Origin of the sequence: Brevundimonas sp. UBA4553 (assembly GCF_002387245.1) — a bacterium.
Lineage (GTDB): Bacteria > Pseudomonadota > Alphaproteobacteria > Caulobacterales > Caulobacteraceae > Brevundimonas.
Genome location: NZ_DGLD01000018.1, coordinates 1,543 through 58,119, shown reverse-complemented (window position 1 = coordinate 58,119; position 56,577 = coordinate 1,543). Strand labels below are relative to the sequence as shown.

Below are 56,577 nucleotides of genomic sequence, written 5' to 3'. Positions count from 1 at the left end.
CGGAAGCTATCCGGGACCGGTATCAGTATTTCACCGAAGCCAGCATGGACCGCATTCGGGCGGTTGGTTTCAACGGCCAGTCGACCCCGCTGGAAGAAGGCGTGCGTCGCTACGTGCAGGACTTTCTCTCGCAGCCGGATTCGTATCGGTGAAGATGCCCAGCCTGACCTTGCGCCAGTGGGTCGGCTACACGGGTTTTGCCCTGGTCTTCATCCTGGTGGCCGCCGTGGCGGTGTGGCGCGGCGACATCCTGAAGGCCGGCCTGGACCCGCAGGTGCCGTTTCAGACCTACGACCCGCCGCCAGCGCCCGACTACGGCCAGGCTACGGCCTGGGCGCTGCGCGACGCCCGTGCGCCAGGGGCGGGCGAAGCTGCGATCTTCTTTGTCCACTCGACCACGTTCGAGGGCGGTAGCGGCTGGAACGGCCCGATCAGCGACCGCAAGGCCGACGCCTATCTGCAGCGGGTCGTGATCCCGAACTACGCAGGACCCTTCGCCCGAGCAGGGATCATCAGTGCGCCGCATTACCGACAGGCCAGCCTCTATACGCGGCTGACGCTGCGCGAGGATGCGCGGGAAGCCCGCGCCTTCGCCTACAACGACGTGGAGGCGGCGTTCGAGCATTGGCTGGCGACCCACCCCGACGGTCCGATCATCCTGGCGGGCGTGGAGCAGGGGGCTGATCTGATCGCGCGTCTGGTTCATGAGCGTGTGGCTCAGGACGCCAGCCTTCGCGGGCGGTTGGTCGCCGTCTATCTGATGGACGCCATTGTGGGGCTGGATCAGACGGCGCCGCTGGCCGCCTGCCACGACCGGAGCCAGACAGACTGTGTCGTCGGCTGGTCCCAGGTCGGCGAGGGGGACGAGGGCGCCGCGAAGCGACGGCTGCGGCGAGCCCTGGTCTGGGATGACCGTGGCCAACTCGTCGAGCTGGGCGACAGGGCCGCCCTGTGTGTGAACCCTGTATCCGGCAGCGACGATGGCGCGACGGTTCCGGCTCGCCGGCATCTGGGCGCCGCCAACGCCACGGGGCTGGAATGGGGCGTGCGGCCTGCCTTCATTGACCGCCAGATCGCCACTCAATGTCGCGAGGGGCTGCTGCGCCACACGGTGTTGAAGTCAGAGTCCTTCCGCGAGTTCAGCGGTTGGGCCAATCGCCGCAAGGCGCGGCCCTACAACCTGTTCTACGCTGACATTGAGGCCGACGCCCTGTCGCGTCTTGCTGCCTGGAAAGCCGGCCGGGCTCCCTAGTCGGCGCCTGAGCGGTCGGCGCGCCAGTCGAACAGGGCTTCCAGAACGCGAACGGCCTGACCGCGCGGGCTGGTCAGGTCGGGGTCTCGACCCAGGATCAGGCGGGCGTCGTCCGACGCCGCCAGCATCAGTGAGCGGTGCTTGACCGGGTCGGCAAAGCGATAGGCGGGAAAGCCGCTCTGTTTCAGGCCCAAGGGGTCGCCGCCCCCGCGCAGGCGGAAGTCCTCCTCGGCGATCTCAAAGCCGTCTTCGGTGCGGCGCAGGGTCTCCAGACGTTCGCGCGCGGTCTCGCCCAGCGCGCCGTCCTGACCGCCGTACAGCAGGATGCAGGAACTGGACTTGGCCCCGCGCCCGACACGACCGCGTAGCTGGTGCAACTGGGCCAGGCCGAAGCGATCGGCGTGTTCAATGACCATGATGGAGGCGTTGGGCACGTCCACGCCCACTTCGACGACCGTGGTGGCGACCAGAAGCGGGATGCGGCCTTCGGCGAACTCGGCCATTACGGCTTCGCGTTCAGCGCCCGGCATCTGACCGTGAGCCAGGCCGACCTCGACTTGCAGGATGCGGCGCAGGTCGTTGGCGCGCTCCTCGGCGGCGGCCAGGTCGATGGCTTCGGACTCCGCCACCAGAGGACAGATCCAGTAGGCCTGGGCGCCGCTGTCGATCGCCGCCTTCAGCCGTTTGGCCACCTCGCCGATGCGAACCAGCGGCAGAACGGCGGTGGCGACGGGCGTGCGGCCGGGGGGCTTCTCCATAAGGCGGCTGACCTCCAGTTCGCCGTACTGGGTCAGTTCCAGCGTGCGCGGGATGGGCGTGGCCGACATGGTCAGCAGATGGACGCCGCCGATCGCCGGATCACCCTTGGCCTGGAGGCGCTGACGCTCGTTGACGCCGAAGCGGTGCTGTTCGTCGATGACGGCCAGGGCCAGCCGGTGGAACTGCACCGCGTCCTGGAACAGGGCGTGGGTGCCGATAGCGACCTGAGCCTCGCCCGAGGCCAGAGCGGCGAGCCGTTTGCGTCGCTCCGCCTGGGTGTCGCGGCCAGTCAACAGGACGGTCGAAATCCCGGCGTCTTCCAGCATGGGAGCCAGCCGCTGGTAGTGTTGGCGCGCCAGGATTTCGGTCGGGGCCATCAGGGCGGACTGGAAGCCGCTGGACGCCGCGTCGGCCAATGCGAGGGCTGCGACGGCGGTCTTGCCTGAGCCAACATCGCCTTGCAGCAGTCGCCCCATCTGCTCACCTGAAGCCAGATCGGCGCGGATTTCTTCGAGCGCGCAGGCCTGGGCGCCGGTTAGGGTGAAGGGCAGGGCGGCCAGGAGGCGCTGCGAGGGCTCTCCCGTCGTGATGCGCGCCGCCGGTGTGATCTGACGCGCACGCCGGCGGCGAGCCAGGGCCAGTTGGTGGGCGAACAACTCGTCATAGGCCAGGCGCTGGCGGGCCGGAGCCTCGGGCGTCAGGTCTGCCTCCGAGGTCGGCGCGTGCAGGGTTTCGAGCGCGGCACGCCAACCGAGCCAGCGCCGCGCTGACATCCAGGCGGCGTCCTGCCACTCGTCCAGCTCCGGGGCGGCGGCGAGGGCTCCCTGGGCCAACTTGCGCACCACCCGCGAGGTCAAGCCTTGCGTCGCCGGATAGACGGGTTCGGACAGGGGGATGTCGTCCGCCTTGTCCAGCGGCAGGATGTAGTCGGGGTGCGCGATCTGCACCTCGTTGTTGAAGCGCTCGACCTTGCCAGTCACCAACCGCCGCTCCCCGCGCGGCGCCAGGCTTTCGATGTGGCGCGGCGACCCGGCGAACCAGATCAGGTGGACGAAGCCGGTGTCGTCCGAAGCCCGCATCTTCAACGGCGCGCCGATCTTGTGCGGCGGGATCAGCCGGTCGATCAGGACGTCGAAGACGCCGATCTCGCCCTCGACGGCGTCCGCGGCGGTCGTGCGGCGGCGCTGGATGATTCCGGACGGCGACAGGAACAGCACGTCGCGCACCAACGGGCCCGCCAGTTTCTGCACCAGAGGCGCGCTTCTGGGCCCCACGCCCTTCAGGGTGGAGACGTCCGCAAACAGTGGAAAGAGAATCTCGGGCCGCATTAGCCTCAGCATAGCTGGCGAAAACGGAACGGGAACGCTATCTGATCCAACTCTTCACATGAACGGACCGGGCAAGGAACCGCGTGGCCGAAATTGACGCACGTCCAGAGGACCTTCTCAAGCAACGCCTGGGCCGGATTTCCTACCGCGCCTGGAGGCGAGGTTTCCGCGAAGCGGACATGGTGCTGGGACCCTTTGTCGATCAGGTCGGCCCGACGCTGAGCGAGGCAGAGCTGGATGAACTGGAGCATCTCCTGAACGAGGAGGACCAGTATCTTTACGCCTGGATCATCGAGAAGGAGCCGACCCCGCCCGAATTCGACGGGCCGATGCTGGCGCGCATCCGAGCCTTCATGCGCAAACACGTCGCGGCGGAAGTGGCCAAGGGTATCGGTTGATGAGTGAGGCGATGGCGCGGCGTGACGTCGAACTGGGCGGCGCGCCCGAGGGTCTGGATGCACTGGTCGTCGCTGAACGGCTGAAGGCGCACGGCGGAGTCGGACTGCTGGTGGCGCGCGATTACCAGCGCTCCGGCAACTTCGTGCAGGCGCTTGGCTTCTTCGCGAAGGACATTGAAGTTCTTGAATATCCGGCCTGGGATTGTCTGCCCTATGACCGGTTGAGTCCGACGGCCTCGGTCGCGGCCCAGCGCATGGCGACCCTGACCCGGCTGGCCCAGCGCGATCCGTCGGACGTCAGGCCGTTGTTGGTGGTCGCCACCGTGGCCGCAGTCACCCAGCGCACGCCGCCGCGTCAGACCGTCACCGGAGCCGGCTTCGAGGCCAAGGTCGGTCTCGATCTGGATACGGCGGCGCTGGAACGCTACGTGTTGGCCAACGGCTATGTGCGCGCTTCGACCGTGTCCGAGCGCGGCGAGTACGCCATTCGCGGTGGGGTTATCGACGTCTTCCCGCCGGGCTTCGACGAGCCTGTGCGTCTGGACCTGTTCGGGAGCGAGCTGGAGTCCATCCGCGCCTTTGATCCCGAGACTCAGCGTTCGACCCGGCAACTAATGCAGGTGGCCCTGCTGCCGGTCTCGGAGGTGCTGCTGGACGCCGAGACTATTTCGAGGTTCCGAAGCGGCTATCTGAACCTGTTCGGCGCGCCGGGCGACGAGCCGATGTACGCCGCCGTCAGCGAGGGAGCGCGTCGTCAGGGGCTGGAGCACTGGCTGCCGCTCTTCTACGAACGCCTCGACACCCTGTTCGACTTCCTGCCGGACAGCGCCCCGGTCTTCCTCGACAGTCAGGTGGAGCAGGCCCGTGCAGAGCGCTGGAGCCTGACGACCGACGCCTATGAGGCGCGCAAGGAAGCCGCCAGGGGCAAGGGCGGCGCGGCCTATCGCGCGCCGACGCCGCAGAGCCTCTATCTGGACGAAGGCGACTGGAACAGCGCCTTGGCCGGTCGGGCCGTGCGCCGTTTGTCGCCGCTGTCAGCGGGATCGGGTGAAGACGCCGGCGGTCGACTGGGCCGCAGCTTCGCCGCCGAACGGTCGCAGGACAGCGTCAATCTGTTCGCCGCCGTCGCCCAGCACGCCGAGACCCTGAAGGGCGAGGGCAAGCGGGTTCTGTTCGCCTCCTGGACCGAGGGATCGGCCGAGCGTCTGGCGGCCATGCTGGGCGATCATGGCCTGACCCACGTCCTGCCGGTGCGCGACTGGAACGATGTTCTGGCGGCGCCGAAGGATATTTACCTGCGGGCCGTCCTGCCGGTCGAGCACGGCTTCGTCACCGACGAGGTTGCGGTCATTTCCGAGACCGACATCCTGGGCGACCGTCTGGCGCGGCCCAAGCGCAAGCGGCGGGCCTCCAACTTCCTGGCGGAGGCTTCGGCTCTGACGGCGGGCGATCTGGTCGTGCACCTGGATCACGGCATCGGGCGTTATGAGGGCCTGAAGACGCTGGAGATCCAGGAGGCGCCGCACGACTGCCTGGAACTGCTCTACGCCGGTGACAGCAAGCTCTATCTGCCAGTTGAAAACATTGATCTTCTGACCCGCTACGGCACCGATGCGGACGGGGTGCAACTGGACCGTCTGGGCGGCGCCGGCTGGCAGGCGCGCAAGGCCAAGGCCAAGGAACGCCTGCGCGCCATGGCAGAGGGACTGATCGCCCTCGCCGCCAAGCGGGCGCTGCGCGTGTCCGACGCCATCACGCCGCCGTCAGGCCTGTTCGACGAGTTCTGCGCCCGCTTCCCCTACGAGGAGACGGATGACCAGTTGAACGCCATCGGCGACGTGCTGGAGGACCTGGGCAAGGGAACGCCGATGGATCGCTTGATCTGCGGCGACGTCGGTTTCGGGAAGACGGAGGTCGCCCTGCGCGCCGCCTTCGTCGTGGCCATGAGCGGTCAGCAGGTGGCCATCGTCTGCCCGACGACCCTGCTGGCGCGTCAGCACTTCAAGACCTTTTCCGAACGCTTTGCCGGCTGGCCGATCACGGTGCGGCATCTGTCGCGGATGGTCACGGCCAAGGACGCCAACGAGACGCGCGCGGGGCTCAAGGACGGCACGTTCGAGATCGTCGTCGGCACCCATGCGGTGCTGGCCGAACAGGTCGGGTTCAAGGACCTGGGTCTGGTGATCGTCGACGAGGAGCAGCACTTCGGCGTCAAGCACAAGGAGAAGCTGAAGTCCCTGCGGGCCGATGTTCACCTGCTGACCCTGACCGCGACGCCGATCCCGCGCACGCTGCAGATGGCGTTGTCCGGCATCCGCGAGATGTCGATCATCGCCACCCCGCCAGTCGATCGCCTGGCGGTGCGGACCTATGTGACGCCATGGGACCCGGTGCTGGTGCGTGAGGCCCTGCTGCGCGAGAAGTATCGGGGGGGGCAGGCCTATTATGTCGCGCCGCGCCTGAAGGAACTGCCGGACATCGAGAAGTTCCTGCGCGAGCAGGTGCCCGAGGTGAAGTTCGTAGTCGGCCACGGCCAGATGAGCCCGACCCAGCTGGAGGAGGTGATGAGCGCCTTCTACGACGGGCAATACGACGTGCTGGTTTCGACCACCATCGTCGAGAGCGGCATCGACATTCCGACGGCAAACACCCTGGTCGTCCACCGCGCCGACATGTTCGGATTGGCTCAGTTGCACCAGATCCGGGGCCGCATCGGTCGTTCCAAGGCGCGGGCTTTCGCCTATCTGACGACCGATCCCAAGCGTCCGCTGAGCCTGTCGGCTGAGCGGCGTCTTCAGGTGCTGCAGTCGCTCGACAATCTGGGCGCCGGCTTCCAGTTGGCCAGTCACGACCTGGATCAGCGCGGAGGAGGCAATCTGCTGGGCGACGAGCAGTCGGGCCACATCCGCGAGGTCGGGGTCGAACTGTACCAGCAGATGCTGGAAGACGCCGTCGCGGAACTGCGCGAAGCCGGCGAGGAAGTGGCGGATCGAGGCTGGTCGCCGTCGATCAATGTCGGGGCTGCGGTCCTGATTCCGGAAGCTTACGTGCCAGACCTGAACGTTCGTCTGAGCCTCTATCGCCGACTGTCGGACGCCGAGAAGATGGAAGATCGCGAAGCCATGGCGGCCGAGCTGATCGACCGCTTCGGTCCGCTGCCGGATGAAGCGCAGCAGCTTCTGCGGATCGTGGGCATCAAGGCGAACTGCCGCACCGCCTGCATCGAGAAGATCGACATCGGCCCCAAGGGCGCTGTGCTGACCCTGCGCAACAACAGTTTCCCCAATCCGATGGGGCTGGTCGGTCTGATCCAGAAGAACCAGGCGTTCTGGAAGATCCGGCCGGACCAGAAGATCGTCGTGAAGGGCGAATGGCCGACGCCCGACGACCGTTTGAAGGTCGCCGAGCGGATCACGGCCGATCTGGCGCGGGTGGCGGGGGCGGCCTAGCCGCGCCCCCTCATCTGGCGGATCAGGGCCCCAAAGAGATTGACGTAGTCGTCGGTCCAGGGGCGGACCTCCGTCGGGGCCAGCTTGCGCCAGCGCCCGTCCGCCTTGAAGTCAGCGAGGCCTTCGCTGGTTGGCGACAGCGCCAGGGCTTCGGTCGAGGCCTCGGCCATTTCCGGTGCGTCCGGCCGCTCTACGTAGATCTGATGCAGGTCCGCCGCGCCCAACTGACGGGCGGCCGCGACGGCCGGCATGGTGATCTCCAGATTGCGGTTGGACAGGTGAAGCACCACGACGCCGTCGGGTTTCAGGAGCTTGAGATAGCCTTCAATGGCCTCGACCGTCAGCAAGTGGGTCGGCACGGCGTCCGACGAGAAGGCGTCGATCACGAGCAGGTCATAGGTGCCGGGTGCTTCCCGCGCCATGGTCAGGCGAGCGTCGCCCAGGACCGTCCGGATCGGACCGTCGGCGCAATCCGAGATGAAGGTGAACCACGCGGGATCACGCGATACGCGGTCCACCATGGGGTCGATCTCGAAGAAGGTCATTTCGTCCGCAGCGCGCTTGTATGCGGCCATGGCGCCTGAGCCTTGACCCACGATGCCGATCTTGGCGGCAGCGCTGCGCGCCTGAATCCGCTGAGCAGCCTGACCGAGCGGGGTCGACGTCGCGTAATACATGGTGGGACTGCAGGCGAAACCGGGCGCCCGCGCCTGTGCGCCGTGCAGGGTGGTTCCATGCATCAGGACATGGACGTCGCCACCCATGGCGTCGTCACGGGTGATGGCCACGCGCATGACGCCGAAGAAGCTACGATCGGAAAGATTCCAATCGTATCCCCGCCCCACGTGTTGCGCGGACAGGGTCATGACCGCGACGATCGCCGTGAACATCACGACCCGGTCCCGGATCAGGAATGCGCAGACCGCGGCGACGCCCAGTATGAGCTGAGCCGTCTTCGTCAGACCGAAGTCCGTGAAGACGCCCCGCATCGAGGGGCTGTAGCGCATCATCTCGAACATCAGCGGAACGAAAACAGCGATAGACAGCGCCGCCGTCATCAACCAGATGTCCCGCTTGGCCGGGCGTCCGCCCAACCAGGGGCGGGCCAGACAGGCCAGGACCAGCACCAACGGATACTCCAGCACGGTTTCGAACACAGCGGGCGCGATGAGAGCGGTGAACGCCCCGCCCACCACGCCGCCGAACGACATCAGCAGATAGAACTCGGTCAACCGATCCGGCGCCGGGCGACGCGCCGCCATTTGCTGGTGGCACATCAAGGTCGTGAAGAAGAAGCACGCCAGATGAAGGACAAGCAGAAGCAGCCACTGGCCCGTCGCCATTCCCACCAGGGCCGTGATCATGATGATGAGGGTCGCCTGCAGCATCAGGGTGATGTGCAACGGGATCCAGGGCCGGGTCTGGAAGGCGATCACGAAGGTCAGCAGATACAGGGCCAGCGGCGCGACCCAGAGGAAGGGCGCGGAGGCCACGTCGGTCGACAGGTGGGCGGTGACGCCCAGCATCAGACTGGACGGCGCGGCAGCCAATAGGACGAGAATGCCCTTTTCGCGCCAGGAAATGGGGGCGCTGACGGCGAGCGGAGCGGGCTCTGGCGCATTCTGGACGCGTCGCCGCCAGACCACGACCGCCAGCCCGACCACGAGGAGCAGGAACAGGCCGTAACCGCCGGTCCAGACCGTTCTCTGGCCGGACAGCGACATCAACGGCTCGATCAGGGCAGGGTAGGCGAGCAGGGCCAGGAAGCTGCCGAGGTTGGAGGCGGCGTACAGAACGTAGGGGTTCTGGCCATCGGCATGGCCGGCGCGCACTCGCGCATACCAGGCCTGCAACAGCGGCGCCGTGGCCGAGAGAACGGCGAACGGCGCGCCGACGGACAGCGCGAGCGTCGCCAGCAGCCAGGCTGTCGGTGCGGATGGATCAGGGTCGCCCAGAAGGCCGCTGATCTGGAGCGGCAGGAACAGGGCGGCAGCCAACAGCAGGGCCAGGTGAATGGCTGCCTGCCACTTCAGGGAGCGGACCCGCTGCAGCAGGTGGGCGTAGCCGTATCCAATCAGGAGCGCGGTCTGGAAGAACACCATCGAGGTGTTCCAGACGGATGGCGAACCTCCCAGCATGGGGAGAACCAACTTCGTGACCATCGGCTGGACGACAAAAACCAGCGAGGCCGATGTGAATATGGCGACGGCGAACAGCGCGGGTGTTATCGCCTCGCCCTTGCGAAGGGTCGTCGTCATGGTGGTGTCGGTCATTAGCCATCCGCTGGCACTGGCGTTGTCGTGTGACTCGCCCCCTCCCGGCAGGTTAGACCGACTCGCAAAAGGAACGCACAGTCATGATGCCGCAAGATATCAACGTTTCGGCCGCCGCCGTGATTGAAGCGGCGCTGAAGTCGGGCGTGATGGTCGCCACGGCGGAAAGCTGCACCGGGGGGCTGGTGTCGGCTGCGTTGACCGGGATCTCCGGGTCCTCAGCTGTGCTGGACCGTGGCTTCGTCACATACAGCAACGAGGCCAAGATCGAACTCCTGGGCGTCACGCCGGAGTTGCTGACGGAGCACGGCGCGGTCTCAGAGTCCGTGGCGCGGGCCATGGCGCTGGGCGCGGTTGCGCGGTCAAGGGGGGCGGCGTCTGTGTCGATCACGGGTGTCGCCGGACCGGGGGGCGGGACAGTCGCTAAACCTGTCGGCCTGGTGCATTTTGCTGCGGTCGATCCTGACGGTGTTGTGGTCCACGTCGAGCGGCGATTCGGCGATCTTGGGCGTGACGCTGTGCGGTTGGAGAGCGTCCGCGTCGCCCTGGGTCTGTTGCTTCAGGCGGTGACGGCGTGAGCGAGCATCTGGTCGACGCCAGGGGGCACCGCTGCCCGGTGCCGAGCCTGCAGCTGCGCAAGGCGATGGAGGGGCTGGAGCCGGGGGTTCGAATCACCCTTCTGGCGACTGATCCCATGGCGCGGATCGACGTGCCTTATCTGATGGCTGATCTGGGCGGAACGGTCTGCGACGTCAAAGAGCAGGATGGAATTCTGACCATTACTGTCGAGACTGGCGCCGTTCTGACAGATTGACGATCGTCCCGTCCGTCTCGATTTCGGGCTCTTCCGGTTTCCAGGCGATCTCCAGCTCTGTGGCGAAGGCGCCGCCGTAGAAGATGGCGTTGACGTTCCAGGACAGCCAGATCAGCAGCACCACGACAGCGCCCACCGATCCATAGGTCGCGCCCAACTGGGCGATCTGCTCCACATAGATGGCGCAGAGCCAGGAAAAGAAGCTGGACATGACGGTGGCGATCAAGCCGCCCATGATCGCCGCTTTCCACGCGACCCGCGTCGCATGGGACATGGCGTAGCGGTAGAGCATGGCCAGGCCCAGCCACAGGCCCAGAGCCGGCCACAGGCCGTCCAGAGGCAGGACGAGAAGGCCGACCGGGTCCTGCGCGTGTGTGTGCTCCATCAGCCGCGAGGTGACGACCGCGCCCGAGACGATGGTGAACAGCACGAAGGCCGCCAGAGCGACGAGGAAGGCCAGCATGTTGAACTTGAAGAAGCCGTGAGGCTCGGTCTCGTCGTGGATCAGATTGAGGCCGGCGAGCAGGGCCTTGAACCCACGGTGGGCGGCGTAGGCGCCGATCACCAGCGCCAGCGCGCTCTGGGCCGAAACGGTGCGCGCCGAGGCGTTCGCGAGGCGGTCGATCTCATTCAGGAAGATGGAGCGCGCGGCATGCGGAACGACGTCGGCCAAGGCGGCCGCCTGTTCGCTCACCTGACCGATGGACAGAACGACCTTGTAGAAGCCGATGAGGATGGCGATGGCGGGAAAGACCGCCAGCAGGGCGAAGAAGGAGACGCCGCCCGTATAGAGCATGACGTCGCGCCCCCAACTGCGGGTGAAAGCGCGAACCGCCAGCTTTCCCCAGAACAGGGGCAGGGCCGTCAATCGGGATTGTGGGTTCAAGCCTTGGGCCTCGGCAGTCGACGAAGCGACCGATTAACCCCATTCGGTCCAGGGTGGAACCCTCGGGCGGTTGCTTTGAGTTCGCCCTCGCCAATGGCGTGCCTGCCATTGCTAGAACGGGGGCGTGATCACTATCATGAGCGCGGCCTGGAATATCGGTGTCGGGGGCGAACCGTCCTGGCCGGGGGAGAGAAGTTTGGATTCCGATCCGCGCGTATTGATCGTCGCCGTCGACGACGGCTTGGTAGGCCCGCTGTGCGAGGGGCTGGACCAGTTGGGATGGCCCACCATGACGGCGCGGACGCTGGACGCCGCCGTCCATGCCCTGAAAGACCTGACAATCGACGCCGCTGTCGTGGACGCTGGGGGGCTTGAGGATGCGACGGCCATCGCCCGGCTGCGGGATGCGGCTGCGCCTCGTTATCTGCCCATCCTGCTGATCGGCGGCGGCGAGGCCGAAAGCTGCGAAGCTGACCTGGCCATGTCGTCGCCGCCGCACCCCGCCCAGGCGGCGTTGCGGCTGGACCAGCTTACGCGGGCGGGCATCGCCGAAGAGGAGTTCCGGCTGAGGCAGGCGACCTTCGCCGCCCATGGCGTGACCCTGAATGCGCCTGATGTCGGGGAGACTCCCCTGCAGATATTGACGGCAGGTGCGGCGGACCGCCGCTTCCTGGCTCTGTCCAATGCTCTGGCGGCGGCGGGAGCCGAGGTGGTCGCGGCGCCGACGCCCTACACGGCTTTTGACTATCTGCACGAACGCGCGTTCGACGCGGCCATTCTGTGGGGCGGCCAGGAGCATGCGCCGGCGCTGTCGATCGCCTCGGGCATGAAGCGGAACACGCGCCTCTATCACATCCCGCTGATCCTCTACCTGCGTGGCGCCGCAGAGGTGGAACTGGCCGACCTGTTCCGGCGAGGCTTTGCGGACGTCGCCGCGGCCGAAACGCCGGAGGACGAAACCGCCCAGCGGGTGCTGGCCCTGGCGCAGAATCATCGTCGCCGTCAGGCCATTCGCCGGGCGCTGGATTCGGTGCGTGGGTCTGATTTGATGGACGTCGCCACGGGCCTGTTCACGCGCGACCTGTTCGCCTCGCACCTGGCGCGAGTGGCCGAGGGGGCGCGGTCGCGCAATCGCGCCTTGTCGGTCTGCGTGCTGAGGGTAGCCGAGCGCGAGCCGGTGTCCGAGGCGCGGGGCGGCGGTTGGCTAGATAGGGCCATGCCGCAGATCGGAGCCATGGTGTCGCGGCTGGTCCGCGTCGAGGATACGGCGGCGCGTCTGGGGCCTGAGCTGTTCGCGTTGGTTCTGCCGGCGACAGGGGGCGTTGCGGCGCGGCAGGCGGCCGAACGGATATCGGCGGTTATCGCCTGCACAGCCTTCGACGCAGGCAAGGACCGCTCGCCCTTCGTCGTCGAGTTCGATGTCGGCGTGGCCGAGATGCAGGCGGGTGAGACGCCCGCGGCCGTGCTCGAGCGGGCGTCAGCGGACCTGCCGAAGCCCTAGCCGGGAAGTTCGATCGACACCACGGCCTGCGCTGCGAGCCCTTCGCCGCGGCCGGTAAAGCCAAGGCCCTCGGTCGTCGTCGCCTTGACGCTGACCGCATCGAGCGGGAGGTTGAGCAGGTCCGCGAGGCGCTCACGCATGGCCTGACGATGCGGCTTCACCTTGGGCTGCTCGCAGATCAGGGTGATGTCGACGTTGACGATGCGCCCGCCCCGCGCGGCCACGCGATCGGCGGCGAAGATCAGGAAACGGTCCGACGAGGCGCCTTTCCATTGCGGATCGCTGGGCGGAAAATGATCGCCGATATCGCCTTCCGCGATGGCGCCCAGAATGGCGTCGGTCAGGGCGTGCAGTCCTGCGTCGGCATCTGAATGACCCATCAGGGTTTGATCGTGCGGAATCTCAAGCCCGCACAGCCAGACCGACGAGCCGGGGCCCCAGCGATGAACGTCGTAGCCCTGACCGATGCGGAAGGTCTTGGGCGACAGGGCCTCGGCCATGGCGAAATCCTCGGGATAGGTAAGTTTCATCAAGCGGGCGTCGCCGTCGACAAGGCGCACCCGTCCGCCGGCGTGTTCGACCACAGCGGCTTCGTCCGTCGGCGCTTCAGGACTGTCCCAGGCGGCGTAGGCGTCGCGGATGGTCCTGAGACGAAAGGCCTGCGGCGTCTGGGCGCGCCACAGACCGTCGCGTTCGACGCTGCCCGCGACCAGACCGCTCACGCCGCGGCGCAGGCTGTCGGCGACGGGGAGTGCGGGCAGGGCGCCGTCGGCATGATCTAGGGCGTCGATCAGGCGGTCTATCACCGCCGCGCCCAAGAAGGGCCGTGCGGCGTCGTGAATCAGAACAGGGGTGTCGTCAGAATGATCAAGCGCCGCCAGACCCGCCTGCACTGACGCAGCGCGCGTGGCGCCGCCTGTGACGGCGCGCCAGCCGACCAGGCCGTTCAAGGCGTCGTCGGCTCGAGCCTCGGCGCCCGGCGCGATGACCACGACAACCTGACTAGCGCCAGCGGCCAGCAGGGATTCCACCGACCAACGCACCATCGGCCGGCCCGCGACAACGCGCCACTGCTTGTCTCCGCCGGCGCGCGAGCCGGATCCGGCCGCCACCACGATTGCTGCAAATCTCATGTCGGCCTTCTAAGCGCCCCAGTTCCGCTTGACGAGAGGGGCGACAGTCGGCGGTAAGGGCGGGATGAGCACAGGATTGCAAATCGGAGACGTGCGGATCGCCGGACGGGTGCTGATGGCGCCGATGACCGGGATCACGGATCTGCCGTTCCGTCAGGTCGCATCGCGGCTGGGCGCGGCCTATGTGGCGACCGAGATGGTGGCCTCGGCCGAACTGGCGCGTGGGCGGCCGGACGTGGTGCGGCGGGCGGCGGTCGGCGCAGGTCTGCCGTTGACGGTGATCCAACTCGTGGGCGGCGATCCTGAAGCCATGGCGGAGGGCGCGCGCATGGCGGAGAAGGCGGGCGCCGACATCATCGATCTGAACTTCGGCTGCCCGGCCAAGGAGGTGACCGGGGCGGCCTGCGGCTCGGCCCTGATGCGCACGCCCGAGCGCGCGGCGGCGATCATGGGCGCGGTCGTGGAGGCGGTCAGCCGGCCAGTTACGGTCAAGATGCGTCTGGGCTGGGACGAGAGCAGCCTGAACGCGGCTGAGATGGCGCGACGCGCCGAGGATCTGGGTGTGGCGGCGGTGGCCGTTCACGGCCGAACGCGCAAACAGTTCTACACCGGGGTCGCCGATTGGGAGGCCGTGGCCGAGGTCAAGCAAGCGGTATCCATCCCTGTCATCGTCAATGGCGACATCGTCACGGCGGAGCAGGCGCGCGTAGCCCTTGCCCAATCCGGGGCCGACGCCCTGATGCTGGGGCGCGGTGTTTATGGACGCCCCTGGCTGGCGGCGCATCTGGAGCGGGCGCTGGCCGATGGGCGGCAGTTGCAGGAGCCCGATCGGGAGGAGCGGCTGGCGATCGTCGTCGAACATTTGCGGGCGTCTGCAGCCTTCTACGGCTTGCCGCTGGGCCTGAAGATGTTCCGCAAGCATCTGGGTTGGTACATTGAGCAGGCCCCTTGGCCGGAAGACCCGCTGGACCGACGCGCAGCCAAGGCGCGGCTCTGTCGCCTGGAGACGCCGTCAGAGGTCGAGGAGGCCCTTGCCGCCCTCTGGCGACCCGGGGTGGATCAAATTGGCAACTCTAGTGTTGAAAATCAGTCACAGCTGGTTGAAGCTGCGAGGTGATGACGGATCGCCTCGCCGCGCAGATTGAAGGTCACGACCCTGAGCGTTCGCTCTGGGGCCGTTTGGCCAGCGGTCGCGCGCGAGCCCTGTTCGTCGCCGCCTATGTCGTCGCCTTCCTGATCACGGCTGCGGCCATCTGGCTGGTGGCGATCGCGCCGGGCGCGACGGCGGGGGGCGATGCTCGCGCGGCGGCCAGCCAGTTCGTGCTTTTCGTGCTTCTGGCGAACCTGGTGCTGATTGGCGGTCTGGCCGCGGTGATCGGCGTGCGGGTGCTGCGTCTGACGCGAAACCGGAATGACCCCGGCGCACGGCTTCATCTGCGATTCGTGACCTTGTTCTCGCTGGTGGCTGTGGTCCCGGCGGTTCTGATCGCCCTTGTCTTTGGGGTTTTGGTTAACCGGGGGGTGGACCAGTGGTTCAGCACCAACGTCCGTTCGGCGGTGGAGAACGGGGCCGAGATCGGCCGCGCCTATGTCGCCGACGTCGGAGCCGGGCTGGAGGTTGATCTGGAGACCATGTCGACCGAGCTGGGCGGCGTTCGAGCTCTGTTCGACAACCGCATCCAGTTCTCGCGCGCCCTGGCCCAGATCGGCGACTTCTTCGGCTATCCAGCCCTCTACATCCTGAATGGCGACGGCGAGGTGCTGGCCAGCGGCGAGCAACCCGGCGCGCCGCCTTATGTCGCCCCGCCACGTGAGGCGTTTGAAACGGTGGCGGAGGGCGAGGTCGCGCCGACGACCGTGACCGAGAATCCCGACATGGTGCGGGCCCTCTATCCGCTGCCGGACTATGGCCACGCCTACCTCTACGTCGTGCGACCGCTGGCGCCGGGGCTGATTCAGCGGATGCGCAACGGCGAGGAATCGATCGCCGCCTATCGCGCCGCCGAGGAAAGCCGGGCGCGCATTCAGGCGGCCTTCGCTCTGAGCTACCTCGAGACGGCCTTGCTGGTTCTGGTCGGCGCGGTCTGGCTCGCCATGTCGGCGGCCAGCTCGATCTCCGCGCCCATCGGTCGGCTGGTGAAGGCGGCCGATCAGGTGGCGGGGGGCGACCTGAGCGCGAGGGTCGACAATACCGGCGCGCCGTCCGAGTTGGTCGTCCTGTCCGAAGCCTTCAATCGCATGACGGGCGACATCATGACCCAGCAGGCGGCGCTGAAAACCGCCAGCGAGGACGCCCAGGGGCGCAGCCGCTTTATCGAGACCGTCCTGTCGGGCGTTAGCGCCGGGGTCATCGGTCTGGATCGTCTGGGGCGGATTTCGGCTATCAACGACAGCGCCAGCCAGCTGTTGGCCATCGACGAGGCGGATGTGCAGGGGCGACTCCTGGCCGAAGTATCGCCGGAACTGGCCGAACTGTCCGAGCGCGCCGAAGCCCATATCGAAGAGGACATCGACGTCAGTCGCGAAGGCGACACGCGACGTCTGCGGGTCCGTATCGAGGGCGGGCAGGGCGGCGAGATGGTGCTGACGTTTGACGACATCACGCGCCTGGTGACGGCGCAGCGCAACGCCGCATGGCGCGACGTGGCCCGTCGCATCGCACACGAGATCAAGAACCCGCTGACCCCGATCCAGCTGTCGGCGGAGCGGCTACGGCGCAAGTATCGCTCTCAGGTCGGCGACGACGTCGAGGTCTTCGACCGCTGCACCGAAACCATTATCCGTCAGGTCGGCGATATCGGGCGCATGGTGGACGAGTTCTCATCATTCGCGCGCATGCCGGCGCCACGGTTCACGCGTGAAAATCCGGCCGAGATGCTGCGTGAAGCCGTCTTCGCCCAGCGCGTCGCGGCGGCGGACATCGGGGTGGAGTTGATTGAACCCCTGCCGGACGTGGTGCTGCAATGTGACGGGCGTATGGTCGGGCAGGCGCTGGCCAATATTCTCAAGAATGCGGGCGAGGCCGTCTCGGCAAAACGTCACCACGAGGCGGCTCAGCCGGGCGCTGTGGGCATTATCGCGCGACTGACGGTGGAAGGGGGCATCGCCACCTTCGTCGTCGAGGATGACGGGATCGGTCTCCCTGCCAAGGATCGCGACCGTCTGACCGAACCCTATGTGACCACGCGCGAGAAGGGCACAGGCCTTGGCCTGGCCATCGTCAAGCGTATCTGTGAAGACCACGGCGGCGAGCTTAGGCTGGCCGACGCTGAAACCTTGTCGGGCGCGCGCGTGTGCCTGACCTTCCCCCTGACCCAAGACAGCAAGGCTGCTCACCGTGCCCCCGGCGCGGCGCGAGCGGCGGAGTAGAGAGGCGTCATGCGCAATACCGGTGCCGACATTCTGGTCGTGGACGACGAGGCGGACATCCGCGAACTGGTTTCGGGCCTGCTCGAGGACGAGGGCCACTCGGTCCGCACGGCCGCCAATTCGGACGAGGCGCTGGCCGCGATCCGGGCGCGCAAGCCGTCGCTGGCCGTGCTCGACATCTGGATGCAGGGCGGCGGTCTGGACGGGCTGGAGCTGCTGGACGTGGTCAAGGGTTTGGACGAGGACCTGCCCGTCGTCATGATATCGGGTCACGGTAATATCGAAACCGCTGTCAGCGCCCTGAAGCGCGGCGCCTACGACTTTATCGAAAAGCCGTTCAAGTCGGACCGTTTGGTGGTGGTCATCGAGCGCGCGCTGGAAGCCGCCTCCCTGAGGCGCGAAAACCGCCGCCTACGAGCCCAGACCATGGCGCCGACCGGACTGATCGGGAAATCAGCGGCGGCGCAGTTGCTGCGCGGCACGATCGCCAAGGTCGCTCCGGCCAACAGCCGGGTGTTGATTTCCGGTCCGCCGGGCTCAGGTAAGGAGCTGGTGGCGCGTCAGATTCACGACGCCAGCCCCCGCGCCAAATCGGAGTTCGTGGCCATTTCGGCGGCCGGCATGACGCCCGAACGTCTGGATGTCGAACTCTTTGGCGAGGAAGGCGGCGATGGGCGTCCGCGCAAGATCGGCGTGTTCGAGCGCGCTCATAACGGCACCCTCTATCTAGACGACGTGGGCGACATGCCGCGCGAGAGTCAGAGCCGCATCCTGCGAGTTCTGGTCGAGCAGCGATTCCGTCGCGTGGGCGGCGAGCAGGACGTGCAGGTCGATGTCCGTGTGGTCACCTCGACCGCCCGGGACCTGAAGGTCGAGATCGCCGAGGGCCGGTTCCGTGAGGATCTGTTCCACCGTCTGAACGTGGTCCCGATCCGTGTCCCGCCGCTGTCCGAGCGTCGCGAGGACATCAGCGAGCTGATCGAGTATTTCGTCGACAACCTGTCGGCCTCGCAGGGGTTGCCTCACCGGCGCGTGGCGGACGACGCCCTGGCCGTGCTTCAGGTCCATCCCTGGCCGGGCAATGTCCGCCAACTGCGCAACAACGTCGAGCGGCTGTTGATCCTGGCTACTGGCGATCCGGACGAAGCGATCACCGCCGATATGCTGCCGCAGGAGGTGGCATCGTCCGGCGGCGCCTCTTCTCTGGGCGCCGATCGGATCATTGCCCTGCCTCTGCGAGAGGCGCGCGAGGTGTTCGAGCGTGACTATCTGGCGGCGCAGATCATGCGCTTTGGCGGAAACATCTCGCGCACCGCCGCCTTCATCGGCATGGAGAGATCCGCGCTGCACCGTAAATTGAAGTCGCTGGGCGTTTCCCCCGCTCGAGGCGGCGAAGACGAAGAAGGAGAGGGCGCCTGATGTCCAGGATCGCCTATGTCAACGGGACCTATCAGGCCCACAACGGCGCCACGGTTCACATCGAGGATCGCGGCTTTCAGTTCGCCGACGGCGTATACGAGGTCTGGTCGGTCTTCGACGGCAAGCTGGCCGATTTCGAGGGCCATCTGACCCGGCTGGCCCGTAGCCTGACCGAGCTTCGCATCCCGATCCCGATGACGGCCCAGGCCCTGGAACGGGTGCTCAAAGAAACCATCCGACGCAACCGCGTGCGGAACGGCATTGTCTATCTGCAGGTCACCCGCGGGACCTCCCCCAGGGACCACGCCTTTCCCAGCGATACGCCGCCCAGCGTTATCGTGACGTCGAAGGCTATCGACCTGTCCAAGGGGGAGGCCTTGGCCCTCAAGGGCGCGGCGGGCGTGACCATGCCCGACATTCGCTGGGGACGGTGCGACATCAAGACCGTGGGCCTGCTGCCCAACGTCCTGGCCAAGCAGGCGGCGCGCGAGAAGGGCGCCTACGAGTGCCTGATGGTCGATGAAATGGGACTGGTGACCGAAGGCTCGTCCACCAACGCCTGGATCGTTGACGAGAACGGCAAGCTGCGGACCCGCGACACCCAGGCCAATATCCTGCGCGGCATCACCCGCACGGCGATCCTGAAACTGGCCGAGGTCGAGGGCATCGAACTGGACGAACGTGCTTTCAGCGTCGAAGAGGCGAAGCGCGCCAAGGAGATTTTCGTCACCGCAGCCAGTTCGTTCGTGATGCCGATCGTCTCGCTGGACGGATCGAAGATCGCGGACGGCAAGCCCGGGCCGGTCGCGACCCGTCTGCGCGAAGTCTATCTGGAACAGGCGCGCCGCGACGCGGTCTGAGGGGGCGGCCATGCTCAAGCGAATGTTTGCACAGGGCGACCGCGGCGCGGCGCCTCGGGACACTGACGCGGATTGGGAAGAGATCGGCCGAGCCAATCCCTACTATGGCGTGCTGACGGATCCTCGCTTCAAATCGAGAATTTGAACGACGAGGCCCTGGCCGACTTCTTTGCGACTGGCGAGGGCGATATCCGCTGGGCGTCTGAGGCGCTTCTGCGGCGCTACCCTGATTTCGCGCCGGCCTCAGCTCTTGATTTCGGATGCGGTGTCGGGCGGTTAACGCGAGCCTTGGCTGCCAAGACGGGGGACGCCTTTGGCGTTGACGTGTCCGAATCCATGCTGGCCGAGGCTCGACGTTCGACGCAGGCCGGTCTTGGGTTCGGATGCGACCTGCCGGACCGAACCTTTGACTGGATCGTATCCATCATTGTCTTTCAGCATATTCAGCCAGAGCGCGGCTATCCGCTGCTGAAAGCCTTGCTGGAGCGGTTGGCGCCGGGGGGATTCGTCACCTTACAGTTCGCCCTGTACCGCGACCCGCGCCATGCTGCCGTACCCGGCGGTCGTGTCGTCATGGCCGAAGATTTCACCATGGTTTCGAACGTCGCGGCTCTCAGAAAGCTAGCCAAGGGCGAGATGGTGATGTTCGATTATGACCTGACCGTGATAGCGGCCATCCTGTTCGCCGCCGGTGTCACTGATCTCGAACTGACCCACACCGACCATGGCGGGTTCCACGGCTCCTTTATTCATGGCCGTAAGGCGGCATGAGGCTCGTTCGGCTTCAGCCATCTTGAACAGGCGCGTCGAGAGGCCATTTAGGGCGTTGCCGCGACTGCGAAGGCGCGTCTAAGGTTGCGTGCGGACCGACGAGTCCGCACCGACTGCCTCAGTCGGCCAAAAAGAACCAAGAACAGGACCAACCTGCCATGTCGCAAGACAAACGCCAGAACCTTCAGGACACCTTCCTCAACAGCGTCCGCAAGACGAAGACCCCGCTGACCATCTTCCTGGTCAATGGCGTCAAGCTGCAGGGTATCGTGACCTGGTTCGACAACTTCTGTGTGCTGCTGCGTCGCGATGGCCAGTCGCAGCTCGTCTACAAGCACGCCATCTCGACCATCATGCCCTCCGCGCCCGTGCAACTGTACGAGCCGGACGCCGAAGAAGACTGATTGACCTCCAAGCTTATCGACCACGCCGTTCCGCTGATCCGGGCGGTCGTCATCCATCCAGACCGACGCTCGGACAGCCCGCGACTGGCTTCCGAACGCCTTGAGGAAGCCGCAGGCCTCGCCCGCGCGCTGGACCTTGACGTGCGCGCCGAAGAGATCGTGCGGCTGCGCTCGACGACGCCTGCGACCCTGTTCGGGTCGGGCAAGGTCGATGAACTGGCGGCCCTGATCCGTGCTGCCGACGCCGAGGCCGTGGTCATCGACGATGACCTGTCGCCGGTCCAGCAGCGCAATCTGGAAAAGGCTTGGGAAGTGAAGGTCATCGACCGCACTGGCCTGATCCTTGAGATATTCGGGCGCCGCGCGCGCACCAAGGAAGGCCGGCTTCAGGTCGAACTGGCGCGGCTGGACTATGAGCGGTCGCGTCTGGTCCGCACCTGGACCCACCTGGAACGCCAGCGTGGCGGCACCGGCTCGACTGGCGGTCCCGGCGAGACCCAGATCGAGCTGGACCGGCGCCTGATCGCCGACCGCATCGTGCGGCTGAAGGCCGAACTGGAAGAGGTGCGTCGCACGCGTGGCCTGCACCGCAAGGCCCGCAAGAAGGTGCCTTTCCCATCGGTCGCGCTGGTCGGCTACACCAATGCTGGCAAGTCTACGCTGTTCAACCGGCTGACTGGATCCGAAGTTTTCGCCAAGGACCTGCTGTTCGCCACGCTGGACACCACGCAGCGCACCATACGTCTGCCGCAGGGCCGGCCGGCCATCATCGCCGACACCGTGGGCTTCATTTCCGACCTCCCGCACGAACTGGTTGAAAGCTTCCGCGCCACGCTGGAAGAGGTGGGCGAGGCCGACCTGATCCTGCACGTTCGCGATATCGCCTCGCCCGACAGCGACGCCCAGGCCAAGGACGTCGAGGCGGTGCTGGAGCAGATCCCGACGCCCGAGGGCAAAACCCGCCGCATCCTCGAAGTATGGAACAAGATCGACCTGCTGGCCCCCGACGTGCGGGAGGCTGTGCTGGGGCAGGCCGAGCGGCTGTCTCGTGAGGGCGAGGCCGTCGCTGTTTCGGCCTGGACCGGCGAGGGCATCGAGGCTCTGCGCGAAACCATCGCCGGACTGATCGACGATGATCCCGAGACCCGCCTGACGCTGCAGCCGCATCAGGGGGAGGCCTTGGCCTGGCTGTATGAGAACGGTCGCGTGACCTTCCGCGATACGGACGCCGATGGCAGGACCTATCTGGTCGTGCGCCTGCACCCGTCCGCGCTGGGGCGTTTGGAGCGCCTATACCCGGACATTATCGACTGAGCCCATGCACCTGATCGAGACCATCCTCTTCCTGCTGCTGGCCGTCGTGCTGTCAGGATGGGTGGCGCGGATCACGCGGATCGCCCTGCCTCTGGTGCAGATCGCGCTTGGGGCGGGCGTTGTGATGATCACGGGCGAGGCGGTGGATCTGCGACCGGATATCTTTTTCCTTCTGTTCCTGCCGCCCCTGCTTTTCGTGGACGGCTGGCGGATCCCTAAGGAGGCCCTGTTCCGAGACCGCGTGGTGGTTCTGGAACTGGCCCTTGGTCTCGTAGTCTTCACCGTGGTCGGGCTGGGCTTCCTGATCCACTGGATGATCCCGGCCATGCCTCTGGCCGTCGCCTTCGCCCTGGCAGCGATCCTCTCGCCGACCGATCCCATCGCCGTCTCGGCCATCGCGTCGCGGTCGCCCATTCCCCAGCGGCTGATGCATATCCTCGAGGGCGAGTCGTTGCTGAACGACGCCACTGGGCTGACCTGCATGCGCATCGCCGTCATTGCAGCGACGACCGGCGTCTTTTCGCTGACCAGCGCGGTCGGGACCTTCGTCTGGCTAGCGCTGGCGGGCGTCGCGGTCGGGGTGATGGTCACCCTCGCCATCGGCCTGTTGAAAGGGTGGATCAGCCGTCGCTGGGGCGAGGACGTGGGCGGCCAGATTCTGATCAGCCTGTTGATCCCCTTCGCCGCCTATCTGTCCGCCGAGGCGGTTCACGCCTCAGGCATTCTGGCCGCCGTGGCGGCGGGCGTGACCATGAGCTTCACCGAGCGTCAGGGCTCGGCCATGGCGGCGACGCGCATCCGCCGCGCGGTCGTCTGGGACACGGTGCAGTTCGTGGCCAACGGTCTGATCTTCGTCATCCTGGGCGAGCAGATGCCATCGATCATGGCGCGCGCCGCCGAGGTCATCCAGACCACCCAGCACAAGGAGGTCTGGTGGCTGGCGGTCTATGTCTTCGCCATCGTGGGGGCGTTGGCGGCCCTGCGTTTCGTCTGGGTGTGGACTTCGCTGAAACTGACCTTGTTCCGCAAGCGCGGCAAGGATGCCCCGCCCAAGGTTGGCTGGCGGCTGGTGGCGGTCATGTCGCTGGCGGGGGTTCGGGGAGCCATCAACCTGGCCGGCATCCTGACCCTGCCTTTCGTGCTCGGCGACGGCACGCCGATGCCGGCGCGCAATCTGGCGATCTTCTTGGCGGCGGGGGTGATCATCGTCTCCCTCGTGCTGGCGACGATCGCTCTGCCGCGCTTGCTGAAGGGGATCAAGCTGCCGCCCGAGCCCTCGCATCTGGAGGAGGAAGATCGCTCGCGCGTCGCCGCCGCCTCGGCCGCCATGCGCGCCATCGAGGACACCCAGCACGCCATGGCCGAGGGCAGGAGCAATCCTGACCTCTATGCCGAAACGGCCGCGCGGCTGATGGAGACCTATCGCCATCGCATCGAGACGCGCACCCACGTCGAGGGTGACGACGTCACGCTGGCGCGTCAGACCGACGAGATCGAGCGGCAACTTCGTCTGGCCGGGCTTGCCGCCGAGCGCGCCGAGCTGGTGCGATTGGGGCGGATGCGGTTGGTAGACGAGGAAACGACGCGCAAGCTGATCCGCGAGGTCGATCTTCAGGAACTACGTTACGTTTGAGCCTGGGCGGTCATCCAAACCGACAAGTCTCCGTAGCTGTCGAAGATCTGATGCGCACCCGCCTCGGCTAGCTTTTGTCTGTGGCCATCCCGAACGTGCCCGCCGGCGCACAGCCCGATCACGCGCATCCCAGCAGCCACGCCTGCCATGACGCCCATCGGGCTGTCTTCTATGACCAGCACGCGCGAAGAGGTGACGTTCATCATCTTGGCCGCGAACAGGAATAGATCGGGGTGCGGCTTGCCTCGGTTTACATGGACGGCGGCGCTGAAAATCGTGCCCTCAAACATCTGATCGGCGCCGAAACGTCGCAGGCCCATCTGGATCCAGTCGAGGGGGCTGGATGAGGCGATGCAGCGGGGCTCGGACCGGGCGGACAGGAAGGCCTCAAGACCTGTCACGCTGCAGAGCTCGCGTTCGGCACGGTCATGGCAACGTCTGGTCCACTCTTCGCGAATGCCGGGCGGGGAAGGCGCGCCCAGGCGCTGCGAGATAATCTGCTCGCAATCCAGCCAGCGCCTGCCGAGGTAGGTCGCCAAGGCGTCATCCAGCGTCGTCGGCAGGCCGATTTCGCTGAGCAGTTCCGCCATGACGGCGTTGTTCAACAACTCGCTGTCAGCGATGACCCCGTCGTAGTCGAAGATGATGAGGTCGAACGGGCCGTTCATCCCATCGCTTTGGCTGTTTTCTCGGCGGCCTTCGCCGCGTTCCACAGGGCGTCCATTTCGGCCAGATCGGACTGGTCGGGCGTGCGGCCGTCCTTTGCCAACTCGGTCTCGATGAAGCCGAAGCGGCGAACGAACTTGGCGTTGGCGGCGCGCAGCGCGTCTTCAGGCTCTACCTCGAGCTTGCGGGCCAGGTTGGCCACGACGAACAGCAGGTCGCCCAGTTCCTCGCGCGCCTTATCCTTGTCGCCAGCGGCGATCTCGACGCGCAGTTCCTCGACTTCTTCAGCCAGCTTGTCGAAGACCTCGTCGGTCGAGGGCCAGTCGAAGCCGACGCGGCCGGCGCGCTTGGTCAGCTTGGCGGCGCGGGTCAGCGCGGGCAGGCCGACCGGGACATCATCCAGTACGCCGTGCTGGGCCTTGGCCTTGCGCTCGGCGGCTTTGATGTCCTCCCAGCGCGCCTTCTGGGCCGAGCCGCTCGGCTTGGCGGCTTCCTCGCCGAAGACGTGGGGATGGCGGCGGATCAGCTTGTCGGCCATGGCGTTGGCCACGTCATCGAAGGCGAAATGACCGGCTTCTTCCGCCATTCGGGCGTGGAAGACGACCTGGAACAGCAGGTCGCCCAATTCGACCTTCAGTTCCTCCATGTCGGCGCGCTCGATGGCGTCGGCGACCTCATAGGCCTCTTCGATCGTATAGGGGGCGATGGTCGCGAAGGTCTGCTCGACGTCCCAGGGGCAACCGCCGTTCGGATCGCGCAGGCGAACCATGATCTCTTTCAGGCGGTCGATGGAGTGGGTCATTCAGGCGGTTCCGGCGTCGCGGGCGATAAGCGCCTCGCGAATTTCATCGTGGCGCCTGGGCGTCAGGGGATAGCCCTTCAGCACCCAGGCGGCCGCCGCCAGTAGCAGGCCCGGCACGGCGATGAACAGGATTTGCAGCGCCAAAAGCGAGAACTCGCTGTTGCCCGCCGGACCCGGCAGGGCCTTGAAGCCTACCCATTGCAGGATCAGGTAGGGGATCAGGGCCACGACATGTCCGATCTTGGTGGTGGCTGACAGGATGGAGAACATCAGACCGGTGCGGTCCACCCCTGTCTCCAACCGCACCTCGTCGCCCGCGTCGGCCATCATGGCCCGTAGCAGGAACAGGCCGGCCGCATAGGGTAGGCCGGCGACGAACATGACCGCCGCCGTCAGGGCGAAATTGCCGCCGGGCACTAGCGTCGCGGCGATGTAGAGGCCGGCGAAAATCAGGCTGGCGACGGCCAGGGCCCGGTCTTTTCCGATCTTCGTCGCCAGCCAGGCCCAGATGGGGGCTCCGACAAGACCCGCCACGAAGTAGAACAGCATGAACAGCGACGCCTGGGTGTGGTCGTAGCCCTTGATCTGGCCGAAGAAGAAGAACAGCAGCGACCCGGTGATGCCGGGCGCCACGCCCAGCAGCAGGTCGGCGATCAGCAGTTTTCGCACCGTCTTCATTTTGAACAGGGCCAGATAGGCGCTCGGCCCGCCGTGCGGCGGCGCGCCGACGTTGACGGGTTCCGGCACGGCGATCATGGCCAGGCCGATTGTGACGGGCAGGGCGATCAGGATGGCCCAGCCCATAATGCGCACGCCGTCGGCATAGTCCCCGATGCCCGACTTCACCACCACCGTCGGCAGGATCAGGATCAGGATGACGCCGATGATGTTGAAGACCTGCCACCAGCCGTAGACGCGGCTGCGCTGGTCGTACTGAGGCGCCAGAACCGCCGCCCAGCCTAACTGGCCAAGGGTTCCGATGGAGAAGCCGAGGTAGAGGACCAGCAGCCAGGCGAACAGATAGGCAGGACCGGCGCCAGGCTGGACCAGGACGAACATCATCAGGGCCGACAGCATCAGGATCGGCGTCGACACCAACATCCAGGGGCGATAGCGACCGAAGGCCGTTCTGGTCTTGTCCATGCCCCAGCCGATGAAGGGGTCGAAGACGATGTCGATCAGCCGCACCGCCATGAAGACGGCGGCGACCACCCCCAGCTCAAGCCCGACGTGGGTGGCATAGAATTCAGGCAGGGTGACGGGCAGGGCGACGCCGAAAGCCGCTAGGGGCAGGCAGGGGCCGGAAAAGGCGGCCAGAACGGCGTTGGAACGGCGGGGAGCATCAGCAGCGACAACAGATGACATCAGGCGTCCGAACATGGTCGGCCTGAGTCGGCCGCAGCTTCACCATGCCGGTTTTCTGCCAACAGGCGAAGTCGTCCTTGCGGTTCCAGGCGAGCTGAGGCCTGCTGTGCCTATGTCAGTGCGAATTGCGATCCTTGTTGCGGCGCTTCTTGCGGCTATCGGCAGCGCCGGAGCGGCGAAGGCCGACGCCCAGATTTGCGACCGGGCCACCAACGCCTGGGACAATGCGGCCCAGGCCAACGGCGTCTCGCTCTACACGCTGGAATGGTCGCCATTCGGTTCAGCGGAATGGGGATGGGAGACCTACACGCCCCTGATCCAGCGTGAGATCGGTTCGCCGTGCGATCCTGCCTCGGCAGGCTTCGCTGAAGCCTTGGCCGGTTTTCAGGCGCGCTATGGTTTGATGGCGACCGGCCAATTCGATCAGCCGACCTTTCAGGTTTTTCGCGGTCTGTGGCAGGAGCGACGCCCCTTCGTCATGGCGCGGGTGAGGGGGGAATGCCCCGACCCGCCGCCCATCAGCATGCTGGCCTACCTGTCGCCGCAGGAAGAGCATGCCGAACGCATGACCCGCCTCTTGCGCCGCGACGTTCTGGACGCCTATCGCCGCATGGTCGCCGCCGCCCGCGCCGAGGCGCCGGCCATCGCGGCTGATCCCGAGTTGATGCAGATTTTCTCGGGTTTCCGCGACCCCGAGGCGGACGCTGCGCGTTGCGCGGCCCAGGGCAACTGCGATGGTCTGCGTCGCGCGGCCTGCTCGCCGCATCGTACCGGAACCGCGATCGACATCCATGTCGGCCACGTCGCGGGTATGGGCGTGGATTCCACCGATCCGATGAGCCGCCGCCACATGGCCCAGGGACCCGCCTATCGCTGGCTGGTCGCCAATGCTTCCCGTTTCGGATTCACGCCCTATGTGTTCGAGCCTTGGCACTGGGAGTGGACAGGCGATGATGCGGGCGCTGGCGGACGGTGAAGCGGCCTTGGCCCGCGAGGTGTTCGGCGCGGCGCTGAAACTGGATGACATTCGCTTTATCGCGTCGCCCTGGCCGTTCGATCGGGCCTTCGTGCCGGGGCGCTGGTTCGGGCGCGACTGGATCGTCTGGCCGAAAACGACGCTGGAGCCCGATCTGTCGCGCGCGCCGCTGCGCGTCCAGGCTGTTTTCATTCATGAGCTGGTCCATGTGTGGCAGGCCCAGAAGGGTCTGAACCTGCTGATGAGCAAGCTGCGGGCTGGCGATGGCCCAGCGGCCTACACCTATCCGCTCGACGATCTGTGTGATTGGAGCGGTCTGAACATCGAGCAGCAGGCCATGGTGGTCGAGCACCGCTTCATCCTGTCGCGGGGCGGGCGGGCGCCCGCAAGCCAGGCCTTCTATGATCGCGTCTGTCCCTTGGCGCGTCGCATGGAAATCTGAGCGCTGGGGCTTGCGACGCCGCAGTATCTCGCTAAATCAGACACTGATGCAGTTGCTTTTGTGTCAGTCAGATTTAGCGGAGCGTTTGATGCCCAAGATTCTCGTCCTCTATCACTCGACCTATGGCCACATCGAGCAGATGGCCGAAGCCGTAGCCGAGGGCGCGCGCCGCGTGGACGGTGCATTCGTGGACATCAAGCGCGTGCCGGAAACCGTGCCTGCTGACCTGGCCAAGGCGTCGGGCTACAAGCTGGATCAGGCCGCGCCGATCGCCACCGTGGATGAACTGGCCGACTACGACGCTATCATCATCGGCGCAGGCACCCGCTTCGGGACCGCCGCTTCGCAGATGCGCGCTTTCCTGGATCAGACCGGCGGCCTGTGGTTCACGGGCAAGCTGATCGGCAAGGTCGGCGGCGCCTTCACCGCCTCGGCCACCCAGCACGGCGGTCAGGAGACCACCTTCAGCGGCCTGCACAACTTCTTCCTGCACCAAGGCATGGTCGTCGCCGGCCTGCCTTATGGATTCCAGGGGCAGATGAACATGGACGAGATCACGGGCGGTTCGCCCTATGGCGCCACCACCCTGACCAAGGGCGACGGCTCGCGCATGCCCAGCGACAACGAACTGGACGGCGCCCGCTATCAGGGTCAGCATATCGCTGAGATCGCCAGGAAGCTGCACGGTTAAGATCATGCGCCAGCCCGCCATCTTCTTTGGTCACGGTTCTCCTATGAACGCCCTGGGCGGTCCCTACGCGGACGCATGGCGCGCACTGGGAGAGGAGATCGGCAAGCCGAAAGGCGTGGTCATGGTCTCGGCCCACTGGGAGACGCGCGGGCTGGGCGTGACGGCGCAGGAGCGGCCGGAAACCATCCATGATTTCGGTGGCTTTCCACCCGAACTTCACGCCATGCAGTATCCCGCGCCCGGTTCGCCCTTGTTGGCGTCCCGGGTGGCGGAGCTGACGGGCGCGCAACAGACGACGCAATGGGGTCTGGATCATGGCACATGGTCGGTGCTGGCCCACGTCTGGCCAGAGGCCGATGTGCCGATCGTCCAACTGTCGCTGGATCGCACCATTGACGCGCGCGGCCACTATGAACTGGCCAAACGTCTTCACCCGCTGCGGGACGAGGGCGTCCTGATCGCAGGTTCCGGCGATTTCGTGCACAATTTGCGCACGTGGAAACGGGCCGGCGGCGAGCCCTATGACTGGGCTGTCGATTTCAACGAGGCGGTGAAGCGGGCGTTTGTCGCGGGCGACCACGACGCCCTGATCGACTGGGTGCAACTGGGCGAACAGACTCAGCTCAGCGTGCCGACAGATGAGCACTATCTGCCGCTGCTCTACGTCGCCGCCCAGCAGGCCCAGGGCGAGACGGTCAGCTTCTTCAATGATGTGATCGAAGGCGGCTCAATCTCGATGACGGGCGCCCGGATCGGCTGATCCAGGCGCCGTTCGATCGCTTAACGGCGACGGCCACCGCGCATCACGCTGTCGAGCGCGATGGGGCCCGGACCAGCAAAGAACAGGTACAGGAAGACAAAGCAGTAGAGCGCCGCCAACTCTCCCCCATTGTTGATCGGGTAGGGGCTCTGCGGGGCGTGGACCATCCAGTATGCCACGGCCGTGAAGCCCGACAGGATGAAGGCGGTCGGCCGGCTGAACAGCCCCAGCACGATCAGGACGCCGCCGACCAGTTCGATCGGACCGGACCATCCGGCCAGCGTGGACAGGTCCACGCCGCCACCGTGCCCGCCGGGCGGGAAGCCGAGAATTTTCTGCGCGCCGTGCTGAAGGATCAGCAGGCCGGCCACGATCCGCAGAACACTCTGGAATCGCGGGGCCCAACCCGAGATGGACGCTGCACTCGCCATTTGTTTTCCTCCCGATAGCGCACGACCGTCGGGTCCGAGAGCCGGATCAACGCAAGGCGCGAAGGCGGAGGTTAGGCGAAGCTGCGCGGTCTGCAAGCCGTCCTGATCAGGCGGCTTTCAGGGCGTCCTCGACTAGCTTCTGAATGGCCACGTAATCGGTCTTGCCCGTGCCGAGAACGGGGATGACGGCGATCTTGATGATCTTCTTGGGAACCGCCAATTCCGGCGCGCCGTTTTCGCGCGCCCATTCCGACAGACGCGCGGACTCGGCCCCTTCGTGATCGGTCACCAGGATCAGGCGTTCGCCCTTCTTGCTGTCCGGGACGGATACTGCAGCGTGGCGATGTTCGGGCCAGACGGCGCCGGCCATGTCCTCGACCGCGAGCAGGGAGACCATTTCGCCGCCGACCTTGGCGAAGCGCTTCACCCGGCCGAGGATGGTGATGTAGCCCTCGTCGTCGATGTCGACGATGTCGCCGGTATCGTGCCAGCCGCCTTCCAGAGGCTCGATGCCCTCCGGATTGTTAGGCGAGATATAGCCGGCCATGACGTTCGGGCCGCGCAGGTACAGGCGGCCGCCGCCCTCGATGCCCTCGACCTTGTCCAGACGATATTCCATGCCGGGCATGATCTGGCCGACGGTGCCGGGACGGTTGCGATCAGGATGATTCACGGCGACCACGGGCGCGGCCTCGGTCGCGCCATAGCCTTCCAACAGCTCGACGCCGCCGAACTTGGTGTTGAACATCTGGCGCGTTTCGTCGCGAACCTTTTCGGCCCCGGCGACGGCGAACTGCAGGGTGGCGAAATCGCCCGGCTCGGCTACGCGAGCGTACTGGTTCAGGAAGGTGTCGGTCGCGAACAGGATGGACGCCTTCACCTGCGGCAGCAGGTCGGTGATCTGCTTGGCGTGAAGGGGGGAGGGGTATTCGAACGCCTTCATCCCCTGCAGCAGCGGCAGGATGACCCCGCCGGTCAGGCCGAAGCAGTGGAAGGTCGGCAGCGGGTTGAACATGACCCATTCCGGCTTCAGGTCGATGTGGGCGGCGACCTGCCGCGCGTTGGCGACCAGGTTGCGCTGGCTCAGCACCACGCCCTTGGGCGCGCCGAAGCTGCCGGAGGTGAACAGAACCACGCCAGGCGAATCCGGATCGGTCTTGGTGCGGAAACGGCGCGGGGCCATTCCGGCGCTGAGGCCATAGAGCTTGTCGGCCAGACCGATGGTTTTGCGAACATCGTCCAGCCAGATGATCTCGGCGACCCCGCCGAGGGCGGCCATCAGGTCGTCCAGCTTGGCCTGGGTGACGAAACGCTTGGCCGACAGGATCTTGGTGACGCCTGCCGTTTTCAGTGCGGCCTTCAGATTGGCTTCACCCGAGGTGAAGTTCAGCATGACCGGCACGCGGCCGAAGGCGTGCAGGCCGAAGAAGGTTACGACCACGCCTGCGCTGGACGGCAGCAGGACGCCGACGCGCTCTCCCGCCTTGGTCATGGCGGCGATCTTGCGGCCCAGCACGAAGGCCGCGCGGATGAGGCCGGTGTAGGTGAGGGGGTGACGATCCTGGTCTTCCAGAATCTCCTTGTCGCCATAGCGGGCGCGCGCGTCGATCAGCGCGTCGAACAGGGATTCTTCATAGACCTTGGGGTCCAGGGCTGCCCGCAGCAAGCACGTCCTCCTTCGGAGGGCTCTCGGCGGCCCTCTCGGTTACAAGAGGCCGGAACCTAGTGACGTAAGGTCGCCTTGAAAAGATGCGTAACGTCGCGTGAACGTCGCATCTCCATCACTGAAACCGTCTGTGGCTTGCCATTGGCGATCGGAAAGCCGACATACCGCCCTTCTGCACAGGAGCCAGACCGCCGGCTATGGTCACGCTGATCGACACCCTGACGAAGAAGCCTTCCGAGCTGCGTCACCCGGAGAAACAGAATCGCCCGGAATCGGCGGTGCTGAAGAAGCCTGACTGGCTGCGTGTGAAAGCGCCGGGTTCGGGTCAGTATAACGCGACCAAGGATATCGTGCGCTCCAAGGGCCTGGTCACGGTCTGCGAAGAGGCGGCCTGCCCGAACATCGGCGAGTGCTGGAGCCAGAAGCACGCCACCCTGATGATCATGGGCGACACCTGCACGCGGGCCTGCGCCTTCTGCAACGTCAAGACCGGCCTGCCGCAAGCCCTGGACCCGGAAGAGCCGGCCAAGGTCGGCCTGGCCGTCCAGCAGATGGGTCTGAACCACGTGGTCATCACTTCGGTGGACCGCGACGACGTCGCCGATGGCGGCGCCGCCCACTTCGCCGAGGTGGTGCGCCAGATCCGCCTGCAGGCGCCCGACACCACGATTGAAATCCTGACGCCCGATTTCCTGCGCAAGGATGGCGCCGCCGAGGTGATGATCGACGCCACGCCCGACGTCTTCAACCACAACCTTGAGACGGTTCCGCGCCTCTATCTGAAGATCCGCCCGGGCGCCCGCTACTTCCACAGCCTGCGCCTGCTGCAGATGGTCAAGGAACGCGATCCGAACCAGTTCACCAAGTCGGGGATCATGGTCGGCCTGGGCGAGACCAAGGAAGAGGTCATGCAGGTGATGGACGACATGCGGTCCGCCGGCGTCGACTTCATCACCATCGGCCAATACCTGCAGCCGACGCGCAAGCACGCCGCCATCGACCGCTTCGTCACCCCCGAAGAGTTCAAGGCCTATGAGGCTATTGCGCGGGCCAAGGGCTTCCTGATGGTGTCGTCGTCGCCGCTGACGCGGTCGTCGCACCATGCCGGGGACGACTTCGCCCGCCTCAAGGCCGCGCGTCTGGCGCAGGCAGGCCGTTCGGCCCGCTAAGTCCTGAATGGCGGTCCATCGCGTTACGCGCATCCTTCCTTATGCGCCTGAAGACCTGGCCAAGCTGGTTGCGGGGGTGGAGGCCTATCCGGAGTTCGTGCCCTGGATCACCTCCATGCGCGTCTGGAACCAGCGCGACGAGGCCCCGGGCGTGCGCCTGCTGGACGCCGAGGCGGGGGTGGGCTTCGCTTTCCTGACTGAACGATTCTCGACCTGGGTGCGCCACGACATTCACTCGCCCAAGGTCGAAGTCGGCCTGATCCGCGGCCCGTTCAAGCATCTGAAGAACCGCTGGGAGTTCCATCCGCACCCCGAGGGAACACGACTGGAGTTCTTCATCGACTTCGCTTTCAAGTCGCGGATGCTGGATCTAATGCTGCAGGCGAACTTTGATCGGGCTGTCGATAAGCTGATCCAATGTTTCGAGGGCCGCGCCAAGGCCCTTTACGGCAAGAGGTAGGTTTCATGGACGCGCCTTTCGACTTCGATGCGACAGTCGTGGGGGCGGGGGCTGTGGGACTGGCCTGCGGGCGGGCGCTGGCGAAGCGGGGCCTGACGGTGCTGGTGCTCGAAAAAGAGCCGCACATCGGCCAGGGCGTGTCTTCTCGCAATTCCGAGGTCATCCACGGCGGACTCTATTATCCGACGGGTTCGCTGAAGGCGAAGTTCTGCGTCGAGGGGCGGCGGGCGCTTTATGACTTCCTGACCAGCCACAAGATCGACCACTGGAAATGCGGCAAGCTGGTCGCGGCGACCGAGGAAGCCGAGGTCGAGCGGATCGAGGCCATCTTCCAGCAGGCAGTGATCAACGGCGTCGAAGGGCTGGAGCATCTGACGGGCCCCCAGGCGCGGGCGCTTGAACCGGAATTGAAGGCCCACGCCGCCATCCTGTCGCCGGAGAGCGGGGTGTTCGCCAGCCACGACTACATGTTGGCGCTGCAAGGCGAGATCGAGGACGCTGGCGGTTCGGTCGTCGTGTCCACGCCGTTCGAGCGGGCCGAGCCTCTGTCGGGCGGCGGTTTCCGCATCACGGCGGGCGGAGAGGGCGGGGCGGTGTTGACGAGCCGGCTGCTGGTGACCGCGCCCGGGCTATCGGCCCAGAGCGTGGCGGGCGCCATCGACGGCTATCCGGCCGCTGACATCCCGGCGCGCCACCTGGGCAAGGGGATCTATTTCCGCCTGACAGGGCCCGCGCCCTTCAATCGATTGATCTATCCTCCGCCCATCGCCGGGGCGCTGGGCACCCACTATCGCAAGGATCTGGGTGGGCAGGGGGTGTTCGGGCCTGACCTGGCCTATGTCGAGACCGAGGACTATTCGGTCGATCCGGCCAAGGCGCAGGAGTTCGCCCACTATATCCGCCGCTTCTGGCCCGGCGTGACGGTGGAGCGGCTTACGCCTGACTACGCCGGCATCCGGCCCAAGCTGCACGGCCCCGGTGAGCCGCAGCCGGACTTCCAGCTCCATGGTCGAGAGCATCATGGTGTCGACGGGCTGATGGCGCTGTTCGGGATCGAAAGTCCGGGCCTGACCAGTTCATTGGCCATCGGCGAAGCTGTGGCGACAGCGATAACCCGGGCATGACTGAGCGCGAGAAGATGCTGGCGGGGCTGAGCTACGACCCGAGCGATGCTGAACTGGTCGCCGGTCGGACGCGTGCGGTGGGCCTGACCATTCGGATCAATCAGGAGCCCGATCACGAGAAGCGGCGAGCTCTGGTCAATGAACTGGTCCACGCCTCCGACGGACGCGCAACCATCATGCCGGGCTTCTTTTGTGACTACGGCGACAACATTCGCCTGGGTGCGAGGGCGTTCGTCAACGCCAACAGCATCTTTCTGGACTGCGCCGAGATCGTTATCGGCGACGACTTTCAATGCGGACCTGGCGTGCAACTGCTGACGCCGGAACATCCCCTGGATGCGGTCGGGCGGCGCTCCGGTCTTGAAAGCGCCCGCAGGATCCGACTTGGAAACGACGTCTGGATAGGGGGAGGAGCGATAGTGCTGGCTGGCGTGACAGTTGGCGACCGTGTGGTTGTCGGCGCGGGTTCTGTCGTGACGAAGGATGTGCCCTCCGATGTTTTGGTCGTCGGCAACCCAGCTCGCATCGTGAGGTCCTTGCCCTAGGCCTAGTCGAAGGCCGACAGTGGGATCGAGACCAGACTGAACGGCAGGATTGGATCGCCTGAGCCGCGACGGTTCAACTGACTGTTGGCCACGATCAGGCGATCGCCCCGGACAGCGACGGTCGCCGGCCAGGCCAGTTCAGATGGCTTGATACGCTTCGCTTCGACCGCTGTGGCGAGGTCCGGGGACAGGTCCAGGGCCACGACCTCGCCGGCAGACTGGCGCACGAGGAACAGCCGTTGTCCGACCAGGGCCAAGCCGTCGCCGCCGTCCAGCGCTGAACTCCCGGCATCGATTGCGGCCACCTCGCGCGAATGGGTATCGATGCGGAACAGCCGCCCGGTCTTCATCAGGACAACGATCAGGAAGCGGCCGTCCGGCGTGGCGACGATGCCGTTCAGGTTCGGCTCTTCGCCGTATTCAAGAGCGGTGCCCTCGAACGACAGCCACGGCTCCAGCGCCCCATCGACCACTGAATCGCGGGCGACGCGCCACAAGACAGGGCGCAGGGTATCGGTGAAATAGGCGGCGTCAGGCGTCAGGGCGACGTCGTTGATCAACCAGGCGCCTTCCGGCGTGGTGAAGCGCGCGAGCCGCTCGCCGGTGGCGATGTCGACCACATGCATCGAGCCGGCACGCGCGCCAGCAACCCAGAGGCGCCCCTGGCCGTCAGCCTTGAGCCCCAGGGCCACCGACACCGGCTTTGCGGGCGGCGAATCACCCAGGCCCAGCGGATCGGCGACGCGCACGACCGCGCCGGTATCAGGATCCACGCGGAAGACGACGCCTGTATTGGCGCTGTTGGTGTAGATGGCGCCGGTCGCGGGATCGACGGCGACGCCTTCCGGATAGGCGGCGGCCTCAGGAAGAGGCAGAACGGTCACGCCCGACTGCGCCAATACAGGCGTAGAGCCGAGCAGGGCGGCGAAGGCCAGGCTGGCGCCCGAGGTTGCTGTCCAGAATTTGCGCATCATGTCCTCCCGTGACATCGGTGTCAGGACCTTGCCGTAGGTGGCCTAAAACCGCCACCCTGTCGTTGCCGGCTGATTGTCGCGGCACGGGTTGAAATCGATGGCGTCTTCATGCATAAGCCCGCCCTCGCGTGGCGGCTCTTATCGGGGGGCCGGCACTGTATGTTTTCGCGTCTTCACGGCGCACCGACTTAGAGATTGAGACGGACATGGCCGTTCCGAAGCGCAAAGTATCCCCCTCGCGTCGCAACATGCGTCGCGCACACGACGCCCTGGGCGCCAACTCCTATGTCGAAGACAAGGACACGGGCGAGCTGAAGCGTCCGCACCACATCGACCTGAAGACCGGCACGTATCGCGGCCGCCAGGTCATCACGCCGAAGGAAGACTAGTCTTCAATACGGCCCCGGTTTCGGCCGGACGATAGATTTTAACGGCGCGCGATGACATCGCGCGCCGTTTTCGTGCGTTGTGTGCGGTGAAGCCTAACCACTGGAGCTCCTCGCATGATCCGTAGCGCCGTCCTCAGTTCCGTCGCCTTGCTGGCCCTGGCCGCCTGCAACGCCCCTGAAAGCGCCAAGACCCCTGACACCCAGGCGCCCGAGGCGGTTGCTCCGGCGGTTGTGGCCGACGCCGCATCGGCCACGGTGTTGACGCCTCTGGGCTATGGTCCGCTGAAGATCGGCATGACCCAGGCCGAGGTGGACGCAGCGGTCGGGCCGCCGCCCGCGAACGCCGCCGAAGCTGAACCCTCGGAGTGCCGCTATTATCACCCGCCTCGCGCGCCCGAGGGCGTACTGGTCATGGTGGAAAACGGGACGCTGACGCGCCTGACCGCCACGAAGGACGCGACCGTCAAGACCGAGGACGGCGTCGGCGTCGGCTACGACGGCGATCAACTGAAGGCCAGGTACGGCGCAGCCGCCACCGTGACCCCGCACAAGTATCAAGGCGCGCCGTCGGCTTATGTCACCCTTTGGCCGGGCAAGCCTCAACTGCAGGGCGCCTACGTCACGGATCCGACTGCGCGGGGACTGGTGTACGAGATCGGGCAGGACGGCAAGGTGGCCTTCATCCACGCTGGCGGCCCCAGCATCCAGAACGTCGAAGGCTGCAGCTGACGCTGGAAACGGTGAAGGCGCATCGCCTGGTTGGCGATTCGGCGACGGCTGGTCTAAACCGGCCGTTGCACCTTCCTCTTCTGACAGAGCGCCTTCCTCATGACTGACATCGCTGACATCGTCGCCCGCCAGATTCTCGACAGCCGGGGCAATCCGACGGTTGAGGTTGACGTCACCCTGGAAGACGGCAGCTTCGGTCGCGCCGCCGTGCCTTCGGGCGCTTCGACGGGCGCGCACGAAGCCGTCGAACTGCGTGACGGCGACATGGACATGTGGGGCGGCAAGGGCGTCCAGAAGGCCGTTGACGCCGTCAACGGCGAGATTTTCGACGCCCTGTCCGGCATGGACGCCGAGGACCAGCGCCGTCTGGACGAAGCCCTGATCGAACTGGACGGCACGGACAACAAGGCTCGCCTCGGCGCCAACGCCATTCTCGGCGTATCGCTGGCTGCGGCCAAGGCCAGCGCCATCAGTTCCAACCTGCCGCTGCACCGCTACATCGGCGGCGTCTCGGCCCGCGTCCTGCCGACCCCGATGATGAACATCATCAATGGCGGCGCTCACGCTGACAATCCGATCGACATTCAGGAATTCATGATCCTGCCGACCGGAGCCGAGACGTTTTCGGATGCGCTGCGCATGGGCGCAGAAATCTTCCACGCCCTGAAGAAGGCGCTGAAAGACGCCGGCCACAACACCAACGTCGGCGACGAGGGCGGTTTCGCTCCGAACCTGGCCTCGGCTGAAGAAGCCCTGGCCTTCATCACCAAGGCGGGGCAGGCGGCTGGCTATCTGGCCGGTGAGGACTTCCACCTGGGCCTCGACGTCGCATCGACCGAGTTCTTCAAGAACGGCAAATACAACCTGACGGGCGAGGGCAAGGCCTTCGACGCCGACGGCATGGTCGGCTATCTGGCCGATCTGGTCGAACGCTTCCCGATCGTCTCGATCGAGGACGGCTGCGCCGAAGACGATTTCGACGGCTGGAAGCTGCTGACGGACCGTCTGGGCGACCGCGTTCAGCTGGTCGGCGATGACTTGTTCGTGACCAATCCGCGCCGTCTGGCCGCCGGCATCGGCGAAGGTCTGGCCAACTCCATCCTGATCAAGGTCAATCAGATCGGCACCCTGTCCGAGACCCTGGACGCCGTCGATATGGCCCACCGCGCCGGCTACACCTCGGTGATGAGCCATCGTTCGGGCGAGACCGAGGACTCGACCATCGCCGATCTGGCCGTCGCCACCAACTGCGGGCAGATCAAGACGGGCTCGCTGGCGCGTTCGGACCGGACGGCGAAATACAACCAACTGCTTCGCATCGAAGAGATGCTGGGAGACCAGGCTGTCTATTTCGGCGACGGCATGTTGCTGAAATAGGCGTCCGCGCCGGTTGAATGCAGCGCCGCTTCCGAACCTCGGAGGCGGCGTTCGCAATTACGGCCAAGCTACGGTTCGTTAGGCATTTTCGGTCAGGGTCAGGAAACCTTGTTTGCGCTCAGAAGGAGCGTCAGTCTTGCCTGAACAGATGAAGCCTTATCTGACATCCGCGTTCTTGCTGTTCCTGATCGTCTATCTGGGCGTTCAGGCCCTGACGGGGCAGCGCGGTTTGTTGAGCGGAGGCGAGCGCGACGCGCTCCTTTCCAAGCGCGCCGACCAGCTGGCGCGCCTGACCGAGCAGCGGCGCGACCTGGAAGTGCGCGTGCGCTATCTGCGAACGGAAAGCCTTTCCAAGGATCTGCTTGAGGAACGCGCCAGAGCCGTGCTCGGCTTTGCCGATCCGCGCGACTACGTGGTTCGCCTTAGCGCGCCAGCCGTGCACAACCCTGACGAGACTCGCACGTCCTGAACTATTGTTACAGCTTGACCGGCTCGCTTTGCGTTTCGGGAACGAAGGCTGCTAAAGCCCCTTTCCGTAACGATAAGAGTCCCTGAAACTGGGGGCGCAGCCGGGAGATGCCGGATGGCGAAAGCCGCCGCTCAGAAATCCTCGTCCAGCGCGGACGACATCAAGATTCCGAACACGCCTCAGGCTTCCAAGGAAGACCTGCTGCGCTTCTACCGCGAGATGGTTCTCATCCGTCGCTTCGAGGAGCGCGCGGGTCAGCTCTACGGCATGGGCCTGATCGGCGGGTTCTGCCACCTGTACATCGGTCAGGAGGCTGTTGCGGTCGGCGTTCAGGAGAGCGTCAAGCAGGGTCATGACAAGATCATCACCGGCTACCGCGACCACGGCCACATGCTGGCTGCGGGCATGGACCCCAACGCCGTCATGGCTGAGTTGACTGGCCGCATCGGCGGCTCGTCGAAGGGTAAGGGCGGCTCGATGCACATGTTTGACGTGCCGACCGGCTTCTATGGCGGTCACGGCATCGTCGGCGCCCAGGTGGCGCTGGGCACCGGCCTGGCCTTCGCCGGCAAGTACCGCGGCGACGACAGCGTCTCGTTCGTTTATTTCGGCGACGGCGCCTCGAACCAGGGTCAGGTTTACGAGAGCTTCAACATGGCCCAGTTGTGGAAGCTGCCGGCCATCTACATCATCGAGAACAACCAATACGCCATGGGTACGAGCATCGAGCGCTCGTCGTCCACGACCGAGCTCTACATGCGCGGCGCCAGCTTCGGCATTCCGGGCGAGCAGGTCGACGGCATGGACGTCCTCGCCGTCCGTGACGCAACCGCCCGCGCCGTGGCCCGCGCCCGGGCTGGCGAAGGTCCTTACATCCTCGAGGTGAAGACCTACCGCTATCGCGGCCACTCCATGTCGGATCCTGCCAAGTACCGCACCAAGGAAGAGGTCGACGAGGTCAAGAAGACCCGCGATCCGATCGACCACCTGAAGATGCTGCTCGCCGCCGCCAAGGCGACCGAGGAAGAACTCAAGGCCATCGACAACGAGGTGAAAGCCATCGTCGCCGAAGCCGTGCAGTTCGCACAGGAAAGCCCTGAGCCGGATCCGTCCGAGCTCTATACTGACGTCTACGTGGAGGCCTGATTCGTGACCGACATTCTGATGCCGGCGCTGTCCCCCACGATGGAAGAGGGCACGCTGACCAAATGGCACATCAAGGCAGGCGACACCGTGTCGGCCGGCCAGGTGATCGCCGAGATCGAAACCGACAAGGCGACGATGGAAGTCGAAGCCGTCGATGAAGGCGAAGTTCTGGAAATCCTCGTCGCCGAGGGTTCGGAGAACGTGAAGGTCAATACGCCTATCGCGCGTCTGGCCGGTGAAGACAGCGCCCCTGCGCCAGCGGCCAAGGCCGATACGCCCAAGGCGGAAGCTGCTCCGGCACCTGCGGCCGCACCAGCGGCTCCCAAGGTTGAACTGCGCGACCCGGAAATCCCGGCCGACGCCAAGCTGGTCAAGACGACGGTTCGCGACGCCCTGCGCGACGCCATGGCTGAGGAAATGCGCCGTGACGACCGCGTCTTCCTGATCGGTGAGGAAGTCGCCCAGTACCAGGGCGCCTACAAGGTCAGCCGCGACCTGCTGCAGGAGTTCGGCGAGCGCCGCGTGATCGACACCCCGATCACTGAGCATGGCTTCGCCGGTCTCGGCGTCGGCGCCGCCATGGCAGGGCTGAAGCCCATCGTCGAGTTCATGACGTTCAACTTTGCCATGCAGGCGATCGACCACATCATCAACTCGGCCGCCAAGACGCTCTACATGTCGGGTGGTCAGATCCGCGCGGACATCGTCTTCCGTGGTCCCAACGGCGCGGCCAGCCGCGTCGGCGCCCAGCACAGTCAGGACTACTCGGCCTGGTACGCCCAGATCCCGGGCCTGAAGGTCATCGCACCCTACGACGCTGCGGACGCCAAGGGTTTGCTGAAAGCGGCGATCCGCGACCCGAACCCGGTCGTCTTCCTCGAACACGAAATGCTGTACGGCACCGAGTTCGACGTGCCGGAAACCGACGACTACGTCCTGCCGATCGGCAAGGCCAAGGTCCGCCGCGAAGGCAAGGACGTCACCATCACGGCCCACGCCCGCATGGTCGGCTTCGCCCTTCAGGCCGCTGAGAAGCTGGCCGAGGAAGGCATCGAGGCTGAGGTCATCGACTTGCGCACCCTGCGTCCGCTGGACCACGAAACCATCGTCGAAAGCGTCAAGAAGACCAGCCGTCTGGTCTCGGCCGAAGAGGGTTGGGGTCCGATGGGCGTCGGCGCCGAGGTCGTGGCCCGCGTGATCGAACACGCCTTCGACTACCTGGACGCTCCGCCGCTCCGCGTGCACCAGGAAGACGTGCCGCTGCCTTACGCCGCCAACCTGGAAGTGCTGTCGCTGCCGGGCGTGGACAAGATCGTCGCTGCCGTTAAGCAGGTGATGGCGTGAGCGAGGCGTCCGAGTTCCAGCTGACGACGCCGGACAGCGTCGCCGCCGATCCGCAGGCCATCGAAATCCTGCGGATGTGGTGGTCCAAGGATGAGCCGGTCATGTCGGTGAAGCCCGCCTTCAACGACCCGATCAAATTCGGCGAGCTGCTGGCCTATGCTGCGCGTCACATGGCGCACGGCTATGCCCTGCGTCACGGCCACAACGAGCGTGAAGCCTACAACCGCATCCTTCAGGGCCTTTCCGAAGTCGTGAAGGCGGACAACGTGAAGACCGTGGCCGAACCTGTCGCTGCGCCGAAGGGGAATGCTTGATGGACGCCGCTGCGCTTGAACAACGCTCGCTGCCGATCCCCGAGGGTCTGAACGCTCCTGAGGACCAGGTCATCGAACTGGCCCGGGTCTGGTGGAACGGGACCGGCCCGATCATGAACATCCGTCCGGCTCTGGCTGAGCCGGGCAATATCGGCGTCGTCCTGGCCGAGCTGGCCTGGCACTATTCCCATGCCTACGCCGAGCACCACGGCTTCGATCAGGCCACGGCGTTCAAGGCTATCTGCGACAGCTGGGACGCGGCCCACGCCAAGGCTCAGGCTGCGAACACGGAGTCCGCTCAATGACTGACATCCTGATGCCGGCCCTGTCTCCGACGATGGAAGAGGGCGTTCTGGCCAAGTGGCACGTCAAGGTCGGGGACGTCGTCTCCGCCGGCGACGTCATCGCCGAGATCGAAACCGACAAGGCCACGATGGAAGTCGAGGCTGTCGATGAAGGTGAAGTCACCGATATCCTGGTCGCTGAAGGCACTGAGGGCGTGAAGGTCAACACCCCGATCGCTCGCCTGAAGGACGAGGGCGGCGCGGCTGCACCCGCGCCCGCCGCCAAGGCGGAGGCTGCTAAAGCTGAAGCCGCTCCCGCCCAGGCTGAAGCGCCCAAGGCGGCGGCTCCCGCAGCGCCCGCTCCGGCAGCTCCGGCAGCTCCGAAGTCGGACAATGGCGAACGCATCTTTGCGTCGCCTCTGGCCCGTCGCATCGCCGCCCAGAACGGCCTTGATCTGAAATCAATCAAGGGCACAGGCCCGCACGGCCGTATCGTCAAGCGCGACGTTGAAGGTGCGCCCAAGGGCGCTGCTCAACCGACTGCTTCGACGGCAACCGCCGCCGCGACCTCGGGCATCGCCCCGCGTCAGGCTCAGTCGCTGGCCCAGATGGGCATTCCGGACGGCAGCTACGACCTGATCCCGCTGGACGGGATGAAGAAGGCCGTGGCGCGTCGCATGGTCGACAGCATCCAGAACGTCCCGCACTTCCCGCTCTTCATCGACGTCGAGATCGACCAGCTGATGGCTGTGCGCGCGAAGGTGAACAAGATGCTGGAGCCGCAGGGCATCAAGGTCTCGGTCAATGACTTCGTCATCAAGGCCGCAGCCCTGGCCCTGAAGATGGTGCCGGAGGCCAACGCCTCCTACACCCCCGAAGGCATCGCCATGCACCACAACGCCGACGTCTCGATGGCGGTGGCGATTGACGGCGGCCTGATCACTCCGATCATCAAGAAGGCCGAGACCAAGGGCCTGGCGCAGATCGCGACCGAGTCCAAGGACCTGGCCAAGCGCGCCCGCGAACGTAAGCTGAAGCCCGAAGAGTTCCAAGGCGGCACCTTCTCGGTGTCCAACCTGGGCATGTTCGGCATCAAGCAGTTCACCTCGATCATCAATGAGCCGCAGGGCTGCATCATGAGCGTGGGCGCCGGCGAGCAACGTCCGGTCGTCAAGGACGGGCAACTGGCCGTGGCCACGGTCATGACCGTGACCCTGACCTGCGATCACCGGGTGGTCGACGGCGCAACGGGCGCTCGCTTCCTGCAGGCGTTCAAGCCGCTGATCGAAGATCCCGTGGCGATGCTGGCTTAAGGGAGGAGAGGGGTCATGACTTCGGTTTATGACTTCTCCGCCCGCGCCATCGACGGCACGGACGTGGCCCTGGACCGTTTTCGCGGGCAGGCGCTGCTGATCGTCAACACGGCGTCCAAGTGCGGCTTCACCGGTCAATATGACGGGCTGGAGAAGCTGCACCGCGACTTCGCCGATGCGCCGTTCGAGGTCTTGGGCTTTCCCTGTAATCAGTTCGGCCAACAGGAGCCCGGCAGGGCGGCGGAAATCGCCGCCTTCTGCGCCACCAGCTTCGACGTCAGCTTCCCCCTGTTCGACAAGGTGGAGGTCAATGGGCCGAACCGGCACCCGCTCTATGCCTGGCTGACCCGGCAGAAGCGCGGCTTCCTGGGCTCCCAAGCCATCAAGTGGAACTTCACCAAGTTCCTGACCGACCGCGAAGGCCGCGTCGTCGCGCGCTATTCGCCCCAGACTGAACCCGCGGCCATCAAGGCCGACATCGAGAAGTTGATCTGACCATGGCTGCTGAATTCGATCTCGTCGTCATCGGTTCGGGCCCCGGCGGTTACGTCGCGGCGATCCGCGCCAGCCAACTGGGCCAGAAGGTCGCCATCGTCGAGCGCGAGAACCTGGGCGGCATCTGCCTGAACTGGGGCTGCATCCCGACCAAGGCCCTGCTGAAGTCGGGCGAGAAGTTCGAGAGCCTGAGCCACCTCAAGGAATACGGCCTGTCCGCAACGGGCGCCTCCTTTGACTTCGACGCCATCATCCAGCGCTCGCGCGGGGTCGCGGCGACGATGAACAAGGGCATCGGCTTCCTGATGAAGAAGAACAAGATCGAGGTGATCGAAGGATCGGCCACGCTCGAGAAAGGCGCTGCGGCCCCCAAGGTCGTCGTCGCGCTGAAGGCCGGAGGCACGCGTGCGATCGAAGCCAAGACCGTCATGCTGGCCGTCGGCGCCCGCGCCCGCGCCCTGCCGCAGATCGGTCTGGAGGCGGACGGCGACAAGATTTGGGCCTACCGCGACGCCCTGGCCCCCAAGAAGCTGCCCAAGACCTTCGTGGTCATCGGCTCGGGCGCCATCGGCATCGAGTTCGCGAGCTTCTATCGTGCCCTGGGCGCTGAAGTGACCGTGGTGGAAGCCGTCGACCGCATCATGCCGGTCGAGGACGAAGAGGTCTCCAAGGCCGCGCAGAAGTCGTTCGAGAAGCGCGGCATCAAGTTCAAGGTTGGCGCCAAGGTCACCAAGGTGTCCAAGGATTCCAAGGGCGTGAAGGTCGCTGTTGAAGTGAACGGCAAGGCCGAAACCCTGGAGGCCGAGGTCTGCATCTCGGCCGTCGGCATCACCGCCAACACCGATGGCATCGGCCTGGAGGCGCTGGGCGTCGAACTGGACCGCGGCCACATCAAGACCGACAGTCACTGCCAGACCAACGTCAAGGGCCTCTACGCCATCGGCGATTGCGCCGGCGCCCCCTGGCTGGCGCACAAGGCGTCGCACGAAGGCATCCACGCCGCCGAGCACATCGCCGCCTACAAGACCCCGAACGTCCATTCGCCTATCGCCGGCTGCACCTACGCCCAGCCTCAGGTCGCCTCGGTCGGCGTTACCGAGCAGGGCGCGCGTGCCGACAAGCGCGAGGTCAAGATCGGCCGCTTCCCGTTCCGCGTGAACGGCAAGGCCGTGGCGGCGGGCGAGGTCGACGGCTTCGTCAAGGTCATCTTCGACGCCAAGACCGGCGCTCTGATCGGCGCCCACATGATCGGCCACGAAGTGACCGAGATGATCCAAGGCTACGTCACCGCCATCACCATGGAAGCGACCGAGGAAGACATCCACGGCATCGTCTATCCGCACCCGACCATGTCCGAAGCCATGCACGAAGCCGCTTTGGACGCCTATGGCCGCGTCATCCACATCTGATCGAGTTGTTAGAAAATCTGAACTGTGGCTAAGAGGACTTCTTCTCCTCCCTGTTCGGATTATCCATGATCGTCGCGCCTGATGTTCTCGGCCTGATCGGCAATACGCCTCTGGTGCGCCTCAAGCGCGCGTCGGAGCTGACGGGCTGCGAGATCCTAGGCAAGGCCGAGTTCCTGAACGTCGGCGGGTCCATCAAGGACCGCGCGGCGCTCAGCATCATCAGGAAGGCGCGAGCTTCTGGCGCGCTGAAGCCCGGCGGCGTCATCGTCGAGGGCACGGCGGGCAATACGGGCATTGGCCTCGCCCTGGTCGGCGCCGCTCTTGGCCATCCCGTCGTCATCGTCATGCCGCGTAGCCAGACGGATGAGAAGAAGCGGGCGGTCCGCCTGCATGGCGCGCGTCTGATCGAGGTCGATCCTGCGCCCTTCGCCAGCCCCAACCACTTCGTCGCCTATTCCCGACGTCTGGCCGAGGAACTGAACGAGAGCGAGCCGAACGGCGCCTTCTACGCCGATCAGTTCGACAACCTGGCCAATCGTGAAGCCCACTATGAAGGCACAGCGCCGGAAATCTGGAAGCAGACGGACGGCGCCATCGACGGCTTCATCTGCGCCGTCGGATCGGGCGGGACGCTGGCGGGTTGCGCCGCTTACTTGCGTGAACAGAAGCCCGATGTCGCCATCGGTCTGGCCGACGTGCCGGGCGCCGCGCTCTACAACTGGTTCACCGAAGGCGTGCTGAAAGGCGAGGGCAGTTCGATCACCGAGGGCATCGGCGTCAATCGCATCACCGGCAATCTGGAGGGGCTGATGGTCGATCATCCCTACCGGATCGAAGACGCCGAGTTCCTGCCCATCCTGTTCGATCTGGTGAAGCATGAAGGTATGTCGCTGGGCCCGTCCAGCGGGGTCAATATCGCCGGAGCCATCCGCATGGCGCGCGACCTGGGACCGGGCAAGACCATCGTCACCGTGCTGTGCGATGCCGGGCAACGCTATTCCAGCAAGGTTTATGACCCCGCCTTCCTGACCGCGCGCGGCCTGCCGACGCCGGAGTGGTTGAACCGATGAGCCGATCGAAGAAGGAAACGCCTGCTGACGGTCGTATTCCGCCGCTGAATGCGTTGAAGGCGTTCGAGGCTGCGGCGCGTCGCCTGAACATCACCCGCGCGGCTGAAGAATTGTCGGTCACGCCCGGCGCGATCAGTCAGCAGATACGCATTCTGGAGCAGCACGCCGGCGCGCCGTTGTTCCATCGCGAGGGACGTCAGATCGCGCTGACCGAGCTGGGCGCGGAGCTCTATCCGCTGCTGCACGACGGCTTCGACTATCTGAAACGGGCAGGGGACCTGCTCTATCGACCCAACCGCCGCCACGCCTTGGCGATCAGCGTGCCGCCGTCCTTCGCCGCGAAGTGGCTGGCGCCCCGTATCGCTCGCTTTTCCGCTGCGCACCCCGAGGTCGAGGTCTGGATGTCTGCGGACATGCGGCTGGCCGACGTCGGCGGGGGCAGGGTGGATGTGGCGGTGCGATACGGGCGTGGCGACTATGTCGGCGTGCGTTCAGAGCGGCTGCTGAGTGCGGACGTGATCCCTGTTTGCAGTCCAGTCTTGCTGGCCGGAAAGCACCCGTTGAAGCGGCCGGATGATCTGGCCCATCACGCCTTGATCCACCTGCGTCCCGGGGACCTGGAGGAGCCGCGGCCGGACTGGCCGACCTGGCTGAGCGCGCGCAGACTTGACCATCTCGACGCCTCGGCTGGACCTCGCTTCGATCAGACAGCCTTGGCGATCGAGGCCGCCGCCTATGGGCAAGGCGTCGCCTTGGCGCCCTACGCCTTTGTCGCCGGCGATCTGACGTCGGGGCGGCTCGTCGCGCCGTTTGCCGACGGCGCGCTTTCTACCGAACTGGCCTATCATGTCTTGACGAAGCGAAGCGGGGTCTCCGAACCCGCGCGTGCCTTCGTGCGATGGATGAAGAGCGAGGCCCACGCCGCTGAACAACGGACCGACGATCTGTAGTCAGGTCAGTGAAAATCCCGCGATCCCGGCAGGATGCGCACATCGCGCGGATGGCGATGAGGTGGATGACGGGGCGGTTGGGGATTGGCGACGACGTCCGCGCGGGCGAGCTGAACCGTCGTGTCGTGGTCTTCCGACAGTCGCGTCAGTTCCGAGGAGCGGTCGATGACCTTGCGGGCGACCAGATGGACCACGCCTTCGGGGCTCTTCTCCACCACGCCCTCGACCTCCATCAGCCGGGCAGCCATGACCTCGCGGCGGAATTGCTCGAACATCCGCGCCCAGAGGACAACGTTGGTGATGCCCGTCTCGTCTTCCAGGGTGACGAAGATGGCGTTGCCCTTGCCGGGACGCTGCCGCACCAACACTACGCCCGCGACCCGCACTGACGCGGCGTTCCGCTTCGCTTCGGTCTGGGCGCAGGTCAGGATGCGTTCTGCGTCGAACAGGGGACGCAGGATGGCCATGGGGTGGGCTTTTAGAGACAGGCGTAGCGTCTGGTAGTCGGCGGCGACATGCTCACCCAGCGGCATGATCGGCAGGCGCGCATCGGGCTCGGCGCCAAGCTCGCGGGCATCGGCGGCAGCGAATAGAGGAAGCGGCGCGTCGTCGGGCAGGCGGCGCACCGCCCACAAGGCCTGACGCCGATCCAAGCCGAGAGACCGGAAGGCGTCGGCGTCGGCCAGCTTGCGCATGGCGGCTGACGGCAGTCCCGCGCGCCTGGCCAGGGTTTCGATGTCGGTCGCGCGGAACGCGCGGGCAGCGACCAGGGCCTCGGCCCAGTCCTCGCGGAAGCCGTCGATCTGGCGCAGGCCGATCCGCAGGGCCGGCGTCTTGTCCGAGCCTTCCAGACTGTTGTCCCAGCCACTGTGTGTGACGTCGACCGGCCGCACCTCGACGTCGTGGTCGCGGGCATCCCGCACGATCTGGGCCGGGGCGTAAAAGCCCATCGGCTGGCTGTTCAGCAGGGCGCAGGCGAAGGCCGCCGGATAGTGGTGTTTGATCCATGACGAGACATAGACCAGCTGGGCGAAGGAGGCGGCGTGGCTCTCCGGGAAGCCGTAGGAGCCGAAGCCCTTGATCTGGTCGAAACAGCGCCGGGCGAAGGTCGGATCATAGCCGCGCGCGATCATTCGGCTGACCATCCGGTCTTCGTAGGTGTGCAGGGTGCCGTCGCCCCGGAAGGTGCCCATGGCCTTGCGCAGGCCATTGGCCTCCTTATGTTCTTCATTTGTTCTATAATGCGCGACGCTCATGCAAAGTCAAGCAGGGTCAATGCGCTGGAAGGGCGACCAGCAACGCGAGAGAGATCGGCAGTTGTCGCGCAGCAGAGCCGTTCTTCAAGCTGGCCTGCCGGGCACGAGTGTCTTGATGCATCAGACGCCGTCGATGGAGAGCCAGTGATGCTCCGCGCCGAGGCTTCGTGCTACACGTCCTGCAACACTATCGAACTGGTGTTTTCCTTCGCATAATATATCTTATGCGTGAATCGTGGAGCTCCCAGTCTGTCGATTTCTGTAACTGATCGCAAACTCTGCGAACCGCGCCTTTCCCCTCTAATTCGCACACGTATTCGATCAGATCGCAGACAGCTTGGTTGGGCTGACGGCAATGAGGGCGTGGAGCTTTGGCTACGCTGCGACAGCGCTTGGTGGCGCTTCATCAAGATGAAGAAGCACGGCGGTGAAAACTATTTGAATGTCGCGCTCTTCTGCCAGCGCTCTCACTCGGAGCGCCAGGGGCTTCGCCATGGTGAGCGTGGTCGGCGGAGATGATGTCGGCCCGGTAAGAAGCGCCTTACTCCAGTGCTGCAAGTCGTCCTTCAAGAACCGCTCAATGACAGACGCGTAGAGTTCAGCGGCTGTTGAGCCGGCATCACGCGCGCCGGTCTTCATACGTTTATGGGCCCAGCGAGGAATGCGCACGGACAGCGTAGCGCGAGGTATGTCCGGGCCCTGATCCGCAGAGATTGTATCGTCGAATTCGGCAATCATGGTCGGCACGCCTTCTCTCCTTGGTTCGAAGAGAATCGCGCATTGACGACTCGCCGTCTAGTCGCTCTGCAACTGGATTAGTTGAAGCCGCTGAAGGCGGCTGTCATCGCACAGCTTTGCCAACGATCCCGAAGGTCCGCCGACCACCTACGGGATCGGACGCTGAGTTGGTGGAAATTGTGAATGGGCAGTGCCAACGCCAGAAGCAATAGTGGGTCTGCCTGTTGGTTTCGGCCCGAGCGCCCCGCGAGCGATGCCGCACATCGCCATCCGGAAAGCTTGAACAAATTTCCCGTCAAATGACTGAAGCGGCGCTGCATTCCTTGCTGGCCCCCTCAGAAGCGGCCTTTCGCCTCATCTCTACCGGTCCCACAAACGGTCCATTTTGCATCACTCGACGATTTAAGACACCCCTCCCCGGTCCGTCTCACATTCACAGGGACGAAAACTGTGTAGCGAAATCAAATGGCTACGTTTGGATGGGGCGCTGAGTTCTGCGACAATCGCCACATGTTGATTGGCTACGCACGCGTATCGACAGGGAGCAGCGCCTCGACCTCCAAGTCGATGCGCTGAAGACTTATGGCTGCGGACGAATCTTTTCTGACCAGATGAGTGGAGGTCGCGGTGATCGCCCGGGGCTGCAAGAGGCGCAGTCTCATCTGCGACCTGGCGACGCGCTAGTAGTTTGGAAACTCGACCGACTTGGCAGAACCGTTCGCCAACTCGTGGAGTTCGTTGCGGATCTCCAGAACCGCGACGTGCAGTTCGTCAGTCTGACCGACGGAATCGACACGGCCACATCAGCTGGCCGCTTTTTTCTTTCACGTTATGGCTGCCCTTGCTGAAATGGAGCGAGATCTAGTGCGGGAGCGTACCAAAGCGGGCCTCCGAGCCGCCAAAGCGCGGGGGCGTTTAGGTGGGCGACCAGCCAAACTTACAGCTCAGCAACTGAGGCACGCGGCTCGCCTGCTAAAGGATCCCGAAACGACCGGTGCCGAGGTGGCCCAGACGCTTGGTGTCGCCAGATCGACTCTCTATCGATCTCTCGAGAGGGTAGAAAAGCGCAAGTCGTCGGCAGGCTGATGGTCGAACAAATGTCAGTTCCGCGCCACAAGCGGACATTGCCTAGCTGCCCGAAAGCGGACATTAGAGACCTGACCGCGCCTAGCCAGTGAGCCGAGCTCGGACAGGCCTTGCGGTCACACGGTCGGCACGGTGCCGCCGTCGACGACGAGCTCCGAGCCATGAATCGAGGAAGCGCGATCCGAGGCCAGGAAGGCTATCGCTTCTGCGACCTCGTAAGGTTCGGCGCCCCGTCCGATCGCGATACCGCCGAGGCCCGCAAGGACGAGCTGCCGCGCGTCTTCGAGGGTTCCGCCGTTGGCCGCCCAGATGCGTTTAAGGAACACGTCCGTGCCCTCCGTCATGATCCAGCCCGGCGAGACGGTGTTGACCCGCACGCCCTTGGGACCGAGCTCCTTTGAAATGGACTTGCTGTAGGTCCGTAGCGCGGCCTTGGCTGCGGCGTAGGCCGTGGTCGCGTCGGGCAGAGGCAGGACCGATTGGACCGAGGTCACGTGCACCACTGCACCCGAGCCACGCTCGATCATCTGAGGGATCAGGATACGGTCGAGACGAACGGCCGCCAGCAGGTTCACATTCAGTTCGGACAGCCAGTGGTCGTCCGTCAGGGCGACGAAGCCGCCAGTTGGACTGGCGGAACCGCCCAACACATGGACGAGAATATCGACACCGCCCAGACGCTCGAGCGCCGTCTGTGCGAAGTCTTCTCCGCCTGCGGCGGTCGTCAGATCCGCCTGGACAAACTCCATGCCTTCGATGGGATCAGGGTTCGAGCGCGCCGAGGTGATCACACGGGCGCCGCCGGCCAGAAAGCGATCGACGGTGGCGCGGCCCAGACCCTTGGTGCCACCGCTGATGAGCACGCGCTTGCCCGCGAACTCGTTGGGATTCGCCCGGGCGGTCATGCTGAGACATCCATTGTCTTGATGACGTCGCCTTCGAGTTCGACGCGGTAGGTGAAGCGGATCGGGCTGCCCGGAAAGTCGCCATGGGCCGGACCCTCGCACACAACAACAGCGTCCTCATGCCGAAGGGTGTCGGGGGTGAAAATCGCCTTGAGACCGACCACCATCTCCTTGAGCAGGGCGCGAATCTCATCATGGCCTTCGAAGCGTTTTCCGTTGTCCAAGAGGACCGCGTCGGCGGCGAAGGTTTCGATCATGCCGTCGAGGTCTAGGCGGGAATTGGCCTCGACATAGTCGGCGATCGGGGAAGGAAGCTGTGGCGACATTGTTCTGTCCTGTTGTTTCGGTCGCAGCCCGGTAACTGCACCTTCGATGACGCCAAGGTAGAGATGGACAGGTCGCGCGATAATCAGGACAACTCAGAATGAGCCGTCACGATAATCGGGATAATAATGAAGAGCAGCCTCACTGAACTGGATGCCGTTCTGGTCGTCGCTCGTTGCGGCAAGTTCCGAGCGGCCGCGATCGAACTCGGGGTCTCGACAACCGCGCTGAGCAATGCGGTGGGAAAGCTGGAGCGCACGCTCGGCGTCCGCCTGTTCAACCGAACGACCCGAAGTGTTTCTCTGACGGAGGCGGGGCAGCAGTTCGTCTCCCAAGTCGCACCCGCCCTGCGTGATATTCATGACGCCATGGACGTCGTGCGCTCCCGGCAGGCCACGCCTTCGGGGACGCTTCGCATCAACGCCTTCCCGACTGCGGCGCGAGAAATCTTCTCCTCCCTCGTCCTGCCCTTCGTGCGCGAACATCCTCAGGTTCACATCGACGTCGTCACTGAGGGCCGGATGGTGGACATCGTCGCGGGTGGGTTCGACTTCGGCATACGCAGCGCTGACCGCGTACCGGTCGACATGATCGCCCTCCCCCTCGGGTTCGCTCGACGAAACGTCGTGGTGGCCTCGCCAGCCTACTTGGTATCCCGAGGAACGCCGCTGATACCCCAGGACCTGCTGAAGCATGCTTGTCTTCGCGTCCGTCTGCCCAATGGCGCGATCTATCGCTGGCCGTTCGGGAAGGATGGGCAAACGGTGCATGTCGACGTGGAGGGTGCTCTCACCCTCGACGAAGCGAGCCTCGCCCGCTCCGCCGCCCTGGCTTCAGCCGGCCTCACCCTGGCAATGGAATCCGACGTGCGCGACGACATCAAGGCAGGCCGGCTTGTCTGCGTCCTCGAGGATTGGACGCCCGCCCTGTCGCCCCTGAGCCTCTACTATCCCAGCCGCCGGAACCCGACGGCAGCGTTCAAGGCGTTCATCGACTTTGCGCGACGACAGGCCGAGGCCGACGCCGGCTCGAGGCGATCCAGAGGCTGAGATCCGCCATCAGCTGACGTGCAGCCGAAGAGCGGACCTTCCCAGCCTCGTCAGGATCTCATCACGAAACGCTCGACTGACCACGATCTCGCCGCCGCTCGCCATGGTCAGCCTCCAGGAGCCGTCCGAGAGGGACTGAGCGTCATTGACACAGGCCAGGTTCACGATGGTCGACCGATGGGTTCGGGCGAACACGGCGGGATCCAGGGTCGCTTCGATGGCCTTGAGCGAGGTCCGGACAAGGCCCTCCCGTTCCTGCCAGTGCACCACGACATAGTTGCCCGCTGACGCGAACCACTCGACCTCGTGCAGCATCACCGGCGCTCGCCTCCGCCCTGTCGTGACCAGCAGGCGCTCCGGCCCGGGCGCGCTTACGGCCCGACGCGCCTGAACCAGGGCGCTCTGCAGCATGTCGGCGCGTCGCCGGGCCCCGAGCGCCCGATCCCGCTGAACCGCGGCAAGGCCGACGGCGCAGATCGCGGTCCAGAGGAGGATGGCGACCGGGGCCTTGGAAACCATCCGCCCGGCGAAATCCGCGAAGTCGCCGCCTCCGGCGAACACAATGTCCAGCGACGCGCCCGCGGCCACCTCAAGCAGAACCACTGGAGGCATGGCTAGGGTCAAGGCCGCAAGGCCGCGTCCGGTCGTTCCAAAGCGTTTGAGGAGAAGCCAGACCAGCCCGCCCGCCGGCAACCAGGCGCCGAAGACCAGCCCCTGCCAGATCAGGCAGAGCGCTGGTTCCAGCGCCGCGCCGCGCTCAACCGAAAATCGGCGGGCGAACCAGGCGGCGCACACCGTGCTGGCTGCCCAGCTATAGGCCGCGAAAATCCGGACCAGCGTCGCCGTACCAAGGCGCTCGATCCAGGCCGTCACGAGAGCGCGGTGCGCGAAGTTCGCTTGATGGCCAGCCGCATAAGCCAGCCGAGCGCCAGCGCCTGGAAGACCAGACTGGGCCACAACTGGCTCCACGGAGCGGGAATGAAGGTCATGAAATTTCCGGAGAAGGCCGCCCAGACGGCGCTGTAGGCGCCTATCATCTTCACGAGGTGCTCGTACATCCAGAGCCTCGGCGAGAACGGCCAGGCCGTCGGCGCGCAAAAGCGCCAGAGGTCATAGGCGCCATAGACCAGACCAGCCGCCGCCAAGGCGGCCGAGACGGCGAAACTTGCCCCTGCGGCTCCCGACATCGTCAAGTAGAACGTCGTCAGCGCCACACCGACAATCCCCGATGTGACCAGCCAGTCCAGGCGTCTGGCGCGATCTCCGCATTTCAGGTCGGGGCGCTTGCGACCCAGCACCCGCAGGCCCGAGAACAGACCCAGTGTCGCCATGGCGGTCAGCGCCAGGAAATAGGCGCTGAAATGGATGATGGTCATGATCCAGGCCGCGAGCAGGAGCACGGCCATTGCCCCCGAATAGACCCGGCCCGAGAGGCGGTGGAAACGACCGCCCTTGCGCGTGATCAGGGGTATCACCCCGGTTGCGACGCAGATCAGGCCGAAGAGGATATGAATGGCGAGCACAGGTATGAAGATCGAGGTCATGATGACCTTCTGCCGATGACCGCTGGCGGCGGACATTATGCTTGGGATGAGCGACGGCTGGCCGGGATGAACGACTGCACCGCGCCAAGAACGGTCATTGGCGTCGCGCCGACAAGGCGACATTCGTCGCGTCCCTGAGCATCAGCCCTATCCAGTCCGGGGCCGCGACATCGCCGCGGCCCCATCCTGCATCACCAGCCGTACTTCATCCCGATCTGGGCGCCGTGGCTGGTGCTGACGTCGCCGAGGGCGCCGCGGTAGCCGAGGCTGAGCATCAAGCGGTCGCTTAGCGACCACTCGGTTCCCAGGTCCAAGTTGATCGCGTTGCGTGACCAGGCGTTCAGCGGGACCAGATAGGTCGGGCTGGTCGTCCAGTCGGCGTAACGAACGCCTTGGGTGCCGATGTCCTCCAGCTCGTGCGACCACTCTACACGCGCGGTCGGCCGGAACTGGCCGTAGCGACGGCTGTCCAGCGTCCAGCGCCAGGAGGCGCCGAGGTTGGCCGACAGGCTCTTCTGCTCGATCTCATCCCAGGTCAGGGCGGACAGGCCGCCGCCGGTCTCGGTGAAGCCGTCCAGCGTGATGTCGCGGGCGTCCAGTCGCGCATAGAAGTCGCTTGTCACCCGCTCGCCGCGCAGGACCCGGCCAAAGGCGGCCGAGGCGAAGCGCACGTCGCCGGACCGGTCACCGTCGGCATAGCCGTCGGCCTGCCCGGCCAGACCCTCGACCCAGCGCCGGGACGTGAAGTCCAGGTTGGCCAGGCCGAGCACACCGTCGACATAGAAGGCCTCGGCCGGGCGCCAGCTGGCGTAGAGGGCGCCAGTGAAGGCCTTGCCGTTCGTGACCGAGCCGCTGTCGCCGATCCGGGTCTTGTCCTCGCCATAGCCGACGCCGCCGCCGACGATCAGTTGATCGGAGACCTTGACGTCCAGACCCAGGGTCGCGCCCTGCGTGGTGAAGCGGCTGTCGCGCTGGCCCGTCGCATCCCGACGGCCCCAATCGACCGAACCGGAGGTCCACAGACCCACGGAGGCCCCAAGGCCCTCAGCCGTTTGCGGCGCCGCGTTCAGACGGTCATCGCTTTCGGCCGCCAGGACTGAGGCCTGCGCCCGTCCGGCCCAGAGGTCCAGACCCAGCATCTCGCGTTCGCGATCGCTGCCCAGAGCGCCGGGGTCGAGGTTGCGGTCCTGACCCAGCTGACGGCGCAGCGCCTGCTGCGGATCGCGATCCGCCTCGGCGCCGCCCAGGCCCAGGTTCAGGCTCAGACCATTGGACGAGCCATTGGTGCCGTCGTGCAGATCGCGCAGACGCTGCTGGAAGTTGTTGATCTGGGCGTCGGCGAACCGGCGAGCCGAGGTGACCTGACTGGTCGCCACCCCCCTCACCTCAGGATCCAGTGACGGATCGGGACGCGCCTCGACCGTGACGGTCAGGGTGCTGTTGGTCGTGCCGGACGCGTTGCTCAGGCTGTAGGTGACTACCGCCTCGCCCGAGAAGTCTCCGCTCGAGACGAAGGTCAGGTCATAGTCATCGCCGGCCTTGGCGATGGTCGCCTCGCCCGCTATCGCCGGTGCCAGGGAGACCACGGCGGCGCCGGTGAAGGGGCCGCCCGCGACGTCGCCGAGACGGACCGTCACTGGCACGCCCTGCAGGGTCTGGGCGATCAGGGCCTCTGATCCGGGCATGGCGTTGGAGGTCAGCGACACCCGGCCCGCCGCCGAAGGGCCGAATGGCAGATCGACGATATAGTCGAACGCAGTCGTCCCGCCGTTGGTGCCGGGCGTAAACACCAGGCTCAGTCCGTTTACCGTGGCCGTGCCGAAGCTCGGCGCACTGGTGATGCGCAGGGCCTGGAACGGTCCGCCGATTAGGCCCGCAGTCGGCGTGAAGGTCACCGAAGCGCCCGAGAGCACTGCGCCCGACAGATCGGGCGCCCTGCCCGCCACCCGGAAGGTGAAGGTCACCGGGGAGGAATCTCCGCCCGGCCCATAGGCCACCACGGTCACTGTGTCCTCGCCCATGAAGTTTGCGGCCGGCGTATAGACCAATCGATAGGGGCCAGCCGCCTGAGGCGCGGCCGAAGCCCGGGCCTGCATTGGCGCCGCAGCCGCCCCGTTCGTAACCTCCGCCACGCCGAACTGGCTGGCGACCGTGATACGATAACCGTCGATCAGACCCTGGCTGACGGAACCAAGATCAATGCTGACCGATCCCGAACCGCCGGCAGACGGCGGCACTACGACCGGCTCTCCAGGCGTGTCGATTGCCGGTCGTGTCGGCCCGGCCACGGTCAGGGTCACCGTGGCCGCAGTCGAGGTTCCGCCCAGCCCCGTCGCGGTCCAGGTAAAGCTGTCAGCGCCGGAATATCCGGCGTTCGGCGTATAGGTGATCACGTCGCCTGCAACGCTGGCTGCGCCATTCACCGGAGCGATGGCCACGGCGATGCTATCGTGCTCGCCGCTGATTGCGCCACTGAGGTCAATCACCGTCGGGGTGTCGTATATCACGGTCTGGCTGATGTTCGCCAACGAAGGCGCACCGACATAGGTGAACTGATCGGCAGTCGAAGTCGCGCTGATTCCGCCCGCCGTGGTCACGCGGATATCCACCGTTCCCCCTCCGGCCGGAGCCGTCGCCGTGATCTGGGTCGCACTATTGACCGTGAAGCCGCTCGCCGCCGTCGCCCCGAAGGTCACTGCCGTGGCGCCTGAGAAGTTCGTGCCGTTGAGGGTCACGGACGTACCGCCTGCGG

The 56,577-nt window shown here is 65.6% G+C and carries 54 protein-coding genes and 1 pseudogene (1 of these 55 only partly in view); 38 read left to right on the top strand and 17 right to left on the bottom strand.

The window, feature by feature from the left end:
* On the top strand, window positions 1-152 hold the end of the coding sequence (gene rfaD / locus B4A39_RS12060; protein WP_292036761.1) for an ADP-glyceromanno-heptose 6-epimerase. Its footprint begins 850 nt before the window's first position; the window shows 152 of its 1,002 coding nt (coding positions 851-1,002); the start codon falls outside the window, past its left edge; its stop codon occupies window positions 150-152.
* Window positions 153-154: 2 nt separating this feature from the next.
* Window positions 155-1,252 carry a DUF3089 domain-containing protein gene (locus B4A39_RS12055; RefSeq protein WP_292036839.1) on the top strand — a complete coding sequence of 366 codons (1,098 nt, stop codon included), beginning with the start codon at window positions 155-157 and terminating at the stop codon, window positions 1,250-1,252.
* Here the strand turns inward: B4A39_RS12055 and recG are convergent.
* Window positions 1,249-3,339 carry an ATP-dependent DNA helicase RecG gene (gene recG / locus B4A39_RS12050; RefSeq protein ID WP_292036760.1) on the bottom strand — a complete coding sequence of 697 codons (2,091 nt, stop codon included), beginning with the start codon at window positions 3,337-3,339 and terminating at the stop codon, window positions 1,249-1,251. The two genes, B4A39_RS12055 and recG, sit on opposite strands and share 4 nt — an antisense overlap.
* 83 nt (window positions 3,340-3,422) lie before the next feature.
* Between recG and B4A39_RS12045 the strand changes: the two genes are divergently transcribed.
* Both B4A39_RS12045 and mfd read left to right on the top strand, forming a co-directional pair.
* On the top strand, window positions 3,423-3,737 hold the full coding sequence (locus tag B4A39_RS12045; RefSeq protein ID WP_292036758.1) for a succinate dehydrogenase assembly factor 2: 315 nt from the start codon (window positions 3,423-3,425) through the stop codon (window positions 3,735-3,737).
* A complete protein-coding gene (gene mfd / locus B4A39_RS12040) occupies window positions 3,737-7,186 on the top strand; it encodes a transcription-repair coupling factor (protein ID WP_292036757.1) in 3,450 nt (1,149 codons plus the stop codon). The genes B4A39_RS12045 and mfd overlap by 1 nt, the downstream gene beginning before the upstream one ends.
* Here mfd and B4A39_RS12035 read toward each other — a convergent pair.
* Window positions 7,183-9,459: a spermidine synthase gene (locus tag B4A39_RS12035; protein ID WP_292036754.1), complete on the bottom strand. Its 2,277-nt coding sequence runs from the start codon at window positions 9,457-9,459 to the stop codon at window positions 7,183-7,185. The genes mfd and B4A39_RS12035 overlap by 4 nt on opposite strands.
* 83 nt (window positions 9,460-9,542) lie before the next feature.
* Between B4A39_RS12035 and B4A39_RS12030 the strand changes: the two genes are divergently transcribed.
* On the top strand, window positions 9,543-10,037 hold the full coding sequence (locus tag B4A39_RS12030; RefSeq protein ID WP_292036753.1) for a CinA family protein: 495 nt from the start codon (window positions 9,543-9,545) through the stop codon (window positions 10,035-10,037).
* The gene (locus tag B4A39_RS12025) at window positions 10,034-10,273 is read left to right on the top strand and encodes a sulfurtransferase TusA family protein (protein ID WP_292036752.1); all 240 of its coding nucleotides are present in this window, start codon (window positions 10,034-10,036) and stop codon (window positions 10,271-10,273) included. The genes B4A39_RS12030 and B4A39_RS12025 overlap by 4 nt, the downstream gene beginning before the upstream one ends.
* Here B4A39_RS12025 and B4A39_RS12020 read toward each other — a convergent pair.
* Window positions 10,239-11,069, bottom strand: a complete 831-nt coding sequence (locus tag B4A39_RS12020; protein WP_409449566.1) for a YihY/virulence factor BrkB family protein — start codon at window positions 11,067-11,069, stop codon at window positions 10,239-10,241. The two genes, B4A39_RS12025 and B4A39_RS12020, sit on opposite strands and share 35 nt — an antisense overlap.
* Before the next feature lie 286 nt (window positions 11,070-11,355).
* On the opposite strand from B4A39_RS12020, the gene B4A39_RS12015 reads away from it, so the two are divergent.
* Complete coding sequence (locus B4A39_RS12015) at window positions 11,356-12,660, top strand: diguanylate cyclase domain-containing protein (RefSeq protein WP_292036750.1); 1,305 nt, start codon at window positions 11,356-11,358, stop codon at window positions 12,658-12,660.
* Here B4A39_RS12015 and B4A39_RS12010 read toward each other — a convergent pair.
* A complete protein-coding gene (locus B4A39_RS12010) occupies window positions 12,657-13,793 on the bottom strand; it encodes a bifunctional 2-C-methyl-D-erythritol 4-phosphate cytidylyltransferase/2-C-methyl-D-erythritol 2,4-cyclodiphosphate synthase (protein ID WP_292036749.1) in 1,137 nt (378 codons plus the stop codon). The two genes, B4A39_RS12015 and B4A39_RS12010, sit on opposite strands and share 4 nt — an antisense overlap.
* Window positions 13,794-13,857: 64 nt before the next feature.
* Between B4A39_RS12010 and dusB the strand changes: the two genes are divergently transcribed.
* From dusB to B4A39_RS11970, 8 genes are all read left to right on the top strand, one after another.
* Window positions 13,858-14,910 (top strand): tRNA dihydrouridine synthase DusB, encoded by a 1,053-nt coding sequence (gene dusB, locus B4A39_RS12005; RefSeq protein ID WP_292036748.1) that lies wholly within the window; start codon window positions 13,858-13,860, stop codon window positions 14,908-14,910.
* Window positions 14,910-17,162 carry a sensor histidine kinase NtrY-like gene (locus tag B4A39_RS12000; RefSeq protein WP_292036747.1) on the top strand — a complete coding sequence of 751 codons (2,253 nt, stop codon included), beginning with the start codon at window positions 14,910-14,912 and terminating at the stop codon, window positions 17,160-17,162. The genes dusB and B4A39_RS12000 overlap by 1 nt, the downstream gene beginning before the upstream one ends.
* A 9-nt stretch (window positions 17,163-17,171) precedes the next feature.
* A complete protein-coding gene (locus B4A39_RS11995) occupies window positions 17,172-18,581 on the top strand; it encodes a sigma-54-dependent transcriptional regulator (RefSeq protein ID WP_292036746.1) in 1,410 nt (469 codons plus the stop codon).
* The gene (locus B4A39_RS11990) at window positions 18,581-19,441 is read left to right on the top strand and encodes a D-amino-acid transaminase (protein ID WP_292036745.1); all 861 of its coding nucleotides are present in this window, start codon (window positions 18,581-18,583) and stop codon (window positions 19,439-19,441) included. Before B4A39_RS11995 ends, B4A39_RS11990 begins: the two co-directional genes overlap by 1 nt.
* A gap of 141 nt (window positions 19,442-19,582) precedes the next feature.
* Complete coding sequence (locus B4A39_RS11985; protein WP_292036744.1) at window positions 19,583-20,212, top strand: SAM-dependent methyltransferase; 630 nt, start codon at window positions 19,583-19,585, stop codon at window positions 20,210-20,212.
* A 158-nt stretch (window positions 20,213-20,370) separates the two neighbouring features.
* Complete coding sequence (hfq, locus tag B4A39_RS11980; protein ID WP_003164861.1) at window positions 20,371-20,616, top strand: RNA chaperone Hfq; 246 nt, start codon at window positions 20,371-20,373, stop codon at window positions 20,614-20,616.
* Window positions 20,617-21,930 (top strand): GTPase HflX, encoded by a 1,314-nt coding sequence (gene hflX, locus B4A39_RS11975; RefSeq protein WP_292036743.1) that lies wholly within the window; start codon window positions 20,617-20,619, stop codon window positions 21,928-21,930.
* Between the two features lie 4 nt (window positions 21,931-21,934).
* Window positions 21,935-23,563, top strand: coding sequence for a Na+/H+ antiporter (locus B4A39_RS11970; RefSeq protein ID WP_292036742.1), 1,629 nt, complete (start codon window positions 21,935-21,937; stop codon window positions 23,561-23,563).
* Here B4A39_RS11970 and B4A39_RS11965 read toward each other — a convergent pair.
* Genes B4A39_RS11965 through B4A39_RS11955 form a run of 3 tightly spaced genes read right to left on the bottom strand, consistent with a single transcriptional unit; the run spans window position 23,554 to window position 26,396 of the window.
* Entirely contained in the window at window positions 23,554-24,231 is a 678-nt protein-coding gene (locus B4A39_RS11965) for an HAD family hydrolase (protein ID WP_292036741.1), read from the bottom strand. The two genes, B4A39_RS11970 and B4A39_RS11965, sit on opposite strands and share 10 nt — an antisense overlap.
* On the bottom strand, window positions 24,228-25,031 hold the full coding sequence (gene mazG / locus B4A39_RS11960; protein WP_292036740.1) for a nucleoside triphosphate pyrophosphohydrolase: 804 nt from the start codon (window positions 25,029-25,031) through the stop codon (window positions 24,228-24,230). The genes B4A39_RS11965 and mazG overlap by 4 nt, the downstream gene beginning before the upstream one ends.
* Entirely contained in the window at window positions 25,032-26,396 is a 1,365-nt protein-coding gene (locus B4A39_RS11955; RefSeq protein ID WP_292036739.1) for an MFS transporter, read from the bottom strand.
* Between the two features lie 112 nt (window positions 26,397-26,508).
* Here B4A39_RS11955 and B4A39_RS11950 point away from each other — a divergent pair, with 112 nt between their 5' ends.
* From B4A39_RS11950 to ygiD, 4 genes are all read left to right on the top strand, one after another.
* The gene (locus tag B4A39_RS11950; RefSeq protein ID WP_292036737.1) at window positions 26,509-27,372 is read left to right on the top strand and encodes a D-alanyl-D-alanine carboxypeptidase family protein; all 864 of its coding nucleotides are present in this window, start codon (window positions 26,509-26,511) and stop codon (window positions 27,370-27,372) included.
* Window positions 27,347-27,814, top strand: a complete 468-nt coding sequence (locus B4A39_RS11945) for a hypothetical protein (RefSeq protein WP_292036736.1) — start codon at window positions 27,347-27,349, stop codon at window positions 27,812-27,814. Before B4A39_RS11950 ends, B4A39_RS11945 begins: the two co-directional genes overlap by 26 nt.
* An 88-nt stretch (window positions 27,815-27,902) precedes the next feature.
* The gene (gene wrbA, locus B4A39_RS11940) at window positions 27,903-28,505 is read left to right on the top strand and encodes an NAD(P)H:quinone oxidoreductase (protein ID WP_292036734.1); all 603 of its coding nucleotides are present in this window, start codon (window positions 27,903-27,905) and stop codon (window positions 28,503-28,505) included.
* A gap of 4 nt (window positions 28,506-28,509) precedes the next feature.
* Entirely contained in the window at window positions 28,510-29,265 is a 756-nt protein-coding gene (gene ygiD / locus B4A39_RS11935; protein ID WP_292036733.1) for a 4,5-DOPA dioxygenase extradiol, read from the top strand.
* A gap of 20 nt (window positions 29,266-29,285) precedes the next feature.
* Here ygiD and B4A39_RS11930 read toward each other — a convergent pair whose 3' ends face one another.
* Window positions 29,286-29,696 (bottom strand): DoxX family protein, encoded by a 411-nt coding sequence (locus B4A39_RS11930; protein WP_292036731.1) that lies wholly within the window; start codon window positions 29,694-29,696, stop codon window positions 29,286-29,288.
* Window positions 29,697-29,802: 106 nt separating this feature from the next.
* Entirely contained in the window at window positions 29,803-31,359 is a 1,557-nt protein-coding gene (locus B4A39_RS11925) for an AMP-binding protein (RefSeq protein WP_409449565.1), read from the bottom strand.
* Window positions 31,360-31,559: 200 nt separating this feature from the next.
* Here B4A39_RS11925 and lipA point away from each other — a divergent pair, with 200 nt between their 5' ends.
* Genes lipA through B4A39_RS11905 form a run of 4 tightly spaced genes read left to right on the top strand, consistent with a single transcriptional unit; the run spans window position 31,560 to window position 34,660 of the window.
* On the top strand, window positions 31,560-32,531 hold the full coding sequence (gene lipA / locus B4A39_RS11920; RefSeq protein ID WP_292036727.1) for a lipoyl synthase: 972 nt from the start codon (window positions 31,560-31,562) through the stop codon (window positions 32,529-32,531).
* A gap of 7 nt (window positions 32,532-32,538) precedes the next feature.
* Window positions 32,539-32,991, top strand: a complete 453-nt coding sequence (locus tag B4A39_RS11915) for a type II toxin-antitoxin system RatA family toxin (RefSeq protein WP_292036726.1) — start codon at window positions 32,539-32,541, stop codon at window positions 32,989-32,991.
* Window positions 32,992-32,996: 5 nt separating this feature from the next.
* Window positions 32,997-34,115 (top strand): NAD(P)/FAD-dependent oxidoreductase, encoded by a 1,119-nt coding sequence (locus B4A39_RS11910; protein WP_292036725.1) that lies wholly within the window; start codon window positions 32,997-32,999, stop codon window positions 34,113-34,115.
* Window positions 34,116-34,129: 14 nt separating this feature from the next.
* On the top strand, window positions 34,130-34,660 hold the full coding sequence (locus B4A39_RS11905) for a sugar O-acetyltransferase (RefSeq protein ID WP_292036724.1): 531 nt from the start codon (window positions 34,130-34,132) through the stop codon (window positions 34,658-34,660).
* A gap of 2 nt (window positions 34,661-34,662) precedes the next feature.
* Here B4A39_RS11905 and B4A39_RS11900 read toward each other — a convergent pair whose 3' ends face one another.
* Complete coding sequence (locus tag B4A39_RS11900) at window positions 34,663-35,631, bottom strand: hypothetical protein (RefSeq protein ID WP_292036723.1); 969 nt, start codon at window positions 35,629-35,631, stop codon at window positions 34,663-34,665.
* A 209-nt stretch (window positions 35,632-35,840) separates the two neighbouring features.
* Here B4A39_RS11900 and rpmF point away from each other — a divergent pair, with 209 nt between their 5' ends.
* From rpmF to gcvA, 13 genes are all read left to right on the top strand, one after another.
* Entirely contained in the window at window positions 35,841-36,023 is a 183-nt protein-coding gene (rpmF, locus tag B4A39_RS11895; protein ID WP_114816620.1) for a 50S ribosomal protein L32, read from the top strand.
* Between the two features lie 114 nt (window positions 36,024-36,137).
* Window positions 36,138-36,752 (top strand): hypothetical protein, encoded by a 615-nt coding sequence (locus B4A39_RS11890; protein ID WP_292036722.1) that lies wholly within the window; start codon window positions 36,138-36,140, stop codon window positions 36,750-36,752.
* A 99-nt stretch (window positions 36,753-36,851) separates the two neighbouring features.
* Entirely contained in the window at window positions 36,852-38,129 is a 1,278-nt protein-coding gene (eno, locus tag B4A39_RS11885) for a phosphopyruvate hydratase (protein WP_292036721.1), read from the top strand.
* A 148-nt stretch (window positions 38,130-38,277) separates the two neighbouring features.
* Complete coding sequence (locus B4A39_RS11880; protein ID WP_292036837.1) at window positions 38,278-38,598, top strand: FtsB family cell division protein; 321 nt, start codon at window positions 38,278-38,280, stop codon at window positions 38,596-38,598.
* 114 nt (window positions 38,599-38,712) lie between these two features.
* Window positions 38,713-39,744: a pyruvate dehydrogenase (acetyl-transferring) E1 component subunit alpha gene (pdhA, locus tag B4A39_RS11875; RefSeq protein WP_292036720.1), complete on the top strand. Its 1,032-nt coding sequence runs from the start codon at window positions 38,713-38,715 to the stop codon at window positions 39,742-39,744.
* Between the two features lie 3 nt (window positions 39,745-39,747).
* Window positions 39,748-41,088, top strand: coding sequence for a pyruvate dehydrogenase complex E1 component subunit beta (locus B4A39_RS11870; protein ID WP_292036719.1), 1,341 nt, complete (start codon window positions 39,748-39,750; stop codon window positions 41,086-41,088).
* Complete coding sequence (locus B4A39_RS11865) at window positions 41,085-41,402, top strand: DUF5076 domain-containing protein (protein ID WP_292036718.1); 318 nt, start codon at window positions 41,085-41,087, stop codon at window positions 41,400-41,402. The genes B4A39_RS11870 and B4A39_RS11865 overlap by 4 nt, the downstream gene beginning before the upstream one ends.
* Window positions 41,402-41,707 (top strand): DUF5076 domain-containing protein, encoded by a 306-nt coding sequence (locus B4A39_RS11860; RefSeq protein WP_292036835.1) that lies wholly within the window; start codon window positions 41,402-41,404, stop codon window positions 41,705-41,707. The genes B4A39_RS11865 and B4A39_RS11860 overlap by 1 nt, the downstream gene beginning before the upstream one ends.
* Complete coding sequence (locus B4A39_RS11855) at window positions 41,704-42,999, top strand: pyruvate dehydrogenase complex dihydrolipoamide acetyltransferase (protein WP_292036717.1); 1,296 nt, start codon at window positions 41,704-41,706, stop codon at window positions 42,997-42,999. The genes B4A39_RS11860 and B4A39_RS11855 overlap by 4 nt, the downstream gene beginning before the upstream one ends.
* Window positions 43,000-43,014: 15 nt before the next feature.
* On the top strand, window positions 43,015-43,494 hold the full coding sequence (locus B4A39_RS11850; RefSeq protein WP_292036716.1) for a glutathione peroxidase: 480 nt from the start codon (window positions 43,015-43,017) through the stop codon (window positions 43,492-43,494).
* A 2-nt stretch (window positions 43,495-43,496) separates the two neighbouring features.
* Window positions 43,497-44,903: a dihydrolipoyl dehydrogenase gene (lpdA, locus tag B4A39_RS11845; RefSeq protein ID WP_292036715.1), complete on the top strand. Its 1,407-nt coding sequence runs from the start codon at window positions 43,497-43,499 to the stop codon at window positions 44,901-44,903.
* A 65-nt stretch (window positions 44,904-44,968) separates the two neighbouring features.
* Window positions 44,969-45,973: a cysteine synthase A gene (locus tag B4A39_RS11840; RefSeq protein WP_292036714.1), complete on the top strand. Its 1,005-nt coding sequence runs from the start codon at window positions 44,969-44,971 to the stop codon at window positions 45,971-45,973.
* The gene (gene gcvA / locus B4A39_RS11835) at window positions 45,970-46,923 is read left to right on the top strand and encodes a transcriptional regulator GcvA (protein ID WP_292036713.1); all 954 of its coding nucleotides are present in this window, start codon (window positions 45,970-45,972) and stop codon (window positions 46,921-46,923) included. The genes B4A39_RS11840 and gcvA overlap by 4 nt, the downstream gene beginning before the upstream one ends.
* A gap of 5 nt (window positions 46,924-46,928) precedes the next feature.
* Here the strand turns inward: gcvA and B4A39_RS11830 are convergent, their stop codons facing one another.
* A complete protein-coding gene (locus tag B4A39_RS11830) occupies window positions 46,929-48,179 on the bottom strand; it encodes an OB-fold nucleic acid binding domain-containing protein (RefSeq protein WP_292036712.1) in 1,251 nt (416 codons plus the stop codon).
* A gap of 375 nt (window positions 48,180-48,554) precedes the next feature.
* Window positions 48,555-48,926: a hypothetical protein gene (locus B4A39_RS11825; RefSeq protein ID WP_292036711.1), complete on the bottom strand. Its 372-nt coding sequence runs from the start codon at window positions 48,924-48,926 to the stop codon at window positions 48,555-48,557.
* Between the two features lie 501 nt (window positions 48,927-49,427).
* On the opposite strand from B4A39_RS11825, the pseudogene B4A39_RS11820 reads away from it, so the two are divergent.
* Window positions 49,428-50,003: pseudogene (locus B4A39_RS11820) on the top strand (recombinase family protein).
* Window positions 50,004-50,119: 116 nt separating this feature from the next.
* Here B4A39_RS11820 and B4A39_RS11815 read toward each other — a convergent pair.
* Window positions 50,120-50,908: an SDR family oxidoreductase gene (locus tag B4A39_RS11815; RefSeq protein WP_292036710.1), complete on the bottom strand. Its 789-nt coding sequence runs from the start codon at window positions 50,906-50,908 to the stop codon at window positions 50,120-50,122.
* A complete protein-coding gene (locus tag B4A39_RS11810; protein ID WP_292036709.1) occupies window positions 50,905-51,234 on the bottom strand; it encodes a nuclear transport factor 2 family protein in 330 nt (109 codons plus the stop codon). The genes B4A39_RS11815 and B4A39_RS11810 overlap by 4 nt, the downstream gene beginning before the upstream one ends.
* Window positions 51,235-51,360: 126 nt before the next feature.
* On the opposite strand from B4A39_RS11810, the gene B4A39_RS11805 reads away from it, so the two are divergent.
* On the top strand, window positions 51,361-52,281 hold the full coding sequence (locus B4A39_RS11805; protein WP_292036708.1) for a LysR family transcriptional regulator: 921 nt from the start codon (window positions 51,361-51,363) through the stop codon (window positions 52,279-52,281).
* A gap of 9 nt (window positions 52,282-52,290) precedes the next feature.
* Here B4A39_RS11805 and B4A39_RS11800 read toward each other — a convergent pair whose 3' ends face one another.
* From B4A39_RS11800 to B4A39_RS11790, 3 genes are all read right to left on the bottom strand, one after another.
* Window positions 52,291-53,154, bottom strand: a complete 864-nt coding sequence (locus tag B4A39_RS11800) for a LytTR family DNA-binding domain-containing protein (protein ID WP_292036707.1) — start codon at window positions 53,152-53,154, stop codon at window positions 52,291-52,293.
* Entirely contained in the window at window positions 53,151-53,825 is a 675-nt protein-coding gene (locus tag B4A39_RS11795) for a hypothetical protein (RefSeq protein ID WP_292036706.1), read from the bottom strand. The genes B4A39_RS11800 and B4A39_RS11795 overlap by 4 nt, the downstream gene beginning before the upstream one ends.
* A 191-nt stretch (window positions 53,826-54,016) precedes the next feature.
* On the bottom strand, window positions 54,017-56,577 hold a 2,561-nt coding region (locus B4A39_RS11790), incomplete at its 5' end, for an autotransporter domain-containing protein (protein WP_292036705.1).

Bases quoted from the DNA above. Each gene is read 5' to 3' on its own strand.
- lipA (WP_292036727.1), top strand. From the start codon at position 31,560: ATGGTCACGCTGATCGACACCCTGACGAAGAAGCCTTCCGAGCTGCGT.
- pdhA (WP_292036720.1), top strand. From the start codon at position 38,713: ATGGCGAAAGCCGCCGCTCAGAAATCCTCGTCCAGCGCGGACGACATC.
- B4A39_RS11965 (WP_292036741.1), bottom strand. From the start codon at position 24,231: ATGAACGGCCCGTTCGACCTCATCATCTTCGACTACGACGGGGTCATC.
- eno (WP_292036721.1), top strand. From the start codon at position 36,852: ATGACTGACATCGCTGACATCGTCGCCCGCCAGATTCTCGACAGCCGG.
- B4A39_RS11995 (WP_292036746.1), top strand. From the start codon at position 17,172: ATGCGCAATACCGGTGCCGACATTCTGGTCGTGGACGACGAGGCGGAC.
- B4A39_RS11990 (WP_292036745.1), top strand. From the start codon at position 18,581: ATGTCCAGGATCGCCTATGTCAACGGGACCTATCAGGCCCACAACGGC.
- B4A39_RS11905 (WP_292036724.1), top strand. From the start codon at position 34,130: ATGCTGGCGGGGCTGAGCTACGACCCGAGCGATGCTGAACTGGTCGCC.
- B4A39_RS11950 (WP_292036737.1), top strand. From the start codon at position 26,509: ATGTCAGTGCGAATTGCGATCCTTGTTGCGGCGCTTCTTGCGGCTATC.
- B4A39_RS12020 (WP_409449566.1), bottom strand. From the start codon at position 11,069: ATGCTCTATACGGGCGGCGTCTCCTTCTTCGCCCTGCTGGCGGTCTTT.
- B4A39_RS11855 (WP_292036717.1), top strand. From the start codon at position 41,704: ATGACTGACATCCTGATGCCGGCCCTGTCTCCGACGATGGAAGAGGGC.
- B4A39_RS11915 (WP_292036726.1), top strand. From the start codon at position 32,539: ATGGCGGTCCATCGCGTTACGCGCATCCTTCCTTATGCGCCTGAAGAC.
- B4A39_RS11815 (WP_292036710.1), bottom strand. From the start codon at position 50,908: ATGACCGCCCGGGCGAATCCCAACGAGTTCGCGGGCAAGCGCGTGCTC.
- mfd (WP_292036757.1), top strand. From the start codon at position 3,737: ATGAGTGAGGCGATGGCGCGGCGTGACGTCGAACTGGGCGGCGCGCCC.
- recG (WP_292036760.1), bottom strand. From the start codon at position 3,339: ATGCGGCCCGAGATTCTCTTTCCACTGTTTGCGGACGTCTCCACCCTG.
- B4A39_RS11795 (WP_292036706.1), bottom strand. From the start codon at position 53,825: ATGACCTCGATCTTCATACCTGTGCTCGCCATTCATATCCTCTTCGGC.
- B4A39_RS11955 (WP_292036739.1), bottom strand. From the start codon at position 26,396: ATGTCATCTGTTGTCGCTGCTGATGCTCCCCGCCGTTCCAACGCCGTT.
- B4A39_RS11850 (WP_292036716.1), top strand. From the start codon at position 43,015: ATGACTTCGGTTTATGACTTCTCCGCCCGCGCCATCGACGGCACGGAC.
- B4A39_RS11860 (WP_292036835.1), top strand. From the start codon at position 41,402: ATGGACGCCGCTGCGCTTGAACAACGCTCGCTGCCGATCCCCGAGGGT.
- B4A39_RS11890 (WP_292036722.1), top strand. From the start codon at position 36,138: ATGATCCGTAGCGCCGTCCTCAGTTCCGTCGCCTTGCTGGCCCTGGCC.
- mazG (WP_292036740.1), bottom strand. From the start codon at position 25,031: ATGACCCACTCCATCGACCGCCTGAAAGAGATCATGGTTCGCCTGCGC.
- B4A39_RS12055 (WP_292036839.1), top strand. From the start codon at position 155: ATGCCCAGCCTGACCTTGCGCCAGTGGGTCGGCTACACGGGTTTTGCC.
- B4A39_RS11830 (WP_292036712.1), bottom strand. From the start codon at position 48,179: ATGAGCGTCGCGCATTATAGAACAAATGAAGAACATAAGGAGGCCAAT.
- B4A39_RS11810 (WP_292036709.1), bottom strand. From the start codon at position 51,234: ATGTCGCCACAGCTTCCTTCCCCGATCGCCGACTATGTCGAGGCCAAT.
- wrbA (WP_292036734.1), top strand. From the start codon at position 27,903: ATGCCCAAGATTCTCGTCCTCTATCACTCGACCTATGGCCACATCGAG.
- B4A39_RS11900 (WP_292036723.1), bottom strand. From the start codon at position 35,631: ATGCGCAAATTCTGGACAGCAACCTCGGGCGCCAGCCTGGCCTTCGCC.
- ygiD (WP_292036733.1), top strand. From the start codon at position 28,510: ATGCGCCAGCCCGCCATCTTCTTTGGTCACGGTTCTCCTATGAACGCC.
- dusB (WP_292036748.1), top strand. From the start codon at position 13,858: ATGAGCACAGGATTGCAAATCGGAGACGTGCGGATCGCCGGACGGGTG.
- B4A39_RS11930 (WP_292036731.1), bottom strand. From the start codon at position 29,696: ATGGCGAGTGCAGCGTCCATCTCGGGTTGGGCCCCGCGATTCCAGAGT.
- B4A39_RS11910 (WP_292036725.1), top strand. From the start codon at position 32,997: ATGGACGCGCCTTTCGACTTCGATGCGACAGTCGTGGGGGCGGGGGCT.
- lpdA (WP_292036715.1), top strand. From the start codon at position 43,497: ATGGCTGCTGAATTCGATCTCGTCGTCATCGGTTCGGGCCCCGGCGGT.
- B4A39_RS12000 (WP_292036747.1), top strand. From the start codon at position 14,910: ATGACGGATCGCCTCGCCGCGCAGATTGAAGGTCACGACCCTGAGCGT.
- B4A39_RS11840 (WP_292036714.1), top strand. From the start codon at position 44,969: ATGATCGTCGCGCCTGATGTTCTCGGCCTGATCGGCAATACGCCTCTG.
- B4A39_RS12030 (WP_292036753.1), top strand. From the start codon at position 9,543: ATGATGCCGCAAGATATCAACGTTTCGGCCGCCGCCGTGATTGAAGCG.
- hfq (WP_003164861.1), top strand. From the start codon at position 20,371: ATGTCGCAAGACAAACGCCAGAACCTTCAGGACACCTTCCTCAACAGC.
- B4A39_RS12010 (WP_292036749.1), bottom strand. From the start codon at position 13,793: ATGAGATTTGCAGCAATCGTGGTGGCGGCCGGATCCGGCTCGCGCGCC.
- B4A39_RS11945 (WP_292036736.1), top strand. From the start codon at position 27,347: ATGATGCGGGCGCTGGCGGACGGTGAAGCGGCCTTGGCCCGCGAGGTG.
- B4A39_RS11805 (WP_292036708.1), top strand. From the start codon at position 51,361: ATGAAGAGCAGCCTCACTGAACTGGATGCCGTTCTGGTCGTCGCTCGT.
- B4A39_RS11880 (WP_292036837.1), top strand. From the start codon at position 38,278: ATGAAGCCTTATCTGACATCCGCGTTCTTGCTGTTCCTGATCGTCTAT.
- gcvA (WP_292036713.1), top strand. From the start codon at position 45,970: ATGAGCCGATCGAAGAAGGAAACGCCTGCTGACGGTCGTATTCCGCCG.
- B4A39_RS12035 (WP_292036754.1), bottom strand. From the start codon at position 9,459: ATGACCGACACCACCATGACGACGACCCTTCGCAAGGGCGAGGCGATA.
- rpmF (WP_114816620.1), top strand. From the start codon at position 35,841: ATGGCCGTTCCGAAGCGCAAAGTATCCCCCTCGCGTCGCAACATGCGT.
- B4A39_RS11970 (WP_292036742.1), top strand. From the start codon at position 21,935: ATGCACCTGATCGAGACCATCCTCTTCCTGCTGCTGGCCGTCGTGCTG.